Here is a 53,886-nt window from a genome sequence, read left to right as displayed (position 1 = left end):
ACCTTGCTCGCCGGCATGTCGACGTGTTCGGCCAGGCGTGACAGTGAGGTAGATGGCGACAGTTGGGCCAGGGCCTTGAGGATGTCGGTGCCGACCTCGGCCGAGCGGACCTTCTGTTTGCCGGAGCTGTCGGCGGGGGAGCTGGCTTTGGCCATGGGGGAGTCGATCCGGGGAGTTCAATGGGCGTCTTTATAGCTTGACGGTCTTCACCAATCAAATTACGTTATGCGTAATGTAATTACGATAAAAATAACGCAGAAGCGCTGCCACCCTTTCAAGGCCCGCAGCCCACTGCCATTGACCGGCCTGCACTGGGCCCGGAGGCTCGATGAACCTCGATAACACCCCTGTCCTCGGCTACCAGAGCGGTTTCGGCAACGAATTCGCCAGCGAAGCCTTGCCCGGCGCCCTGCCGGTCGGACAGAACTCGCCGCAAAAAGCCCCCTATGGCCTGTATGCCGAACTGTTCTCCGGCACGGCCTTTACCATGGCCCGCAGCGAGTTGCGCCGCACCTGGCTGTACCGCATTCGCCCTTCGGCCCTGCACCCGCGCTTCGAGCGCCTGGATCGGCAGCTGGCCGGTGGTCCGCTGGGCCCGGTCACGCCCAACCGCCTGCGCTGGAGCCCGCAACCGATCCCGAGCGAGCCAACCGACTTCATTGATGGCTGGGTGGCCATGGCAGCCAACTCGGCAGGTGAAAAACCGGCGGGCATCAGTATCTATACCTATTGCGCCAACCGCTCCATGGAGCGGGTGTTCTTCAATGCCGATGGCGAACTGCTGCTGGTGCCCGAGCAGGGCCGCCTGCGCATCGTCACCGAGCTGGGCGTGCTGGACGTCGAGCCGCTGGAAATCGCCGTACTGCCTCGTGGCCTGAAGTTTCGCGTCGAACTGCTCGACGCCCAGGCCCGTGGCTATCTGGCCGAGAACCACGGTGCGCCACTGCGCATCCCGGACCTGGGGCCGATCGGCAGTAACGGCCTGGCCAACCCGCGTGATTTTCTGACGCCGGTGGCCCATTACGAGGAAATCGACGGCTCGGTGCAGCTGGTTCAGAAGTTCCTCGGCGAACTGTGGGGCTGTCAGCTCAACCATTCGCCGCTGGACGTGGTCGCCTGGCACGGCAACAACGTGCCGTACAAATATGACCTGCGCCGCTTCAACACCATCGGTACGGTCAGCTTCGACCACCCGGACCCGTCGATCTTCACTGTTCTGACCTCGCCGACCAGCGTGCCGGGCATGGCCAACCTGGATTTCGTGATCTTCCCGCCGCGCTGGATGGTGGCCGAGAACACTTTCCGTCCACCGTGGTTCCACCGCAACCTGATGAACGAGTTCATGGGCCTGATCAAGGGCGAGTACGACGCCAAGGCCGAAGGCTTCCTGCCCGGCGGTGCCTCGCTGCACAGCTGCATGAGCGCCCACGGCCCGGATGCCGAGACCTGCAGCAAGGCCATCGCCACCGAGCTTGCACCGAACAAGATCGACAACACCATGGCGTTCATGTTCGAAACCAGCCAGGTGCTGCGCCCGAGCCGTCATGCGCTCGAATGCCCGCAATTGCAGGCCGACTACGATAGTTGCTGGGCCTCGTTGCCGAGCACCTTTACCCCGAATCGGAGATAACCCATGAATCAGTCCGCCCTTGCCCGCAGTTGGGTCGAACACGCCAACGGTCACGGCGACTTCCCGCTGCAGAACCTGCCCCTGGGCATCTTCAGCCGCAAGGACCAGGCGCCGCGCTGTGGCGTGGCCATCGGCGATGCCATTCTCGACCTGGAAGCGGTGCTGGCCGCCGGCCTGTTCGACGGCCAGGCCCGTGCTGCAGTCGAAGCCACCCGTGGTGGCGCGCTGAATGCTTTCTTCGCCCTCGGCCGTGGTGCACGTGTGGCCCTGCGCCAACGTCTGCTGGAGCTGCTCGGTGAGCACAGCCAACACCAGGCCGCGCTCAAGCCGCTGCTGTACCCGGTCAGCGAGTGCCAGTTGCACCTGCCGGCGCGCATCGGCGACTACACCGACTTCTATGTCGGCATCGAGCATGCCAAGAACGTCGGCAAGCTGTTCCGCCCCGACAACCCGTTGCTGCCCAACTATAAGTACGTGCCGATCGGCTATCACGGCCGCGCCTCGACCATTCGCCCATCGGGCACCGATGTGCGCCGGCCAAAAGGCCAGACCCTGCCCGCCGGCCAGACCGAGCCTAGCTTCGGCCCGTGCGCGCGCCTGGACTACGAGCTGGAACTGGGCATCTGGATTGGTCAGGGCAACGACATGGGCGATTCGATTCCGGTGGCCGAAGCCGCTGAACACATCGCCGGCTTCTGCCTGCTCAACGACTGGTCTGCGCGCGATATCCAGGCCTGGGAATACCAGCCACTGGGCCCGTTCCTGTCCAAGAGCTTCATTTCCACCATCTCCCCGTGGGTGGTGACCGCCGAAGCCCTGGAGCCGTTCCGCTGCGCCCAGCCGGCGCGCCCGGAGGGTGACCCGCAGCCGCTGTCGTACCTGCTCGACAACAACGACCAGGCCAACGGCGCCTTTGATATCGAACTGGAAGTGCTGCTGCTGACCGAGCGCATGCGTGAGCAGAACCTGCCAGCCCATCGCCTGACCCTGAGCAACACCCTGAGCATGTACTGGACCGTGGCGCAGATGGTTGCCCACCACAGCGTCAACGGTTGCCAACTGCAGCCGGGCGACCTGTTCGGTTCCGGCACCTTGTCGGGTGCCCAGCCTGGCCAGTTCGGCAGCCTGCTGGAAATCACCCAGGGCGGCAAGGAGCCGGTGGAGCTGGCGTCCGGCGAGGTGCGCAAGTTCCTCGAAGACGGCGACGAGATCATCCTGCGCGCCCGTTGCAAGCGCGACGGTGTGGCTTCGATCGGCTTCGGCGAGTGCCGCGGCAAGATCCTTCCGGCACGCTGAGAGGGCAGGGCCATGGAACTCTTTACCTACTACCGCTCGACTTCATCCTACCGGGTGCGGATTGCCCTGGCGCTCAAGCAGCTGGACGTCCAGCAGTTGCCGGTCAACCTGCTCAAGGGAGAGCAGCGCGAAGCACACTTCCTGGCCCTCAACCCGCAAGGGCGGGTGCCGGCGCTGAAGGTCGATTCCGGTGAGCTGCTGGTGCAGTCGCCGGCGATCATCGAGTACCTGGAAGAGGTTTATCCACAGCCGGCGCTGTTGCCGCAGGACCCGGTTCGCCGGGCCCAGGCCCGTGGCGTGGCGGCGCTGATCGGCTGCGATATCCATCCGCTGCACAACGTCAGTGTGCTCAACCAGCTGCGTGGCCTGGGCCATGACGACGCCCAGGTCAACCAGTGGATTGGCCACTGGATCAGCCTGGGCCTGGCTGCGGTCGAGCAGTTGATCGGTGATCAAGGCTTTTGCTTTGGCGACGAGCCGGGGTTGGCCGATGTTTACCTGATCCCGCAGCTGTACGCGGCCGAGCGCTTCAACATCGACCTTAGTGGCTTTGCGCGCATCCGCCGGGTCGCCGCCCTGGCCGAGGAGCATTCGGCGTTTGCCCAGGCCCACCCGTCGAGGCAGCCCGACACGCCATAAACCTCGCTGCTGCCCGCACCTGATACCCATAACAATAAAAGGTACCTTGCGATGCACAATCAGATTGCCAGCTTTCGCTCGGCGCTGGATGCCCGGCCCGTGTCGCGTTATCAGTGGTTGCTGTTGTTGTTACTCGCCTTGTTGTTGGTTACCGATGGTTATGATGCTCAGGTGCTGGGCTATGTGATTCCTTCTCTGGCCCAGGACTGGGGCCTGGAGAAGGCCGCGTTCGGGCCGGTGTTCAGCGCCAACCTGCTGGGCCTGACCTTGGGTTCGCTGGCGGTGACGCCGTTGGCGGATCGCTTTGGCGTGCGCCGGGTGCTGTTGTGCTGTGTGCTGTTGTATTCCAGCCTGACCGTACTGATGGTGTTCGCCAACTCGCTCAACAGCTTGATGCTGGCGCGGTTTGTCTGCGGCATCGGCATGGGCGGGGCGATGCCCAGCGCCATGGCGCTGATGTCCGAATATGCGCCGCCGCGCTTGCGCACCTTGATGGTGACCCTGGCTGCGTGTGGCTTCTCGTTCGGTGGCGCAGCAGGTGGCTTCGTTGCCGCTGGGTTTATCGACAGCTTCGGCTGGCAGTCGGTGTTTCTTGCCGGCGGTGTGGCGCCGTTGCTGCTGTTTCCGTTCCTGGCCCTGTACCTGCCAGAATCCTTGCCACGCTTGCTGCGTGATGCGCCGCCCTATGCGCGCCTGCTCAAGGTCACGGCCAAGATGCTACCGGGCTGGCAGCCACCTGCGGCCAGTGTGCAGGCGCTGGAAGAGAACCAGAACAAACTTACGCTGGTGGCGCTGTTTCGTGACGGCTACGCCAGGCCGACCCTGCTGATCTGGTCGACCTTCTTCGTCAGCCTGATCCTCTTGTACTTCATGATCAGCTGGCTGCCCTCGCTGTTGCTGGAAAGCGGCCTGGCCCTGAACCAGGCTAACCTGGTGACTTCGATGTTCCTCTTTGCCGGCACCCTCGGCGCGGTGTTCATGGCCTGGTTCGCCGACCGCCTGAAGCGCAAGGTGCGCCTGCTCAGCGCCGTGCTGCTGGCGGCGGCGGTGTTTACCGTGCTGGTCGGCCTGAATCACGACAACCCGCGCTGGCTGGTAGTCTGCGTGTTTGCCGCCGGCTTCTGCATCATCGGTGGGCAGCTGACGCTCAATGCTTTTACCAGCAACTTCTACCCGGCCCAGGTGCGTGCCACCGGCACCGGCTGGGCGTTGGGGGTAGGGCGTTTCGGCTCGATTCTCGGGCCGCTGTTCGGCAGCCTGCTGCTGGCCATGCAGTTGCCGGTCGAGCAGATATTCTTCTTTTGCGCGATCCCGGCAGTGCTGGCGGCGCTGTTGATCATTCAGGTACGCAGCCCGGCCGAGGCTCTCAGTGCACCGACCGCGACACCGGTGGCAGATGACTCAGGCGTTCAGTCAGGCGCAAGCGCTGGATTGGATCGTCGCTGAGCAGCAAGGCGTGCTCCAGGTCGAAGCGTTCGGCCTGGGGGCACTCCAGGTGCTGATACAGGGTGGCACGGGCCATGTAGTCGGCGGCGGTGCCCGGGCCGAGCTGCAACACCCGTTCGGCGTCCTTCAGGGCTTCCAGGTGATCGTCTTGGCTGGCATGCAGCTGGCGCAGGTTGCGTGACAGGCGCTGGAGCATTTGCAGCGGGCTGGCAGTCAGCAGGTGGTCGGCACTCAGGGCCAATTGCGGACCGAACTGACGGCCCAACAGCTCGCGGCAATCGGCCGGGTACAGGCGCCGGCCGCCACAAGGATCGAGCAGGTGATCGGCACCCGGCACGCGCAAGAGGAAGTGCCCGGGGAAGTTCACGCCTTCAAGGGGGATCGACAGGCCGCGGGCCAGCTCCAGGGTCAGCAGGGCCAGGGCCAGTGGCTGGCCGCGACGACGCTGCATGACCTTGTCGAGCAGCGCCGCCTGGGGCCGCAGGGGGTGGTACTCGTCCTGCTGGAAGCCCAGGGCGTTGAGGCGGCGCAGCAAAGGCTGGGCCAGCTCGCTGAGCGGCAGCATCGGCAGCCCGGCGCTGACCTCCTGTTGCAGGGCCTGAACCTCGGCCAGTACCTGCGCTGGCACCACGCTGTCATCGTGTTCGGCGGCGATCCACAGCGCCGCTTCCAGCAGGGCGACCGGGTCACGCTCAAGGCAAGCCAGACAGGCACTACGTGGGTTCATGACAACCTCCGCTCAAGCTTCTGTTGTAGCGCTGGCGCGGCCTTTCGTCCAGTGGTCCGAGTGTTGTCATCGGGCGCCAAAGCGCGACCTATACTGGGATCAGCACCTCATCGAGGAGCCTGTCGATGTTCGCTCTCATGCAAAGCACCCGCACGCAGTCGCTGCACCTGTGCATCGACCCACCGACCGGCCTCAAAGCAGTGGTCGCCATTCATAGCGAACACCTGGGCCCGGCCATGGGAGGCTGTCGCTACCTGGCTTACCCGGACGACGACAGCGCCATGATCGACGCCATTCGCCTGGCCCAGGGCATGAGCTACAAGGCCGCCCTGGCAGGGCTGCCGTTGGGCGGCGGCAAGGCGGTGATCATTCGCAACCCCCATGTGGAAAACCGCGCGGCCTTGTTCGAGGCGTTCGGGCGCTTTGTCGAAACCCTGCAGGGGCGCTTCATTACCGCGGTGGACAGCGGCACCTCGACCCTGGACATGGATTGCATCGCCCAGACCACCCAGCACGTCACCAGCACCACCGCTGCCGGCGACCCGTCACCCCATGCGGCCATGGGCGTGTTCGCCGGCATTCGCGCCACCTCGATGGCGCGTCTGGGCAGCGATAACCTCGAAGGCTTGCGTATCGCTGTGCAGGGGCTGGGCAATGTCGGCTATGCCCTGGCCGAGCAGCTGCACGCCGCCGGCGCCGAGTTGCTGGTCAGTGACCATGACCCTGGCCGGGTGCAACTGGCCATCGAGCAGTTCAATGCCCGGCCGGTAGCCAATGAGATGTTGATCAGTACACCTTGCGACATTTTTGCACCGTGCGGGGTAGGGCCGGTGCTCAATGGCCAGAGTGTGATGCAGTTGCGCTGTGCAGCGGTGGCGGGGGCGGCCAACAACCAGCTGACCACCTTGCAGGTGGCCGACCAGCTGGAAAGCCGCGGCATCCTCTATGCGCCGGATTATGTGATCAACGCTGGCGGGCTGATCTACGTGGCGCTCAAGCACCGTGGCGAGGACCTGGGCACCATTACCGCGCACCTGGCGCGGATACCTTCGCGGTTAACCGAGGTGTTTGCCCACGCCCAGGCCGAGAAACGCTCGCCGGCGCGGGTGGCGCAGATGCTCGCCGAACGGCTTATCTACAGCTGAGCGCCGGTTACTCGGCGGCGCTGTCGCTCAGTAGCTCCGAGAGGGCGTCAGGCTGGCTCTTGAAGGCCTTGGCGAACACATCGCGGTTTTTCGCCATATAGATACCGGCATCCTCGACCTGCTGTTCGCTCAGCGACGGCACGGCTTTTTTCAGGACCTCGGCCAGCAGCTCGGCCAGCTCAAGCATCTTGTCGTGACGGTCTGCTTCGGCTTTATCCATGAACAAGCGCTCCAGGTCGCGGCTGCTGCGGTATACCACTTCGACGGCCATTCATCACCTCACATGCCTTTGGTAATCGATGTATTCGATACTGTTTATTTGTACAGTGTTAATGATAGGGTAATCCACAGGACTAAGATAGTGGCAAATCAGTATTCTGCTTCTCGCCGTTCTTCACAAAGGCCTGGCGCGGCACTTTTGCCGCTCTCTGTGGTCTGCTTCAGCGTGTAGAATTGCGCATCGGCAGTCGAGCCAATCCAGTCTACGAAGGAACAGCAATGAACGAGCAAACATCGCGCCTGAATCGGGAACGGCGCTTTCTGGTACTGCTGGGGGGGATCTGTCTTGCCCTGATCGGCGGGGCGCTGTACATGCAGATCGTGCTGGGCGAGGCGCCATGCCCGCTGTGCATCCTGCAACGCTATGCCTTGCTGCTGATCGCGCTGTTTGCCTTCATTGGTGCGGCGATGCCCGGCAAGCGCAGCCTGACCCTGCTCGAGGGCCTGGTGGTGCTCAGCGCTATCGGTGGTATCGCCGCCGCCGGCAACCACGTGTACATCCTCGCCAACCCGGCGGTCAGTTGCGGCATCGACACCTTGCAACCAATCGTCGACGGCCTGCCGCTGGCCTCGGTACTGCCACTGGTGTTCCAGGTCGATGGCTTTTGCTCAACGCCATACCCGCCAGTCATGGGCCTGTCTCTGGCGCAATGGGCACTGGTAGCCTTTATACTGACCGCCGTGCTGGTGCCCCTGGGCATCTACCGCAACCGCCGTCAGGCTTAGACAAAAGTCATGTATTGACGCAAGCCCGTTGTGCAATGAGATTTGCAAAGTTTGTCGCACCGACCTTGATCCTGATCAAGGTTCAACCCTTGTAGAGCGGGCGTTCCAGGGGTATTGGAAGGGGTGCGACAAACTGTCGCGAAACTGATTTTTAAGGCGCGATTGTTACACAATTGGTAAAGGACTGTTGCTCAATAAGTCATAGTCAACGATTGGTTACCTATCTACAATCGCCCCCAATTTCCGTTCGGCACCGCTTGCGAGTCGCAGGATTAAAGGAGCTTCAGGGCTCTTTTCGCTGACTCTGACGAGCATCGCCTGCGGCGATGCCGGGCTGACCCCCCTCCGTGATTTCCCGCACCAAATGGAATTGGTCTGAACACAGGCCTGTTGCCTACTGAAGTCAAAACAATAAACACCGCAATACCCGGTTTATGCCGAGCCGCCGCAGCTGGCCTCAAGGCATGACCGTATTCGATCCCATAAATGCTAACGCTTGGCAGGACGAAGTGTTGGCGACCAAAACACAAATTGCATTGAAGCAAGCTGCTCTAGAGGTCGTGAGATGAGTAAAAAGCGTTACCCCAGACTGTTTGGCATTCTGCCCTTTTTAGGCATGCTTTTACTCAGTGGGTGCAACTGGACCCTGCTCGACCCGAAGGGCCAGGTCGGCATTGAGCAAAAGAACCTTATCCTGATCGCTACCGGCTTGATGTTGCTGGTGGTGATTCCTGTCATTTTCATGACCCTGGCGTTTGCCTGGAAGTATCGCGCTTCCAACAAGGCAGCCACCTACACTCCGGACTGGTCGCACTCGACCAAGATCGAAGTGGCGGTCTGGACCATTCCGGTTCTGATCATCATTGCCCTGGGTTACGTGACCTACAAGACCACCCATGAGCTTGATCCGTATCGTCCGCTGGTTTCCGACGTGAAGCCGGTGCAGATCGACGTGGTCGCCCTGGACTGGAAATGGCTGTTCATCTACCCGGAACAAGGCATTGCCACGGTCAACAAGATCGTCTTCCCGGCCAACACTCCGGTCAACTTCCGCGTGACCTCCGATTCTGTGATGAACTCCTTCTTCATCCCGGGCCTGGGCGGGCAGATCTACGCAATGGCTGGCATGACCACCAAGCTGCACCTGATCGCCAACGAGAACGGTGAGTTCGACGGTATCTCCGCCAACTACAGCGGTGCTGGTTTCACCGGTATGAAGTTCAAGGCAACCGCCACCTCCCAGGCTGATTTCGAGGCATGGGTGAACGAAGTCAAGCAATCGCCTAAACAGCTGGATGCGGCTGAATACGCGGCATTGGCCAAAACTAGCGAAAACAATCCAGTCGCGCTGTACAGCGTGGCCTCGCCTGAGCAGTTCCAGTCCATCGTCGACAAGTACGAAGGCATGAACCGCGGTCGGCCGGTCCACGAAAAAGAGCAGAGCAAAGAAGCGGCCGGTACCGAAGGGATGGACGTGACTATGCATTCAGCTGCTGGGGCAGAGGAGTAAGAGATGTTCGGTAAACTAAGTCTGGATGCGATTCCGTATCACGAGCCGATAGTCATGGTGACCATTGCCATGATCGCGCTCGGCGGTCTCGCGCTCGTTGGTGCTATCACCTATTTCAAAAAGTGGACCTACCTGTGGTCCGAGTGGCTGACTTCGGTCGACCACAAGAAAATCGGGGTGATGTACATCATCGTCGCGATGATCATGCTGCTGCGCGGCTTTGCCGACGCCATCATGATGCGCACGCAGCTGGCCATGGCCACCGGCGGTTCCGAGGGCTACCTGCCTCCCGAACACTATGACCAGATCTTCACCGCTCACGGTGTGATCATGATCATCTTCATGGCAATGCCATTCTTCACCGGCCTGATGAACCTGGCCCTGCCTCTGCAGATCGGTGCGCGTGACGTTGCTTTCCCGTTCCTCAACTCCCTGAGCTTCTGGCTGCTGGTGTCCGGCGTCGTGCTGGTCAACGTCTCCCTGGGTGTTGGTGAGTTCGCCAAGACCGGCTGGGTCGCTTATCCACCGTTGGCGGGTATCCAGTACAGTCCTGGCGTGGGTGTCGACTACTACATCTGGGCGCTACAGCTATCGGGTCTGGGTACGACGCTAACGGGTGTCAACTTCCTCGCCACCGTGCTGAAAATGCGCGCGCCTGGCATGAAGCTGATGGACATGCCGATCTTCACCTGGACCTGCACCTGGGCCAACGTCCTGATCGTCGCTTCGTTCCCGATCCTGACCGCTGCACTGGCTCTGCTGACGCTTGACCGTTACATGGATTTCCACATTTTCACCAACGAACTTGGTGGCAATCCGATGATGTACGTCAACCTGTTCTGGGCCTGGGGTCACCCTGAGGTTTACATCCTGATCCTGCCGGCCTTCGGTGTGTTCTCGGAAGTCACCTCGACCTTCGCCGGCAAACGCCTGTTCGGCCACAAGTCGATGATCTACGCTTCGGGCGCGATCGCGGTACTGGGCTTTGCGGTATGGCTGCACCACTTCTTCACCATGGGTTCGGGCGCCAGCGTCAACACCTTCTTCGGTCTGGCGACCATGCTGATCTCGATCCCGACCGGGGTGAAGCTGTTCAACTGGCTGTTCACGATCTACCAGGGCCGTCTGCGCTTCACCGCGCCGATCATGTGGACCCTGGGCTTCATGGTGACCTTCTCGATCGGTGGTATGACCGGCGTACTGCTGGCTGTTCCGGGTGCTGACTTCGTTCTGCACAACAGCCTGTTCGTAATCGCTCACTTCCACAACGTGATCATCGGTGGTGCGGTGTTCGGCTACATTGCCGGCTTCGCCTTCTGGTTCCCGAAAGCCTTCGGTTTCACCCTGAACGAGAAGTGGGGCAAAGCTGCCTTCTGGTTCTGGATCTCCGGTTTCTACGTGGCCTTCATGCCACTGTACGCACTGGGCTTCATGGGTATGACCCGTCGTCTGAACCACTCCGACAACCCACTGTGGGAACCCTACCTGTACGTAGCCGTGTTCGGCGCCGTGCTGATCCTGTTCGGTATCGCTTGCCAGCTGATCCAGCTGTACGTGTCGATTCGCGACCGCAAGGACAACATGGACGTGACCGGCGACCCATGGGGTGGCCGTACCCTGGAATGGTCGACTTCGTCGCCACCACCGTTCTACAACTTCGCCACCATGCCTGAGAAAGTCGGCCTGGATGCCTGGCACGAAGCCAAGGAAGCCGGTGTTGCCTACAAGGTTCCGGCCAAGTACGAAGCGATCCACATGCCGAACAACACCTCCACCGGTGTGTTCATGGGTGCCTTGCTCACCGTATTCGGTTTCGCCTTCATCTGGCACATCTGGTGGCTGGTTGGCGCAAGCCTGATCGGTACCATCGCGGTCTTCGTCGCTCACGCTGCACGTGACGACCAGGGTTACATGGTTCCAGCCGAGGAAGTGGCGCGCATCGAAGGTGAGCGCATGAAGTCCCTGGGCCTGGCTACCGGTACTCCGGTTGGCGCACGTGTCGAATCGTTTGAACGGGTTTAATCAATGTCCAGTCATGTAATTAACGCTGATACTCATGCTCATGGTCACGACCATGGGCATGACGACCACCACCACGACTCGGGCCAGATGACCGTATTCGGTTTCTGGCTGTACCTGATGACCGACTGCATCCTGTTTGCGTCGCTCTTCGCCACCTACGCGGTGCTGTCCGGCAGTTTTGCCGGCGGCCCGTCGGGTCACGACATTTTCCAGCTGGACTTTGTCGCGGTCGAAACCGCACTGCTGCTGTTCTCGAGTATCACCTTCGGCTTCGCCATGTTGCAGATGTTCAAAGGCAACAAGGGCGGCGTGCTGGGCTGGTTGGCTGTGACCTTCCTGTTCGGTGCCGGCTTCATCGCGATGGAAGTCTATGAGTTCCATCACCTGATCGCCGAGGGCTTCGGCCCGCAGCGCAGTGGCTTCCTGTCGGCGTTCTTCGCGCTGGTCGGTACCCACGGTCTGCACGTAACCGCAGGTCTGATCTGGATGGCGGTGATGATGTACCAGATCAACAAGCACGGTATCACTGGCACCGCCAAGACCCGCATGAGCTGCCTGAGCCTGTTCTGGCACTTCCTGGACGTGGTCTGGATCTGCGTGTTCACCGTCGTGTATCTGCTGGGGGTTCTGTAAATGGCTAACGCACATAACAGCCACGCCGAGGGCAACCACGGTAGCGTCAAGTCCTATGTGATCGGTTTCATCCTGTCGGTGATCCTGACGGCGATTCCGTTCGGCCTGGTGATGTTCCCGAGCATGCCGAAGGACATCACGATCATGGTCGTGGTGGCCCTGGCGGTCATCCAGGTCGTGGTTCACCTGGTGTACTTCCTGCACATGGACCGTTCCGCCGAGCAGCGCTCCAACGTGTCGACCTTCATGTTTACCGTGATGGTCATTGCACTGTTGGTCGGCCTGTCGCTGTGGATCATGTTCAGCATCCACACCAGCATGATGGCGAAGTGAGGTAAGACGACATGTCCGTTAAGCACTTTATCCAAATCACCAAACCGGGGATCATTTTCGGTAACGTGCTTTCTGTGGCAGGCGGTTTTTTCCTTGCCGCGCAAGGGCATGTCGACTTCATGCTGTTCCTGGCCACGGTGATTGGCACTTCGCTGGTGGTGGCGTCCGGTTGCGTGTTCAACAACTGCATCGACCGTGACATCGACATCAAGATGGAGCGCACCAAGAACCGTGCGATGGTCCAGGGCCAGATCTCGCTGAAAGTCGCGCTGGCCTACGCCACCCTGCTCGGGGTGGCCGGCCTTGGCCTGCTGTACGTGCAGGCCAATGCCCTGGCGGCGCTGTTCGGCCTGATCGGCTTTGTCATCTACGTCGGGTTCTACAGCCTGTACCTCAAGCGCAAATCGGTGCACGGCACCCTGGTTGGCAGCCTGTCCGGTGCCATGCCTCCGGTGATCGGCTACTGCGCGGTGAGCAACAGCTTCGACCTGGCTGCACTGACCCTGCTGGTGATGTTCAGCCTGTGGCAGATGCCGCACTCCTACGCCATTGCGATCTTCCGCTTCAACGACTACCTGGCCGCATCGATTCCGGTGCTGCCGGTCAAGCGCGGGATTCTGGTGGCCAAGAAGCACATCCTCTGGTACATCGTGGCGTTCCTGGTAGCGACCCTGATGCTGACTCTGGGTGGCTACGCGGGCATGAGCTACATGGCCGTTGCCGCGGCCATGGGCATGTACTGGCTGTACATGGCCTGGACCGGCTACAAGGCTGTCGATGACCGCCTGTGGGCACGCAAGCTGTTCGTGTTCTCGATCTTCACCATCACTGCGTTGAGCGTGATGATGTCGCTGGACACCAAAGTGCCGACCGAGCTGTTGCTGACTTACGCGCACTGATTCATCAGCGTGTAATGAAAACGCCCCAGGCTGCAGAGCCTGGGGCGTTTTTTTTTGTCTCTGCGGCCTTATCGCGGGGCAAGCCCGCTCCCACAACGACCGAAACTGCTGTTGACAAGTACCCCGGGTTTGCCGGATTTTATCGCCGCGCAGGTAAGGAGTATCTGCGCATGGCCAGAGGATGCTGGCCGTGATTCACCACACAAGGGATTGTCCATGACCGAGCTTAACGCCGTTGCTCAACGGGCGTGCCTCGCGCTGCTGCGCGAACGCCATACCTCCCCGCACCTCGATACCGCCGTGCAGGTGCTCGACTGCCTGTTCCGTCGCCGCAGCCTGGCGCCCGGGCAGGATGATGAGCTGTCGGCCGAAGTGCTCGAGCCGCATCTGGATAAAGTCCTCAAGGCTATCGATGCCGGCCAGCGTATCGAGATGGTCTTGCCCGCCTTTCCGGGCAAGTCGCCGAACCGGCAAAAAACCCTCAGCCACTTGCCAGACCTTGCCGAGCGCCACGCCATCGACGAGCTGCAGCACCTGTGCGCGGAAATCCAGGCCCTGTATGCGCCGGGCGCGTTGATTCACATTTGCTCCGACGGCTACGTGTTTTCCGACCTGGTGCGGGTGCCTGATGACCACGTCAAGGCCTACACCGACGAGATCCAGCGCTACGCGCAGCAGCACTATCCGCACAGCTTCGCCCTGTTCGACCTCAAGGATGCCTACCCGCAGTTGGGCTGCCTGGATTCGATGCGCGAGGAACTGATGATCGCGTACGGCCAGTCGCTGATCGCGCTGGGCCAGCGCTTTCAGGACGAGCCGCACATGATGCTGATGTACTGCGGCATCCACCGCTTTTTGTCCGAGGATTACTCGGGCCTTGCCGAGTTCGCCGGCATGAGTCTCAACGCTGTGAAGAAGATCGCCAAGCCGGCCTCGCAACGGGTGATCCAGCGCAGTGAAGCCTGGAGTGCGCTGCTGCAGGCGCGTTATCCACAGTGCCTGCGCCTGTCGATTCACCCGCAACTGGCGGTGTCGGCGAAGATCGGTATTCGCCTGGTGCCCACCAGCGACCTGTGGCGCACGCCCTGGCACTCGGTGGCGATCAAGCGCAGCGGGGTGGTGATGCTCGACAAACGCAGCAACATAGACGAGCGCTACAGCCGCCTGGTGTTCCGCCAGGGCCGCCCTTGTCACTACGCCAGTGCGCAATGATGCCGGTCGCGTTAGCGGCGGATGCCGTTATCTTCGACCTTGACGGCACCCTGGTCGACACCTTGCCCGATATCGTCTGGTGCCTGAACCGGGTGCTGCGCGAGCAAGGCCACCCAGCCTTGGCGCTGGAAACCATCAGTGCCTACGTGGGCGGCGGTACCGGCGCGATGCTCGAGCGGGTTGCCGCACGCCTGGGGATTACCGACGACAAGGCCCTGCATGAGCAGTACATCGCCTGCTACCAGCAGCACCTGGTGCAGTTCTCGCGACCGTTCGACGGCGTGCTGGAGCTGCTTGAGGGCTGCCGCCAGTGGCAACTGCCGATGGCCATCGTCACCAACAAGGCCCATGACATGGCCCTGCAGGTCGCCGCCCGGTTGTTCCCTGCGGACACCTTCGAGATCGTGCTTGGCCAGCGCCGTGGCTACCCACTCAAACCTCAGCCTGACGCGGCGCTGCAAGCGGCCCGCCATCTGGCAGTCGAACCGTCCCGTTGCCTGTTTGTCGGCGATACCGTCATCGACCTAATGACCGCGCGCGCCGCTGGCATGCGCGCCGTTGCCGTGACCTGGGGCTATGGCCGGGTCTTTGCCCTGCAGGCTCAGGCTGCGGATTTTTACTGCGAGCAGCCGGCAGACCTGCTGCATGCCCTGCATTTAGCCAACCAAGCTCGCGAGGCTGGCGCTGTTGCCAGCCTGCTCTGATACACCACCTCTCAAGGAAGAAAGGTCATGCAACACAAGGACACCTGGATCAAGGCGGTCAGCGATGTGCTGGCGGGTTATCTGCTCAAGGAACGCGACGATCGCTTCGACACCGCAGGTCGCGCCAACCTCGCTGCAAGCCTTGCTCATTTCTACGCGCAGCAGGCACCGGTACGCCTGGTGCTGCCGGGCTTCCCGTGCAAGTCGCCGAACGCCCGCGACCAGACCTTCGGCACGCTGCCGGACTACGGCGAGGCCATGGCCATCGAACGCCTCGATCAACTGGGCCAGGAGATTGCCGCGCTGCACAGCCCGGGTTGCGTGGTGTCGATCTTGAGTGACGGCACCACCTTCAACGACATCGTCGGTGTGCCTGACGACGTGCGCAAAGCCTACAACCAGGCGTTGCGCGAGTTGTGCACCACCCACACGATCAACTGGGTGAGCATGGAAGACCTGTTCCCCCAGGCCAGCAGTGCCGACGCCGTGCGTGCCACCCTGGTCAAGCAGGCCCGCCTGCCGTGGAAGAACGTCGAGGCGCTGATCGAGCAGAGCCGTACTGACGAGACCCTCAGCCACGGCCACGACAAGCTCTGCAGCCACCTCTACAACGACCTGCGCCTGTGCCGCGAAGCGGGGCAGAGCGAAGACGAGCATCTGCTGCAGATCGGCTACAAGGCCTACCAGATGATGTTCCGCGGCCACGCACTGAATGCCGCGGTCAATCGCTTTTTCCCCGACGACATCCGCCTGTCGGTGCATCAGTATGACAATGCCGGGCCGAAGTTCACCTTGGCCCTGGCGGACGGTCTGACGCGGGTTTCCAGCCCCTGGCATGCGGTGCCGGTGCGGCAGTTGGACGGTAGCCAGACCTTGCGCGGCCATGCTGAAGTGGACCTCGACAAGCATGTGCTGGTGCAGTATCAGGGCAGGCCCTGGCTGTATCACGAAACAGCGGGCGAAGCGTTGCAGGGTTTCGAGTTCGAACTGCAGAAGCGCCCATTGTTCGGCCTGGTGGTACGCGATCCGCTTGGCTTGGGCTTCGAGCGCTTCTCGACGCAGTTGCTGGAAAAGCTGGTAGAAGCCTTCGGCTTTGTCTGCCTGCGAGGCTGCCAGTTCGAGGATCGCGACAGTTTCGCCCGCGACTGCGAACGTTTCGGCACTATCTACCAGTGGGCCTTCGGCAAGGTGCATGTGGTCAAGCCTGCAGACAAACCTGAGGGCGTGGTGCACTCCTTGGAGAAAACCCCGCTGCACTGGGACCTGAACATGCTGCCGGCCAGCGATACCCAGGTTCAGCGTGATCCGAAGTTTTGCGCGAGCAAGTTCATGCTCTACTGCAAGACGGCACCGCAACCCGGTGAAGGCCAGACTACCATCGTCGACAGTCGCAATGCCCTGCGCAAGGTCGGCAATCAGGTTGCTCGCCAGTGGCAAGCGGTGGACATCACCTACTACACGCGCATGACCTACTTCGGTGGATCGCCTCGTAGCTACAGCCTGGTCGACCTGCACCCGCACACTGGTGGACGGATCTTGCGCTATCAGGAAGGCACCGAGTCGAGCCTGCAGACCCTGAGCCAGGAGGTACAAGGTCTCGAAGCCCAGGCCCAGCAAGCGCTGCTTGAGCAGCTCAATGCGCTGGTCTACGACGAGGAGTGCCTGATCGCCCATGAGTGGGCCGAGGGGGATCTGGTACTGATCGACAACTACCAGACCCTGCATGGCCGTTTGCCCATGTCGGCGGCTTCGGCCTCCCGCGAGCTGTGGCGGGTGCAAGTGTATTGAAGTCAGGGCCCCGGGGCTGTGCAGCCCGGGGCTCGTTGTGCTGGCGGCGCTCAGAAATCGTAGCGGGCGCTGACGCTCAGGTTGCGCGGGTCGCCGTAGTAGTACGAGTTGTAGAAGCCGACGTTGGTGAAGTACTTCTTGTCGAACAGGTTGTTCAGGTTGACCTGGCCGGAGAGCTTGTCGGTGAACTGGTAGCGGGTCATCAGGTCGACCAGCCAGTAGGCTTCCTGGGTGTAGTCTTCGCGGCCGCGAACCGGGTTGTTCACCCCCTGCCAGGACTTGCCCTGCCAACGGGCGCCACCGCCAACGGTCATGCGTTCGAGCTCGCCGGGCAGCTTGTAGCTGGTGAACAGGCTGAGCTGATCCTCCGGCTCCCAGGTCGAGATCTTGTCGCCGTCGTCATCGCGAATGATCTTGTGGGTATAGCCGGCCTGCACCTGCCAGCCGCGCGCCAGCTCCCCGGAAATCTCCGCTTCGTAGCCCTTGGACCTGGCCTTGGTCGCCACATAGGGGCTCAATACCTGCGACGGTTGCCCGCTGCGGTCCTGTTCGGCGCGGTTGTCTTCATGGATTTCGAAGTAGGCCAGGCTGGCGTTGAGGCGCCCGTCGAACCATTCACCCTTCAGGCCCACCTCATAGTTGTCGCCTTCGTTGGGCTCCAGGGTCTTGCCGAAGCGATCCTGGCTGGACTGCGGGTTGAAGATGCTGGTGTAGCTGGCATACACGGCGTAGGTCGGGTTCAGGTCGTAGACCACGCCCGCGTACGGTACAGCGCGCCCGCTTTCCTTTTGATCGCTGTCGCCGGAGCGGGTGAAGTTGGCAAAGCGGCTGCCCAGGATCAGCGCCAGGTCATCAGTGGGCTTGAAGCGTGCGGTGATGTAACTGGCGGTCTGTCGGGTAGTCTGGTCATCGGTGCGGGCCAGGGTCCAGTCAGGCTCGGCGATATTGCCGTTCCAGGTGTAGAAGTTGTCGACGCGGTTGTCGTAACTCGCCGTCGGGTTGTAGGCCTTGGCATCGAACCTGGCCCGTGAATAGCTGGTGCCGACCACCAACTCATGCTCGCGCCCGAACAGCTCGAAAGGGCCGGTGGCGTAGAGTTCTGCGGTGTCGGTCTTGGTCTCGCCGGTAAATTTGCCTGAATACAGGGTGCTGCCGGCGCCGGTGTGAGGATTGGGCGCGCCACCACTGAGTGAGCCGAGCCTTGCGTGGTAGCCATTGAGCTTGTGGCTCAGTTCCAGCTTGGTGACCCAGTCGTTGGCAAATTGGCGTTCCAGGCTGGCAAACACCGTGCGGGTGTATTGCTCCCACCGGCTCCATTGCGCCCCCGGATTGAACGAACGCGAGACCTCGTTGAGGTTGCCATCGCTGTTGAACATCGAAATGGCGGCCCAACTGGAGCCCCGGGGATCGTTGTCCTGATAGTCGGCGCCCACTGTCAGCAGGGTGCTGTCGTCCAGGTCCATTTCCACAATGCCGTAGTAGACGCTGGTTTTGCGTTCATAGTGATCCTGGAACGAGTGTTTGTCCTGCAGCGCCGCCACAGCGCGCCCCCGCACACTGGCGCTGGAGTTGAGTGCCCCGGAGACATCGAGCTCGCTGCGATAGTTGTCCCAGGAGCCGCCGCTGGCACTGATGTGAGCGTTGAAGTCGGCGCTGGGTTTCTTGCGCACGAAGTTGATCGCCGCGCCAGGCTTGCCGGCACCGGAAAGCAGGCCGTTGGCGCCCTTGATCACCTCGATGCGGTCGTAGATGGCGGTGTCGCTGAGGTTGTTGCCGGCGGCGTTGACGCCGTTGTCCAGGGTGGGGATGCCGTCGTACTGGTAGTTCTGGATCGCGTAGCCGCGGGAGTAGTAGGTGCTGCGTTCGCTGTCCAGGGTCGAGACCGTGATGCCGGGTGTATGGCGCATCACCTCGTCGATGGCGTTGAGGTTGAAGTCATCCATGAACTGGCGGGTAACCACCGAGATCGACTGCGGGGTCTGCTTGGGCGTCAGCACCAGGCGGGTGGCGGTGGCGATGGTGCCCGGGGTGTAACTGCCGTTGCCTTCGGTGATGGTCCCAAGCTGGTTGCTGATGACCTGGGTTTCACCCAGTTCCCAAATCTGATGGTGATGAGTATCGACAGTTTCTGTGTCGTCTGCTGGTGTGGCTGCCTGCAGCCCGGTACTGGCGGTGGATAACGCAATGGCGAGAAGTGTCGGTTTGAGCGGGTGGCGCTGGGGGAGGGGGGAAAGCATTGCAGTTCCTTTGAATGCTGGCTAATTAATAAATGTGATACAAATGATTCTCATTATGTTGTCAGGGCTGTAATGCAAAGGAAAGGCTTGTTGAGGTATTTTTCTGTCGCTACTGGACACCCAGCGGGTAAAGGTTCTATGGTTTGCCTCGGCCACGGCAGTGGCCAACGTCGCTCGGACGGTTCCGGGCGCTTACGTCTTCGAGGAAACCATGGCTGACCAAGGTTCGCCGCGCCGCTTTGCGCGCATTGATCGTCTCCCCCCTTACGTCTTCAACATCACCGCCGAGCTCAAGATGGCTGCGCGCCGTCGTGGCGAGGACATCATCGACCTGAGCATGGGCAACCCCGACGGGGCCACGCCGCCGCACATCGTCGAGAAACTGGTGCAGGTCGCCCAGCGTGAAGACACCCACGGCTACTCGACTTCCCGCGGCATCCCGCGCCTGCGCCGGGCGATTTCGCGCTGGTACAAAGACCGCTACGAGGTCGACATCGACCCGGAAAGCGAAGCCATCGTCACCATCGGCTCCAAGGAAGGCCTGGCGCACCTGATGCTCGCCACCCTCGACCATGGCGACACCGTGCTGGTGCCCAACCCCAGCTACCCGATTCACATCTACGGTGCGGTGATTGCCGGTGCCCAGGTGCGTTCGGTGCCATTGATTCCGGGCGTGGATTTCTTCAATGAGCTGGAGCGGGCGATCCGCGAATCCATCCCGAAACCGAAGATGATGATCCTCGGCTTCCCGTCCAACCCGACCGCGCAGTGCGTCGAGCTGGACTTCTTCGAGCGGGTGGTGGCCCTGGCCAAGCAGTACGACGTGCTGGTGATCCACGACCTGGCCTATGCCGACATCGTCTACGACGGCTGGAAGGCACCGTCGATCATGCAGGTGCCGGGCGCCAAGGACATCGCGGTGGAGTTTTTCACCTTGTCCAAGAGCTACAACATGGCGGGCTGGCGCATCGGCTTCATGGTCGGCAACCCCGAGCTGGTCAACGCCCTGGCGCGGATCAAGAGTTATCACGACTACGGCACCTTCACCCCCCTGCAGGTGGCCGCGATTGCCGCACTGGAAGGTGACCAGCAATGCGTGCGCGACATCGCCGAGCAGTATCGCCAGCGCCGCAATGTGCTGGTCAAAGGCCTGCACGAGCTGGGCTGGATGGTCGAGAACCCGAAGGCGTCGATGTACGTCTGGGCGAAGATTCCCAAGGAGTATGCGCACCTGGGGTCGCTGGAGTTTGCCAAGAAGCTGCTGGCCGAAGCCAAGGTCTGCGTGTCGCCGGGCATCGGTTTTGGTGACTATGGCGACGACCATGTGCGTTTTGCCCTGATCGAGAACCAGGACCGCATCCGCCAGGCGGTGCGCGGTATTCGGCAGATGTTCCGGGCTGATGGCGTAGGCAGCAAGCCGGCCCAGAAGTAAGCGTACAGGCCATCGCGGGTCAATCCCGCTCCTTCAGTGGGAGCGGGATTGCCGCGGCGAAACAACCGTCCGTCAGCGGCGATTTATTTCTGCATTACCCCCCTTCTCAAACATCCGGCAAAGCATAGAATGGCGGCGGGTTTCTCCCTATAACGATAATCAACCTCCCCCCTTCTCATCATGTCCGAACATAATCCTTGTTTGAACTGCGGCGCCTGCTGCGGGTATTTCCGTGTGTCTTTCTTCTGGGGTGAGTGCACGTCGGCGGGTGGTGTCGTGCCCGACGATCTGGTGGTCCAGATCAGCCCAAGCCGCGTAGCGATGATCGGCACCGACAGCAAACCCTGTCGCTGCATCGGGCTCGAAGGCGAGATTGGCAAAGGTGTGAGCTGCACCTTGTATGAACAGCGCTCAACCCCGTGCCGCGAGTTCGATGCGGCCTGGGTCAACGGCGAAGCCAACCCCAGCTGCGATGCGGCGCGTGCCGCCTACGGCCTGCCACCGCTTGAGGCCAACGAACCGATCTGGCCGGACGAGGGCGCCGAAGTCGCCTGAGGCGCGACTTGAGGGGTACACTGCCGGGTTGATGAATCGGACAGGAGGTCCCGCGTGACCCGCATGTACAGTTTTCCCGCTGACCTGTGCCTCGAAAGCCCGCGCCTGCAACTGCGCCCGATGGTGCCCGAGGATGCCCAAGCGTGGTTTGCCATCATGGCCGACCCGCAGGTCATGCGTTACTGGAACCACGGCCCCTGGCAAGCGCTGCCAGAGGCGCAAGCCGCACTGGCCGAAGACCGTGACGCCTATGCCACCGGCCAGATGCTCAAACTGGGTATCTACCGGCGCGACAATGGCGAACTCATTGGCATGACCCAACTGTTCCACCTTGACCCTGTTTCGCGCCGTGGCGAAATCGGCTATTGCCTGGCCAGCTCCGCGCAAGGCCGCGGTTACATGGATGAGGCGCTGACCTGTTTCATCGACTACCTCGCTCATGGCCTGCACCTGCGGCGCCTGGAGGCCGAGATCGATCCACGCAACCAGGGTTCGGCACGTACCCTTGAGCGCCAGGGTTTTGTGCTCGAAGGGCTGCTGCGCCAGCGCTGGTGTGTCGCCGGTGAGCTGTCGGACTCGGGGTTGTATGGGCTGCTGCTGGATCAGGCACCGATGGAAGGTTGAATACTCAAGCGCGGCAGCACGGTCTGCGCTATTGTCGCGCGCTCTTTTACCAGCAAGGATTGCCAGGTGCCGCTGAACTATCTGACCTTGAGCCTGGGATGCTATCTCACTAGCCTGTTCCTCCAGGCCTGCGCCCGTGAGCACGATGTGATGCGCGGCATGCACGCCTTGGCCCTGGGGGTGTTGAATGGGTCCTTCTGGTTTGCCAACCCGCTGTATTTCGCCGCCCTGGTGATGCACCGTAAACAGCCGCGGGTAGCCCTGTACCTGGGCTGCGCGGCGCTGTTGCTCAGTGGCCTGATGGTTCCGCTGGGCTGGCTCGGCTGGACCCCGGTGCCCGATTCGCCCAACGGGCCGGGCCTGTTGATCGGTTACTACGTGTGGCTGCTGGCGATGGCGCTGTTCATTCTCGGCCAGTGGCGCTACCGGCAGGAACCTGCGGGCAGCAGCAGGGTGCCGTTGCTGGGCTGGCCGGCGTGGGTGCTGATCGCCGGCATCGTGGTGACGGTGCCACTGGCCTTCACACCCTGGAGTAAAGTGCCGTTTCGGTCGGTGCCCGAGCACGCGTCGTGCATTGAATGTGGAGGCAACTGATGGCCCGGTTCTACGTTTCAATCACCCTGGCGTTGTACGTGCTGAGCCTGTGCTTCGATGCCATCTATCTGTCTGGCGATAGCCGTCTGCATGCCTTGCAGGCGATGCTGTACGGGCCCTGGGGCATCGTCCTGCAGGTTTACAGCTGGTTCGCCAACCCGCTGCTGGGACTGGCGATCATCACTCATCGTCGCTGGCGTTGGCTGTCGCTGGTGCTGGGCCTTGGCGCCTTGTACCTGGCGCTCAGTTCGCTGCTCGTCGAACGGCTGCCGAACAACCAGAGCTATGACTTCCTGGATGTCACCGGCTTTGGGCCGGGTTACTTCCTCTGGCTGGCATCGATCAGCTTGTTCTGTGCCGCCCAGGCCTGGTGGTGTCGGCAGGTGTTCAAAGGCGCGCAGGTGCCAGGTTGGCGCTGGCTTGATGGCGGCCTGGCAATCGTGCTCAACATCGCCATCGTCTATGCGATCCAGACTCCCAGCCTGCACTTTCAGCTAAAGAAAGTGATCGAGCCACCGCCGCCGATGCAGATCGACAAGGACGCTATCTAGCGGGCTGACGTCGACGTTCCCCATTGCACCACCAGCATGCCGACCACGATCAGCCCGACCCCGGCCAGGCGCAGGCCGTTGACCGGGCGTTCGGTCAAGCCCATCAGGCCCCATTGGTCGATGATCAACGACGACAGCACCTGCCCGGCGATCACGCAGACGATGAAACCGGCGGCGCCGAGCTTCGGCGTCAACACCAGCGCGGCGGTGATGTAGGCGACCCCGGCAACTCCGCCCAGCCAGGCCCACCAAGGCGCCTGGGCCAGGGCGTTGAGCTGCGGCAGCGGCGCCCGCAGCACCAGCAATGCCGGAATCACCATCAGCACACTCACCGCCAGTGACACCAGCGACGCCCACAACGGATGCCCGAGCAAGCGCCCCAGCGCGGCATTGCTGCCAGCTTGAAAAGGTACGGCGGCCCCGGCCAGCAGGGCGATGGTCAGCGGCAGCAAAGTGGCGGCAATGGCGGACAGGTTCATGGCAAGTTTCCTTAAAGTGGCTTGCCAAAGTCTTGGTTATCCATACCAATAATGGAAATTCGAATGCTGCACAGGAGTTATTCGTCTGATGGATGATTTGCGCCGGATCGACCTCAACCTGCTGCTGACTTTGCATGCGTTGCTCGCCGAGCAGCATGTCTCGCGCGCGGCCTTGCGCCTGCACCGCAGCCAGCCGGCGGTGAGCCATGCCCTGGCGCAGTTGCGCGAACTGTTTGGCGATCCGTTGCTGGTGCGTCGTGGTGGGCGCTTGCAGGTAACCGCGCGGGCCCAGGCGTTGATCGAGCCCTTGCAGCAGGCGCTGGAGCAACTCGACGGCTTGCTCGGCAGCCCCGGCTTCGACCCGCGCCGGGCGCAGCGCAGTTTTCGCCTGGCGATGTCGGACTACGGCGCCCGGGTGCTGCTGCCGGGCTTGATGCGGGTGCTGCGCGAAGAGGCGCCGGGCATCGACCTGATCGTCTCGCAAGGCAGTCGCGAGGCCATGCTGGGTCAGCTGTTCGATGGCGAAGCCGACCTGGCCTTGGCGGTGTTCCCGCAGCTGGCGGCAGAGCTGCGTGCGCAGACGCTGTTCGAAGAGCGCTTCATCTGTATTGCCGACCGCAGTCATTTGCCCGCGCGTGGCGGCTTGAGCCTGGAGGGCTGGCTGGCGCGGCCGCATGTATTGGTGGCGGTGCGCCCGGGTATCGACAACGAGATCGACTTGGCCCTCAAGGCTATCGGCGCCCAGCGCCGGGTGGCACTGGCCTTGCCGCATTGGGCAGCGGCCCAGGAGGTCATTGCCGGCACCGACCTGATCCTCACCGTTGCCCGGCGCAGTCTGGACAGCGGCAAGCTGGATTCACGCTTGCGCAGATTTGAGCCGCCGCTGGCGATCAGGCCGTTCGCCTTTCAGCAGGCCTGGCATCAACGCCGGGAAGGGGAGGCGGGACATCGCTGGTTGCGTGAGAAGGTGCTGCAGGTGTGCCAATAGTTGCGTGGTGCGGTTATCCCCGGCAATGCGTAGGGGTGTGAAGCCCCCCAGTAAAACTGGCATTGTTGTTACTCGCCCATAACGAAAGGAATCCGCACATGAACCGTACACTGCTGGCCGTCGCCCTGCTAACGGCCATTAGCGCTGCTGCCCAGGCTCAGGACGAGTACTCCCCGGCCTACGGCGCCTGCATGAAAACCGCCGCATCGACCCTGGCCATGAACACCTGCAACGGCGCCGAGATCAAACGCCAGGACAGCCGTTTGAACAGTGCTTACAAAAAGGCCATGGCCGGCCTCGAAGGGCCGCAGCAAACCCAACTGCGTGAAGCCCAGCGGGCATGGATCAAGTACCGCGATGCCAACTGCAACCTGTACTACAGCCTCACCGGCGGCACCATCGATCAGCTCAATGGCGCCGGTTGCATCCTCAGCAGCACCAGGGACCGCGCAGATGAACTGCAGGCCCTGCTGCAGCCTTAAGATCAGCGCCGGGCGGCGCGAGCGCGCAGGTATTGGCGAACTTCGCGCTGGTCGCCGGCAAACTCGATACGCTCGGCCTTGCTCTGGCGGTGGTAGGCGTACATCGGGTCGTAGTATTCGTTGAGCAGGCCGCTGATCCAGGCGCGGTGCAGGTCCACCGCACCACTGCGTAGTTGCTCTTGCAGCGCTTGTTCGAGCAACGCCGACAGCCGCTGGTAGCGCTCGCCGCCCAGGCGTTTGAGGATGTTGGCCATGCTTTGGGTCAGGCGCTCGGCAAACCGTGGCAGGCCGTTTTCATCACCGTGCAGGGCAACGAACTCGGCACTCAGGTCGATCACGTAGTCGCGCAGAATCCGCTCAACCCGGTTGTCAAAGCTGTCTTCCAGCCACACCAGCGGGTAGTGCTGCATGCCCTGGTACAGCTCCAGCGGTAGCGTGCAGCTGCCGACGATGCGACCCTCATCTTCGAGCACGAACTGCTCGACGCCGCGCGCGCGCTTTTTCAGCACATCGATGGCTAGCTGGTTCTCGAAGTCGATCTGCGCCGGCTGGCCGGTAGCGCGTTTGCCGAAGCTGGAGCCGCGGTGATTGGCGTGGCCTTCCAGGTCGACAGCGTTATCCAGCTGTTGCAGCACTTCGGTCTTGCCGGTGCCGGTGAGGCCGCCGATCAGCACGAAGTCACAGTCGGCCACCGCTTGCTGGGTGGTATGCAGCAGGAAGTTACGCATGGCTTTGTAGCCACCGACCACCTTGGGATAGTGGATGCCGGCGTCAGTCTTGAGCCACTGCTGGGCGATCTGCGAGCGCAGGCCGCCGCGAAAGCAGTAGAGGTAACCTTCGGGGTTGGCCCGGGCGAAGGCAGCCCAGGCGGCAATGCGTTCGTCCTTGAGCTGGCCGCTGACCAATTGATGGCCCAGGGCGATGGCGGCCTGCTGGCCCTGTTGTTTGTAGCAGGTGCCGACTTTCTGCCGTTCCAGGTCATTCATCAGCGGCAGGTTGATCACGTTGGGGAAGGCGCCCTTGCTGAATTCGACCGGGGCGCGCATGTCCATCATCGGCACATCGTTGAGAAACAGATTGCGGTAGTCGGTGCAGTTGTCGCGCATCAAAGCACCTCAACCGCATGGCTCTGTCGCTCCACCAGTTCGCCGATCGGCGCCAGGTTCAGGCCCAGTTCGCCCGCCACGGCGAGAAACTGCGCTTCACCTTCCGGGGTTACCGCCACCAGCAAGCCGCCGCTGGTTTGCGGGTCGCACAGCAGGTGCTTCTGCTCGTCGTTCAGCGGGGCGATTTTCTCGCCATAACTGTCGAAGTTGCGCAGGGTACCGCCCGGCACGCAGCCTTCGGCCAGGTAGTGTTCGACGCTTGGCAGGCGCGGCACCGCGCTGTAGTTCAGGCGTGCACTGAGGCCGCTGCCGTCGGCCAGCTCGACCAGGTGGCCGAGCAAGCCGAAGCCGGTGACGTCGGTCATGGCCTTGACCCCGGCCAGTTTGCCAAAGCGGCTGCCGGGGGTGTTCAAGGTGCACATCCAGTCGCGGGCCAGGCCCTTGTCCTGGTCGCGCAGCTTGGCTTTTTTCTCGGCGGTGGTGAGGATGCCGATGCCCAGCGGCTTGGTCAGGTACAGGCGGCAGCCGACGGTGGCGGTGTCGTTGCGCTTCATGTGGCGCTTTTGCACCACGCCGGTCACGGCCAGGCCGAAGATCGGCTCGGGGGCGTCGATGGAATGGCCGCCTGCCAGGGGAATGCCGGCCTCGGCGCAGACTGCGCGGCCGCCACGGATCACTTCGCGGGCCACTTCCGGGGCCAGCACGTTGACCGGCCAGCCGAGAATGGCAATCGCCATCAGCGGGTCGCCGCCCATGGCGTAGATGTCGCTGATGGCGTTGGTGGCGGCGATGCGGCCGAAGTCATACGGGTCATCGACGATGGGCATGAAGAAGTCGGTGGTCGAAACCACACCGCGTTCGTCATCGAGGGCGTAAACTGCCGCGTCATCGCGCGAGGCGTTGCCGACCCAGAGTTTCGGGTCCAGTGCCTGGGTGCCGCTTTCGGCGAGAATCACCTCGAGCATCTTCGGAGAGATCTTGCAGCCACAACCGGCGCCATGGCTGTACTGGGTCAGGCGAATCGGCTCGCTCATATGCACCTCGAAAAATCGTGAAGGCCCGAGTGTAGCAAAGCTGGCCTTTGCGCCGATGCCTCTTATAATTTCCGGGGTGGCCCGTGCGGCCCTTTCCCCGCTATTGAACCGGAGAATCCCCATGCTCAAACGTCCCCTGGCGCTGTTTGCCGGTCTGGTGTTGTCTTGCTCGTCTTACCTGGCCCAGGCGGCCGACACCCTGCGGGTCAGTGCCATCCCTGACGAAGCGCCCACCGAACTGCTACGCAAGTTCAAGCCATTGGGCGAGTACCTGGAGCAGAAGCTGGGGATGAAGGTCGAGTTCGTGCCGGTGGCAGACTACCCGGCAGTGGTCGAGTCGCTGGTTGCCAACAAGCTGGATATGGCCTGGCTGGGCGGTTTCACTTTCGTGCAGGTGCACCTCAAGGATCCGACAGCCACACCCTTGGTGCAGCGTGAACAGGATGCCAAGTTCACCAGCAAATTCATCACCGCCAACCCGGACGTGAAGAGCCTGGCCGATCTCAAGGGCAAGACCTTTGCCTTCGGTTCCATTTCGTCCACCTCCGGCAGCCTGATGCCGCGCTACTTCATGCTCAAGGATGGCATCAAGCCTGAAACCTACTTCAGCCGCGTCGCCTATTCCGGTGCCCACGATGCCACGGCCGCCTGGGTCCAGGCCGGCAAGGCCGACGGCGGGGTACTCAACGCCAGCGTCTGGGAAAAGCTGGTAGCCTCGGGCAAGATCGATACCAACAAGGTGAAGGTGTTCGCCACCACTCCAAGCTACTTCGACTACAACTGGACCGTGCGTGGTAGCCTCGACCCGGCCCTTAAAGACAAGATCAAGCAAGCTTTCCTCGACCTTGATCCAGCCAAGCCTGCCGACAAGGCCATCCTCGACCTGCAGGCCGCCAGCCGCTTCATCGAAACCAGCCCGGACAACTACAAGGGCATCGAAGAGGCCGCGCGCGCCGCCGAACTGCTGAAATGACCATCCGTTTGACCGGCGCCAGCCTGCGCCATGGCCAGGTTCAGGCCCTGCATGGCATCGACCTGCAGATTGGCGCCGGCGAGCGGGTGGCGATCATCGGCCCGTCGGGGGCGGGCAAGTCGAGCCTGCTGCAGTTGCTGGGCACTGCCCTGGCCCCCAGTACCGGTACCGTCGAGCTGCTCGATGTGGCGCCCTGGCGGTTGTCGGCCGCTGCGCTACAGCGCCTGCGCACACGCATCGCCCTGATCCATCAGGCGCCGCCGCTGCCACCGCGTCAGCGGGTGGTGACGGCGGTGCTGGCCGGGCGCCTGGGGCAGTGGAGCACCTTGCGCGGGCTGCTCAACCTGCTGCACCCGGCGGATGTGCCAGGTGTGCGCGAAGTGCTGACGACCCTGGGCATGGCCGAGAAGATTTTTGTCCAGTGCGGACAGTTGTCCGGCGGCCAGTTGCAGCGGGTCGGCATTGCCCGGGCGCTGTATCAGCAACCGCAGATATTGCTTGCCGACGAGCCGGTTTCGGCCATGGACCCGGTGCTGGCCGAACACAGCCTGAAAACCCTCAACCAGCATGCCAACGAGCGCGGCGTGACCCTGATCGCCAGCCTGCATGCGGTAGAGCTGGCGCTGGCGCATTTCCCGCGGGTGATTGGTGTTCGCGAAGGGCGGATCGTCTTTGATCGCCCGGCGAGCGAGGTCTCCAGCGTCATGCTCGATGGGCTGTATGCCAACGAACATCTGCTGTCGCCGCCGCTACCGCTGCCGGCCTTGAATCTGCAGATTCCCCGATGCTGAAGGCTGACAGCCGCGACCCGGCGGCATTGCCCAGAGTGCTGCTGGCACTGCTGGCGATTGCCCTGTTGTGGCCGGGCATTCGCCTTAGCGAACTGAACCCCGGCGTATTGCTGCAGGCCGACAACCGCCGGGAGATGGCCAATTTCGTCAGCGCCTTCTGGCCACCGGCCCTTGCGCCTGACTTTCTTCGGCTGCTGCTTGAAGCCACCTTGCAGACCCTGGCTGTGGCCACCGCCGGCATGACCCTGGCCTTGCTGTTGGCGATCCCGGCCAGCCTGCTGGCCAGCCGGGCACTGTCGTTGCGCGCGGCCTCACGGGGCGGGCGCCTGAGCTTCTGGTCGCGCACCCTGCGCCTGCCGGTGCGCGGCCTGTTGATCTTTTTGCGCAGCGTGCCGGAGATTGTCTGGGCGCTGCTGTTCGTCCGCGCCGTCGGCCTGGGCCCGACCGCCGGGGTGCTGGCCATTGCCATCACTTACAGCGGCATGCTCGGCAAGGTCTATGCGGAGATCTTCGAATCGGTCGACCAGCGCCCGGCCCATGCCTTGTTGCAGGCTGGCAGCAGCCGCTTGAGCGCATTCTTCTACGGCATCCTGCCCGCTGCGGCGGCGGAGCTGGTGTCGTACACGGTGTACCGCTGGGAGTGCGCGATCCGCGCCTCGGTGGTGATGGGGTTTGTCGGCGCGGGCGGGTTGGGCCAGCAGATCGACCTGTCCATGCGCATGTTCGCCGGCGCCGAGGTGGCGAGCATGCTGCTGACGTTTCTGCTGCTGGTTTGGCTGGCCGACCAGCTCAGCCGCCTGCTGCGCGGGAGGCTGGCATGAGAGCGCTGATCAATACCGCGTTGGTGCTGGCGCTGTTGGCGGCGGTGGCAGCTTCGTTCGCATATTTGAGCCTTGATCTGCAGGCGTTGTTTGGCGATGGCGGGCTAGGGCAGATGGGCGCTTACGCGCTGCGATTCCTCAGCCCCGACCTGAGCCCCGATCACTTGCGGGCGGTTGGCCAAGGCGCTTTGGAAACCCTGGCCATGTCGGGCCTGGGTACCTTGCTTGCGGTGGTGCTCGGCCTGTTGCTGGCCTTGCCCGCAGCCGGGCGTTTTGGCTGGCCGCTGCAAGGCGTTGCGCGCTTGCTGCTCAACGCCCTGCGCGCGATTCCGGAGCTGGTGTGGGCGGCCTTGACCGTCCTCGCCGCCGGCCTTGGGCCCAATGCCGGCACCTTGGCCCTGGCCCTGCACACCTCAGGCGTACTCGGACGGCTGTTCGCCGAAGCGCTGGAAAACGCCCCGCCGGAACCGGCGGCGGCCATTCGCCTGCAGGGCGGCAGCCAGGTCGCGGCGTTCTGCTTCGGCACCTTGCCCAACCTCTGGCCACAGTTGCTGGCCTACAGCCTGTACCGCTGGGAAAACAACATCCGCATGGCCAGCGTGCTGGGTTTTGTTGGTGCAGGCGGCCTGGGGCAGATGCTCTACACCACCCTGAGCCTGTTCCAGGAAGCCCAGGCCAGCACGGTGATCATCGCCATGCTGGTGCTGGTGTTGCTGGTCGATGCCTTGAGCGACGTACTCAGGCAGCGCTTTGTACGCGCCTGAAACCTGCGCGTTGATCAGGGCTTGGGCAGATCATGGCTGGCCCATTCCAGGTAGCGGATGATCCGTTCCTTGTAGTGCAGATGATCGCGCACCACGATCAGGCCGAACCACAGCACCAGCAACACGGCGAAGGTCAGCAGGATGACCAGGTTGCCTTTGCCGAACGCCCACAGCTCGGTGAGCTTGGCCTTCTCGGCGGCGATGGTGGCGAGGAAGGTCATGATCGCCACGAACATCGCGTTCTGGGTCAGGTTCAAAGACTTGGGCGGGTTCTCGGAAATCTTCGCGAACGCCACGATCTCGGCCGCTTGGGTCGCACTGACCGCGTTCTGCTCAAGCATCTGCAGGAAATGCGCGTAGCGCAGGTAACTGTCGCGTTGCAGCAGCGGCTGGTTGGCAATGGCGTGGCGTTGATACAGGCTTTTGAACTGCTCGGCGACAAAGTACTCGCGGGCCAGCAACAGCGCCCACATGCACAGGCTGGTACTGAACATCACCGTAACCGGTCCCAGCGGGTGCTGTTGTACGCTGAATGAGGCGCTGACCACCAGAATGATTGCCAGCACCACCAGCCAGGTTGGCAACAGGTGCGCTGCCAGCGGATTGTTGCGGATCGCGTGCCAGTAGTTCGGGCGGCTGCGTTTGTAGAGCTGCAGCATTTCGCTCCATTGTTGAAACATCGTTACCTCGGGCGCAGGGGCTTACCTTGAGGATAACGGCCGCGCGGGCGAAATCCTCACTGGGTTTTACCTATTGCGTGCTCGGCCTGCTCCAGTGACTGTTCGCAGGGGATGCCCGGGTTGATGTGGAACAGCCTGGTGACGCTTGCAGTGCCGATTGTTTCAGTGCTCATGGAGTGATCCTCGGGTCGGCTGCGCCGCCCATCGCCGAAGCGCTCGCTATCAGTGGGCTATCTGAACGCAGGCCAGTGCCTGTTCAACCCGCCAGCGCGCTGTTTCCATCTCGTGCAGGGCAGTACGGCATGGTCAACTCCTAAGTCATCGGAGCTACCACCTGCCGCTGTCAAACGAAAGGGTGGCAGCTGTACGGGGGTTGACAGACCAGGGACTTAGGAACCCGGCGCACACGAATGTGCCCCACGTACAGCTGCCATAGAAGCAGAAAACGGTAATCCGCCTGGCGATGAACGAGCAAGACTATGTAGATAGTGAAGCACCCGCAATAGTCCGATTACCGGGATGTTGAGCTTGGGAAATGGCCTGCACAAAACAGCGAAGCGACACCCTTCAATAAGGTGAAGTTGTCTGCAAAGGTTTGATCTTCTGCGAGTACTTCAGGAGTGCAAACAATGCAGCAACTTAAAGCGTTTGATCTGGTTGCCTTGCTCGACGGCGAGGAGACCATCAAGGAGTACTTGCTGCAGGTCGACAACGAGGGATGTCCGCAAGAGAAGGCCCGTGCCTTGAATTACATCGCCCACGCTCGGACCTTGCCCTAACAGTTCTCGCTAGTAATCACCTCCCCACACTGCGCATCCCGCTGCATCGACTCCAGATTCCTTTCGATGGTTTCACAAATCGCATCCATTTGAATCTGGTGCTCGCTTACGTAACCGAGGGTTTGACGATCAGGCGGTATTTGCGGGCAATGGCGTCTTTCAGGTGAACCTCGAACGGCGAATGTACAGAGTCGGACGCCGCCGCACGCTCAAGGTTCGTTGGAGCTCATCGATCGGCTACAGCGCCTGCTTCATCTGCACCAGCGCCACTCGGGTATTGCCAGGGCCCTGGCGCTCCTCGATGGCAAAAGGTTTAAAGCCCAGCTGTGGATAAAGCAGCAGCCCGGCGGCATTGCTGTTGAAACACGACACCTGCACCTCGCGCGCCTCGAACTGGCTGCGAGCCAGCTCGATCATGCTCTGCACCAGATAACGCGCCACGCCATGACCGCGCGCGGCGGGGGCCACCACCACATTGCCGAGGGCACATACGCCGCCATGTTCGGCCTTGTAGAAGTTGGCAAAGGCCAGCACCGTACCGTCGCCCTCGACCACAGTGGAGCTGCTGCGCTGGGCGATAGCCTCGCTCAGTTGCGCGGGTGTCAGCGGGTACTTGGCCTTGGGGAACATGTAGAACAGCTCGTCCGGGCCTTGGGGGAAGCAGCAGATGGCTGCGATGTCCTGGGGTTGGACGGGGCGGTGGGTCAATTGCATGGCGCGACTCGATCAGCAAATGAGGGTGACAGTGATCCTACACACTTCGACAAAGCTGGTAATGGAATCCCCACGCTGCGCCAGGGTCCACCTTGATAAGGTGCCCTTCGGCTGCATCGACCCACAAGGAGCAACCTCATGAAAGCACTCTTGTTCACTGCCGCCCTGGCAACAGCGGGCGCCGCCCAGGCCCAGACCGTGGAAATGGCCCTGGTGGGCGCCGATGGCAGCGCCAAACCTGTTGGTACCATCACCATCGAGCAGAACCAATACGGCACCTTGCTCACGCCTGACCTGCGCGACTTGCCACCGGGCGTACACGGCTTTCACCTGCACGAGAAACCCTCCTGCGCACCGGCAACCGCTGACGGCAAGACTACGCCGGCAGGTGCTGCGGGCGGGCATTGGGACCCGCAGCAGAGCAAAAAACACCTGGGTCCGTACGACGATGCCGGGCATAAGGGCGACTTGCCCGCCCTGTATGTCAGCGTCGACGGCACCGCCCGCTATCCAGTCCTGGCCCCACGCCTGAAGGCCGAGGAGTTCAAGGGCCATGCGCTGATGGTGCATGGCGGCGGTGACAACCACAGCGATCACCCAGAGGCGTTGGGTGGTGGTGGGGCGCGGATTGCGTGTGGGGTGGTGCAATGAAGCGGGGAAACGCTAGCTGGGGCAGTCAATCGTTGAACGTCTTGGGAATCAGCGTATACTCATACGTAACGAATAACGTTAAGCGTTACACTGCATGATTCGAAGCTTCAGATGCGCGAGTACGCAAGCGCTCTTCACTACTGGCAGAACGCGGCGATGGGCCGATGTTCTGGCAGTTGTCGAGCGCAAGCTTGCCATGCTGGAGGCTGCTAAAGAGTTGCGAGATCTGCGCTCGCCGCCGGGTAACCGCCTGGAGGCCTTAAGCGGTAATCGCAGCGGGCAGTACAGCATACGGATCAACGGTCAGTGGCGTGTGTGCTTCATCTGGACCGAGGAAGGTCCGGAAAACGTTGAGATTGTTGATTACCACTGAGGTGCATCATGTTCAAGAACGGCATGCGTCCAATCCACCCGGGTGAAGTCCTGCGCGAGGATTTTCAGAGTGAACTGGGTTTTAGCGCCGCGTCCTTGGCTCGGGCTCTGGGCGTATCGACCCCTACCGTGAATGAAATCCTTCGCGGACGTCGTGGCGTTTCGGCAGACATGGCCTTGCGCCTCGCCACTTGCCTGGACACCACGCCGGAGTTCTGGCTCAACCTGCAGACGGCGTTTGACCTGCGCACGGCCGAGTTGAATCACGGCGATGAGATCCACCGGCAAGTGCAGCGCCTGGTGGCTTGTGCTTGATTTTCCGGGCACAAAAAAACCGACCCTAGGGTCGGTTTCTTTTTGCGTTTGGTGCCCCGAGGGAGACTCGAACTCCCACTCCTTTCGAAAACGGATTTTGAATCCGCCGCGTCTACCAATTCCGCCATCAGGGCTTGTGGCGGCGAAGTATAGAGAGGCGCCTACCGTTGGTCAATCAGGTTTCATGGTCAATTTTCACCATTTCGGCTAAACTTTCCGGCCCTGTCGAACCGAACACCATCATGCGCGTCGCCGATTTCTCCTTTGAGCTTCCTGATTCCCTGATCGCTCGCCATCCGCTGGCGCAGCGCCATAGCAGCCGGCTGCTGACCCTGGACGGGCCGAGCGGGGCACTGGCGCATCGCCAGTTCACCGACTTGCTCGAGCATTTGCGCCCGGGCGACCTGATGGTGTTCAACAATACCCGGGTGATTCCGGCGCGTCTGTTCGGCCAGAAGGCCAGCGGCGGCAAGCTGGAGGTTCTCGTCGAGCGCGTGCTCGATAGCCACCGGGTACTGGCCCACGTGCGTTCGAGCAAGGCGCCCAAGGCTGGCACGCAGATTCTCATCGATGGCGGTGGCGAGGCCGAGATGGTCGCCCGTCACGATGCGCTGTTCGAGCTGCGTTTTGCCGAAGAGGTGCTGCCACTGCTCGAGCGCGTCGGCCATATGCCGTTGCCGCCGTACATCGACCGTCCGGATGAGGGCGCCGACCGCGAGCGCTATCAGACGGTATACGCCGAGCGCGCCGGCGCCGTGGCCGCGCCAACCGCCGGCCTGCACTTCGACGAAGAACTGCTGGCCAAGATCGCCGCCAAGGGCGTCGAAACCGCCTTTGTCACCCTGCACGTGGGCGCGGGTACCTTCCAGCCGGTCCGGGTCGAACGCATCGAAGACCACCACATGCATAAAGAGTGGCTGGAGGTCGGCCAGGATGTGGTCGACGCCGTGGCCGCGTGCCGTGCCCGTGGCGGGCGAGTGGTTGCCGTGGGCACCACCAGCGTACGTTCGCTGGAAAGCGCCGCCCGTGATGGCGAGCTCAAGGCGTTCAGCGGCGATACCGACATCTTTATCTTCCCGGGCCGGCCGTTCCATGTGGTCGACGCCCTGGTGACCAACTTCCATTTGCCTGAATCCACGCTGCTGATGCTGGTTTCGGCCTTCGCCGGTTACCCCGAGACCATGGCTGCCTACGCGGCGGCGGTCGAAAACGGATACCGCTTCTTCAGTTACGGTGATGCCATGTTCATCACCCGCAATCCGGCGCCACGCGGCCCCGAGGATCAAGCATGAGTCGCACCTGTCGTATGTCCTTCGAATTGCTCGCCACCGACGGCAAGGCCCGCCGCGGCCGCCTGACCTTCCCGCGTGGCGTGGTCGAGACCCCGGCGTTCATGCCAGTGGGCACCTATGGCACGGTCAAGGGCATGCTGCCGCGCGACATCGAGGCGATCGGCGCGCACATGATCCTCGGCAACACCTTCCACCTGTGGCTGCGCCCGGGGACCGAGGTGATCAAGGCCCATGGCGACCTGCACGACTTCATGAAGTGGCAGGGCCCGATCCTCACCGACTCCGGCGGTTTCCAGGTGTTCAGCCTGGGCGCCATGCGCAAGATCCGCGAAGAGGGCGTGACCTTCGCCTCGCCAGTCGACGGCTCCAAGGTGTTCATGGGCCCGGAAGAGTCGATGCAGGTCCAGCGTGACCTGGGCTCGGACGTGGTGATGATTTTCGACGAGTGCACCCCGTACCCGGCCGATGAAGACGTCGCCCGAGTGTCCATGGAGCTTTCCCTGCGCTGGGCCCAGCGTTCGAAGAACGCCCACGGCGACAGCACTGCGGCGCTGTTCGGCATCGTCCAGGGCGGCATGCACGAGAACCTGCGCATGCGCTCGCTCGAAGGCCTGGAAAAAATCGGCTTCGACGGCCTGGCCATCGGCGGCCTGTCGGTGGGCGAGCCCAAGCACGAAATGATCAAGGTGCTGGATTACCTGCCAGGGCGCATGCCGGCTGACAAACCTCGTTACCTTATGGGGGTAGGCAAGCCGGAAGATCTCGTTGAGGGTGTGCGCCGCGGCGTCGACATGTTCGATTGCGTGATGCCCACGCGCAACGCGCGCAACGGTCATCTTTTTGTCGATACCGGTGTGCTGAAAATCCGTAACGCGTTCCATCGCCACGATGATTCGCCCCTGGACGCGACCTGCGATTGCTATACCTGCCAGAACTTCTCCCGCGCTTATCTGCATCACCTGGATAAATGCGGCGAAATGTTGGGCAGTATGTTGAATACGATCCATAACTTGCGCCATTACCAGCGGTTGATGGCTGGTTTACGCGAGGCTATTCAACAAGGTACATTGGCCGCCTTTGTCGATGCCTTTTACGCCAAGCGCGGGCTGCCTGTGCCGCCCTTGGACTGATGTTTTGTCGATCCCTAACAAGTACTGATTTGCAACTGGAGTGCTAAATGAGCTTTCTGATCCCTGCCGCATACGCGGACGCAGCTGCCCCAGCCGCCGGCCCAGCCGGTACTGGCTTCGAGTGGATTTTCCTGGTCGGTTTCCTGGTCATCTTCTACCTGATGATCTGGCGCCCACAGGCCAAACGTGCCAAAGAGCAGAAGAACCTGCTGAGCAACCTGCAAAAAGGTGACGAAGTTGTCACCAACGGCGGTATCGCCGGCAAGATCGTCAAAGTTGCCGACGACTTCGTGGTTCTGGAAGTGTCCGACAACGTTGAGCTGAAGTTCCAGAAGGGCGCCGTAGCCGCGACCCTGCCTAAGGGCACGCTCAAAGCGATCTAAGTTTCAGTTTTTTTCCAATCGACGGGGCGCGCAAGGCGCCCCGCGTCTTGAACGGGCGGCGTGATGCTGAACAAATACCCTCTGTGGAAATACGCACTGATCCTGGTGGTACTGGCGATCGGTTTTATTTATTCCGCTCCCAACCTCTATCCTGATGATCCGGCCGTTCAGGTCAGCGGTGCCAGTACTGCACTGCAGGTCACTCAGGCCGATCTGGACCGTGTGAGCAAAGCGCTCAACGAGTCCGGTATCCAGGTCAAGGCCGCGAGCCTGGGCGAGAAGGGCAAGGTTGGTCTGGTGCGCCTGACCAAGCAGGAAGACCAGCTGCCAGCCAAGGATGTAGTGCGCAAGGCACTGGGCGACGACTATGTAGTAGCGCTCAACCTGGCCCCGACTACCCCGCAATGGCTGCGCAACCTGGGCGCAAGCCCGATGAAGCTGGGCCTGGACCTTTCCGGTGGTGTGCACTTCCTGCTTGAAGTGGACATGGACAAGGCCATGTCGGCCCGCCTGAAAGTCTACGAAGGCGAAGTCAAAAGCCTGCTGCGCAAAGAGCGCGTGCGCTACCGCAGCCTGCCGCAACAAGATGGCGGCATTCAGCTGGGCTTCTCCGATGATGACTCCCGCGAACAGGCCCGCAGCCTGATCCGCAAGAATTTCAATGATTTCGAGCTGACCACCACCGAGCGCAACGGTCTGTCCGTACTGCGCCTGGCGATTACCCCGGCCAAGGTCGCGGAAATCCGTGAATACTCGATCAAGCAGAACTTGACCACGGTACGTAACCGCGTCAACGAGCTGGGTGTAGCCGAGCCACTGGTTCAGCGCCAGGGTGCCAACCGCATCGTGGTCGAGCTGCCAGGCGTGCAGGATACCGCCGAAGCCAAGCGTATTCTCGGCAAGACCGCCAACCTCGAATTCCGCCTGGGTGCTGAGCCGGGTGCCTCGAAAGCCACCACCGAAACCTTCGAGTTCCGTGAAGGTGGTCGTTCGGCTGCGGTCGAGCGTGGCCTGATCATCACCGGTGACCAGGTTACCGACGCCCAGGCCAGCTTCGACGAGCAAGGCCGTCCGCAGGTGAACATCCGTCTGGATGGTCACGGCGGCGAGCTGATGAGCCGCGCTACCCGTAGCAACGTCGGTCGCAGCATGGCGGTGATCTTCATCGAACAGCGTCCAACCACCCGCTACGTCAAGCAGATGGTCGACGGCGTCGAGAAAGATGTCGCCGTACAGACCTTCACCGAAGAGAAGAAGATCATCAGCCTGGCGACCATCCAGTCGCCACTGGGCAGCCAGTTCCGTATCACCGGCCTGAACGGCCAGGGCGAATCGTCGGAACTGGCCCTGCTGCTGCGTGCTGGTGGACTGGCGGCGCCGATGTACTTTGCTGAAGAGCGCACCATTGGCCCGAGCCTGGGTGCCGACAACATCACCAAGGGTATCGACGCTTCGCTGTGGGGCATGCTGTTCGTCTCGCTGTTCATCATGGCCATCTACCGCTTCTTCGGCCTGATCGCGACCATCGCCCTGGCCGGCAACATGGTCATGCTGCTGGCGCTGATGTCCTTGCTGGGGGCAACGCTGACCTTGCCGGGTATTGCCGGTATCGTCCTGACCATGGGTATGGCGGTTGACGCCAACGTCCTGATCTTCTCGCGGATCCGCGAAGAGCTGGCCAACGGCATGTCGGTACAACGCGCCATTCACGAAGGCTTCAACCGTGCCTACACGGCGATTGTCGACGCCAACCTGACCACCTTGCTGGTCGGCGGCATCCTCTTCGCCATGGGTACCGGCCCGGTCAAGGGCTTCGCGGTTACCATGTCCCTCGGGATTTTCACCTCGATGTTCACGGCCGTCATGGTTACCCGCGCAATGGTCAACCTGACCTGCGGCGGGCGTGATATCAAGAAGCTGTGGGTTTAAGGGGCTGCCATGTTACGAACCATCAACTTCATGGGTGTGCGCAACCTTGCGTTCGGCATCACCCTGCTTCTGACTGTGCTGGCGTTGTTCAGCTGGTTCTACAAAGGCCTCAACTTCGGCCTGGACTTCACCGGCGGTACGCTCATCGAGCTGACCTACGAGCGTCCGGCCAACCTTGGCGAGGTCCGTGAGGAACTGGTCAAGGCCGGTTTTGAAGATGCCGTGGTGCAGAGCTTCGGTGCGACCACCGACCTGCTGGTGCGCATGCCAGGCGATGACCCGCAGTTGGGTAACCGCGTGTCCGAGGCGCTGCAGAAGGTCAACACCGACAACCCGGCGGTGGTCAAGCGCGTTGAATTCGTCGGCCCTCAGGTCGGTGAAGAGCTGCGTGACCAGGGTGGCTTGGGCATGTTGCTGGCCCTGGGCGGCATCATGATCTACCTGGCCTTCCGCTTTCAGTGGAAGTTCGCCCTGGGTGCGATCCTGTCGCTGATTCACGACGTGGTCGTGACCATGGGTATCCTCTCGTTCTTCCAGATCACCTTCGACCTGACGGTACTGGCGGCGGTGCTGGCGATCATCGGCTACTCGCTCAACGACACCATCGTCGTGTTCGACCGGGTGCGTGAGAACTTCCGGGTACTGCGCAAGGCGTCGCTGATCGAGAACATCAACATCTCGACCACCCAGACCCTGCTGCGTACAGTGGCGACGTCGGTATCGACCTTGCTGGCCATTGCCGCGCTGCTGTTCTTCGGCGGCGACAACCTGTGGGGCTTCTCCCTGGCACTGTTCATCGGCGTCATGGCCGGTACCTACTCGTCGATCTACATCGCCAACGTGGTACTGATCTGGCTGAACCTGAACAGTGAAGACCTGATCCCGACGGTGAAAGCCGAGGGTGTGGACGACCGTCCGTAAGGGTTTTTCCCACACTGCTGGTCGTACAAAAGGGCGCGAGTGTTGAACTCGCGCCTTTTTTTATGCTCCAAGGCAGGGAGAAGGCGGGCTTTGTCCCGCAGGTACGATCAGGAGGTTCACGTGAACAAGTCGATGCTGGTGGGTGCGGTTCTGGGTGCTGTCGGTGTAACCGCCGGAGGTGCTGTTGCCACCTACAGCCTGGTCAAGGGCGGGCCGGAGTACGCCGAGGTGTTGGCGGTGCAACCGGTCAAGCAAACGGTCAAGACGCCCCGTGAAGTGTGCAAGGACGTCACCGTGACGCGTCAGGCGCCGGTGAAGGATCAGCACCAGATCGCCGGTACCGTGGTCGGTGCCCTGGCAGGTGGCCTGCTGGGTAACCAGATTGGTGGCGGCACCGGGAAAAAGATTGCGACAGTGGCCGGTGCGGTCGGTGGCGGCTATGCCGGTAACAAGGTGCAGGAAGGCATGCAGGAGCGTGATACTTATACCACCACGCAAACCCGCTGCAATACGGTCAATGACCTGAGCGAGAAGGTGGTCGGCTATGACGTGAAGTATTCGATCGGCGACAAGGTCGGTCAGGTGCGTATGGACCGTGATCCGGGTTCGCAGATTCCGCTGGATAAAGAAGGCAAGCTGGTGCTGAGCCAGGCCCAGTCAGGCCAATAAAAAAGGCCAAAAAAAAGCACCCCGAAGGGTGCTTTTTTGTGTCCGATCGAAACTCAGCGTTTGATCGAAGCAGGCAGGTGCGGCTGGATAGCAGTCAGAACGGCCTTGAAGCACTTGGTGTTGCCGGCAACGATGTGACCCTTCTCGAGGAAGTCGTGGCCGCCGGTGAAGTCGCTCACCAGGCCGCCAGCTTCCTGGATCAGCAGGGCGCCTGCAGCCATGTCCCACTCCGACAGCCCCGATTCCCAGAAGGCATCGAAACGACCGGCGGCAACGTAGGCCAGGTCCAGGCTGGCAGCACCGGCGCGGCGGATGCCGGCGGTCTGGCCAACCAGGGCGCGGAACATGCCCAGGTAGTTGTCCAGGTCAGCCATCTGGTTGTCGCGGAACGGGAAGCCGGTACCCAGCAGGGCGCCTTCCAGGCTGGTGCGAGGGCTGACGCGCAGGCGACGGCCGTTCAGCTGGGCGCCACGGCCACGGCTGGCGGTGAATTCTTCCTGGCGGACAGGGTCCAGTACCACGGCGTGCTCAAGGCGGCCACGGTATTTGCAGGCAATGCTGACAGCAAAGTGCGGAACGCCACGCAGGAAGTTGGTGGTGCCATCCAGTGGGTCGATGATCCACAGGTAGTCCTTGCCTTCTTCGCCGCTACCGGCGTGCAGGCCGGTTTCTTCGCCGTAGATGGAGTGGTTCGGGTAGGCCTTGCGCAGGGCATCGATGATTTTCTGCTCTGCGGCGCGATCGACTTCGGAGACGTAATCCTTGGCGTCTTTTTCATCAACCTTGATGCTATCCAGGCGCTCGATGGAGCGGAAAATCAATTCACTGGCGCTGCGGGCGGCGCGCAGCGCGATATTCAGCATGGGCTGCATGGACGTTTCACCTAGGTCGTTAAAGAAAGCCGAACATTCTAGCAGAAAACTTTGCGCGAAGAAGGGTGACATTTGCTTTCGTAGCGTAAAGTCGGTCGCTTCTGTAAGATTTGCTCCCCCTTCGCAACGTCTGTGAGCGCTCGCCTTGCTGCAAAATATTCGTGTTGTTCTGGTCAATACCAGCCACCCCGGCAATATCGGCGGCGCTGCGCGTGCCATGAAAAACATGGGCTTGTCGCGCTTGGTACTGGTCGACCCGCAGAGTTTCCCGTCCGCCGAGGCCGATGCCCGTGCGTCGGGTGCCGATGACGTGCTGGCCGGGGCGCAAGTGGTCGCCACCCTCGAAGAGGCGCTGGTCGGCTGCAACCTGGTGTTTGGCACCAGCGCCCGCGAGCGACGCATCCCTTGGCCGCTGGTCGATCCGCGCGAGTGCGCCAGCAAGGTCATAGAGCATGCTGCCCAGAGTGAAGAGATCGCCCTGGTGTTTGGGCGTGAGCACGCGGGCCTGACCAACGAAGAGCTGCAGCGCTGTCACTTTCATGTGCACATCCCCTCGAACCCGGATTTCAGCTCGCTGAACCTTGGGGCAGCGGTGCAGGTGCTGGCCTACGAAGTGCGCATGGCCTGGCTGGCGCTGGAAGGGCAGCCGTCGCCGCTGGAAAAAATCGATGTGGCGGCCGAGCGCAGCAGCGAGCTGGCGACCATGGATGAAATGGAGCTGTTCTACGAGCACCTGGAAAAGACCCTGGTCGATATCGGTTTTCTCGACCCGCAAAAGCCTCGGCACCTGATGCCGCGCCTGCGCCGGCTGTACGGGCGCAGCTCGGTCGATCGTTCGGAAATGAGTATTTTGCGCGGCATTCTTACCGAAACCCAGAAAGCGGCCCGTGGCGAACCGCATAAGCGCAAGGATCAATAGATGTTCGAGCGTCTGCGTGAAGATATCCAGAGCGTTTTCCACCGTGACCCGGCGGCGCGCAATGCCTTTGAGGTGCTGACCTGCTACCCGGGCATGCACGCGATCTGGCTGCATCGCGCGGCGCACGCCCTGTGGCGGCGAGACTGGAAGTGGCTGGCCCGGCTGGTGTCGAACTTCGGCCGCTGGCTGACCGGGATCGAGATTCACCCCGGCGCCAAGGTGGGCCGGCGCTTTTTTATTGACCACGGCATGGGCATCGTCATTGGCGAGACCGCCGAGATCGGCGACGACGTCACCCTTTACCAGGGTGTGACCCTGGGCGGCACCACCTGGAACAAGGGCAAGCGTCACCCGACCCTGGAGGACGGCGTTGTCGTCGGTGCCGGCGCCAAGGTGCTGGGGCCGTTCACTGTCGGTGCCGGGGCCAAGATCGGCTCCAACGCCGTGGTCACCAAGGCGGTGCCGGCCGGCGCGACTGCCGTGGGTATCCCGGGGCGGATCATCGTCAAGACCGATGCGGAGGTCGAAGCCCGGCGCAAGGCCATGGCCGAGAAGATCGGCTTCGATGCCTATGGGGTCAGCGAAGACATGCCTGACCCGGTGGCCCGCGCCATTGGTCAGTTGCTCGACCACCTGCAAGCTGTCGATGGGCGTCTGGAAGACATGTGCGGCGCGCTGAAGAATCTTGGCAGCGACTACTGCGCCAAGGAGCTGCCGGCGCTGCGTGAAGAGGACTTCGCCCAGATCAAGGACGAGGCCCGCAGCGACGCGTCGGCGCATTGACAGAAGGGGCGTGCGCAAGCGCCCCTTAGTTTGCTATCATTCCGCCGCCCTCTTGCGGTAAACCCGACTAAAGCACTAGGTCTTATAGTTGACTTAAATGCTCGGGAATAGCATACTCGCTCCCATCCCGTAACCCCGTGGTACCTACTAGCCATGCGACTGACTACAAAAGGCCGATACGCCGTGACCGCCATGCTCGACCTGGCGTTGCACGCGCAGAATGGGCCGGTGTCTCTGGCCGACATTTCCGAGCGCCAAGGCATTTCCCTCTCTTATCTGGAGCAGCTGTTTGCAAAGCTGCGCCGCAGCAGCCTGGTTTCCAGTGTGCGCGGCCCTGGCGGCGGCTATCAGCTGTCGCGAAGCATGGAGAGCATTCAGGTCGCCCAGGTCATCGACGCGGTCAACGAATCGGTCGATGCCACGCGCTGCCAAGGGCTGGGTGATTGCCACGCCGGCGACACCTGCCTGACCCACCACCTGTGGTGCGACCTCAGCCAGCAGATTCACGAATTCCTCAGCGGCATCAGCCTGGCTGACCTTGTCACTCGCCGTGAGGTACAAGAAGTCGCCCAGCGCCAGGACCTGCGTCGTATCGCAGGCCGGGCACCGCAGCTGGACAAGATTGAGACGTCTGCCGTCGAATGACCGTTTCGACGCGCGGCGCGACCGCCTGATAGGAGATATTCAATGAAGTTGCCGATCTACCTCGATTACTCCGCGACCACACCGGTCGATCCACGCGTTGCCCAGAAGATGAGCGACTGCCTGCTGGTCGACGGGAACTTCGGTAACCCGGCGTCGCGCTCCCACGTCTTTGGCTGGAAAGCCGAAGAAGCGGTCGAGAACGCCCGTCGCCAGGTCGCCGACCTGGTCAATGCCGACCCGCGGGAAATTGTCTGGACCAGCGGTGCCACCGAGTCCGACAACCTGGCAATCAAGGGCATTGCGCACTTCTACAGCACCAAGGGCAAGCACCTGATCACCTCCAAGATCGAGCACAAGGCTGTTCTGGACAGCACTCGTCAGCTGGAGCGTGAAGGCTTCGAAGTCACTTACATCGAGCCGGGCGCCGATGGCCTGATCACCCCGGCCATGGTCGAAGCTGCCCTGCGTGAAGACACCATCCTGGTGTCGATCATGCACGTGAACAACGAAATCGGCACCATCAACGACATCGCCGCCATCGGCGAGCTGACCCGCGCCCGCGGCGTCATGTTCCACGTCGATGCCGCGCAGTCCACCGGCAAGGTCGAAATCGACCTGCAAAAGCTGAAGGTCGACCTGATGTCGTTCTCGGCGCACAAAACCTACGGCCCTAAAGGCATCGGCGCGCTGTACGTCAGCCGCAAGCCTCGCGTGCGCCTGGAAGCCACCATGCACGGCGGCGGTCACGAGCGCGGCATGCGTTCGGGCACCCTGGCCACCCACCAGATCGTCGGCATGGGCGAAGCCTTCGCCATCGCCAAAGAGCTGATGGCCAGCGAGAACGTACGCATCAAGGCCCTGAGCGACCGCTTCTACAAGCAGGTTGAAGGCCTCGAAGAGCTGTACATCAACGGCAGCATGAGCGCGCGCATTCCGCACAACCTGAACCTGAGCTTCAACTACGTCGAAGGCGAGTCGCTGATCATGGCGCTCAAGGACCTGGCCGTTTCGTCCGGTTCGGCCTGTACTTCGGCATCGCTCGAGCCGTCCTACGTGCTGCGCGCCCTGGGCCGCAACGACGAACTGGCACACAGCTCGATCCGCTTTACCTTCGGTCGTTTCACCACCGAAGAAGAAATCGACTACGCCGCGCAGAAGGTTTGCGAGGCCGTGACCAAGCTGCGCGAATTGTCGCCGCTGTGGGATATGTACAAAGACGGCGTCGACATCTCCAAGATCGAGTGGGCTGCGCACTAAGTAGTCGCCGGCAAGAGCGGCTCTCTGATGAGGAAGGAATTGCACCATGGCATACAGTGAAAAGGTCATCGACCACTACGAAAACCCGCGTAACGTCGGCAAGATGAACGCCGAGGACCCGGATGTCGGCACCGGCATGGTCGGCGCCCCTGCGTGCGGCGACGTCATGCGCCTGCAGATCAAGGTCAACGAGCAGGGCGTCATCGAAGACGCCAAGTTCAAGACCTATGGCTGCGGTTCGGCCATCGCTTCCAGCTCCCTCGCTACCGAGTGGATGAAGGGCAAGACCCTGGACGAAGCCGAAACCATCAAGAACACCCAACTGGCCGAAGAACTGGCGTTGCCGCCGGTTAAAATCCACTGCTCGGTACTCGCCGAGGACGCCATCAAGGCGGCCGTGCGCGATTACAAGCAGAAGAAAGGTTTGCTCTAAGGTCGCCTGTTGCAGGTAAGGAGTCTCGATGGCTATCAGCATGACAGAAGCCGCCGCCAAACATGTGCGGCGCTCCCTCGACGGACGCGGCAAGGGTGAAGGTATTCGCCTGGGCGTGCGCACCACTGGCTGCTCGGGCCTGGCCTATGTGCTGGAGTTCGTCGATCAGCCGGACAGCGAAGACCTGGTCTTCGAAAGCCATGGCGAGAAGGTGATCATCGATCCGAAAAGCCTGACGTACCTCGACGGTACCGAGCTCGATTTCGTCAAGGAAGGGTTGAACGAAGGCTTCAAGTTCAACAACCCCAACGTGCGCGGTGAGTGTGGCTGCGGCGAAAGCTTCAACGTCTGAGGCTGCGCGTGGGTACTCCTTGTCATTTCGCCCTGTTTGACCTGCAACCTGGCTTCCGTCTGGATCTCGACAAGCTGGCCGTTCGCTATCGCGAGCTGGCCCGCGAGGTCCATCCGGATCGCTTCGCCGATGCCTCCGAACGTGAACAGCGCATTGCGCTGGAGCGTTCGGCTGCGCTGAACGAGGCCTACCAGACTCTCAAGAGCGCGCCCCGGCGTGCCCGCTACCTGTTGGCGATCGGCGGCCATGAAGTGCCGCAGGAAGTCACCGTCCATGATCCCGAGTTCCTGCTGCAGCAGATGCAACTGCGCGAAGAACTCGAAGACCTCCAGGACAGTGCCGACCTCGATGGCGTGGCCGTGTTCAAGCGTCGCTTGAAAACTGCCCAGGAAGCACTCAACGAGGACTTCGCCGCCTGCTGGGATGATCCTGCGCAGCGTGAACAGGCCGAGCGCCTGATGCGCCGCATGCAGTTTCTCGACAAGCTCGCCTACGAAGTGCGCCAGCTGGAAGAGCGCCTCGACGATTAACTCGGCGCTGCTTCTGGCGGCGCCCCTGGTATTCAGATAAGCATGGCCCTACTGCAGATCGCCGAACCCGGTCAGAGCCCTCAGCCGCACCAGCGTCGCCTGGCGGTGGGTATTGACCTTGGTACCACCAATTCCCTGGTTGCTGCCCTGCGCAGCGGCCGCAGCGAGCCCCTGCCCGATGCTCAAGGCCGGGTGATCCTGCCGTCCGCAGTGCGCTATCACGCCGACCATATCGATGTCGGCCAGAGCGCCCGCGACGCCGCTTCCAGCGACCCGCTCAACACCGTGCTGTCGGTCAAGCGCCTGATGGGCCGTGGCCTGGCAGACGTCAAGCAACTGGGCGAGCAACTGCCGTACCGCTTTGTCGGCGGCGAGTCGCACATGCCGTTCATCGACACCGTCCAGGGCCCGAAAAGCCCGGTGGAAGTCTCGGCCGATATCCTCAAGGTGCTGCGCCAGCGCGCCGAAGAAACCCTGGGTGGCGAGCTGGTTGGCGCGGTGATCACCGTTCCGGCCTATTTTGACGACGCCCAGCGCCAGGCCACCAAAGATGCCGCGCGTCTGGCCGGCCTGAACGTATTGCGCCTGCTCAACGAGCCGACCGCGGCTGCGGTGGCCTACGGCCTGGACCAGAATGCCGAAGGCCTGGTGGCCATCTATGACCTGGGTGGCGGTACCTTCGATATCTCGATCCTGCGCCTGACCGGCGGTGTCTTTGAAGTGCTGGCCACCGGTGGCGACAGCGCCCTGGGCGGCGACGACTTCGACCACGCCATCGCCAGCTGGATTGTCGAGCAGGCCGGCCTGTCCTCGGACCTTGATCCGGGTGCCCAGCGCCAGCTGCTGCAAACCGCCTGTGCGGCCAAAGAGGCCCTGACCAATGCTGATTCGGTGACGGTCGCCTATGGCAGTTGGCAGGCCGAGCTGACCCGCAGCGCCTTCGATGCCCTGATCGAGCCAATGGTCGCCCGCAGCCTCAAGGCCTGCCGCCGCGCCGTGCGTGACAGCGGCGTCGAGCTCGAAGAGGTTGCCGCGGTGGTCATGGTCGGTGGTTCGACCCGCGTGCCGCGCGTGCGCGAAGCCGTAGGCGCGCTGTTTGGCCGTACTCCGCTGACCGAAATCGACCCGGACCAGGTGGTCGCCATCGGCGCCGCCATCCAGGCCGATACCCTGGCCGGTAACCGCCGTGATGGTGGCGAATTGCTTCTGCTCGACGTGATTCCGCTGTCCCTGGGGCTGGAAACCATGGGCGGGCTGATGGAAAAGGTGATTCCGCGCAACACCACCATCCCGGTTGCCCGCGCCCAGGAATTCACCACCTACAAAGATGGCCAGTCGGCCATGATGATTCACGTGCTGCAGGGCGAGCGCGAATTGATCAGCGACTGCCGTTCCCTGGCGCGTTTTGAACTGCGTGGCATTCCGGCGATGGTTGCCGGTGCGGCGAAGATCCGCGTGACCTTCCAGGTCGATGCCGACGGCCTGCTCAGCGTCTCGGCGCGCGAGCTGGGCTCGGGCGTCGAGTCGAGCATTCAGGTCAAGCCGTCCTACGGCCTGACCGACGGCGAAATCGCCCGCATGCTCAAGGACTCCTTCGAGCATGCCGGGTTTGACAAGGTGGCGCGCCAGTTGCGCGAGCACCAGGTCGATGCCGAGCGCCTGCTCGAAGCGGTGCAGGGCGCCCTGGATGCCGATGGCGAGCGCCTGCTGGACGCCGAAGAGCGCCTGGCGATCGAGCAACAGATGCAAGACTTGCGTGATTTGATCAACGGCACCGATGGCGCGGCCATCGAGCAACAGACCAAGCGTCTGTCGCAGGTGACCGATGCCTTTGCCGCCCGTCGCCTTGATTCGACGGTAAAAGCCGCTTTGGCCGGGCGCAACCTGAATGAGATCGAGGAATAACTGATGCCGCAGGTGATTTTTCTGCCCCACGAGAAGTTCTGCCCGGAAGGGCTGGTGGTGGAGGTGGAACCAGGTACCAACATCCTGGAGCTGGCCCACGAGCACCACATCGAGATGGAAAGCGCCTGTGGCGGCGTGTGCGCCTGCACTACCTGCCATTGCATCGTGCGTGAAGGCTTCGACTCGCTTGAAGACGCCGATGAACTCGAAGAAGACATGCTCGACAAGGCCTGGGGCCTGGAGCGTCAGTCGCGCCTGGCTTGCCAGGTGATCATTGGTGAGGAAGACCTGACCATCGAGATTCCGAAGTACACCATCAACCTGGCCGCCGAAGCGCCGCACTGATTCAGGGAGCCAAGCATGAGTCTGAAATGGGTTGATGTACTTGAAATTGCAATCCAGCTTGCCGAAAGCAAGCCGGAAGTCGATCCTCGTTACGTGAACTTCGTCGATCTGCACCAGTGGGTGCTGGCATTGCCGGAATTCAGTGACGATCCGGCCCGTGGCGGCGAGAAGGTTCTCGAAGCCATCCAGGCGGCCTGGATCGAAGAAGCCGACTGAGCGCGCTCGGCAGGTTAGGCAATCCCCCGGAACCCGCGTATAATTCGCGGGTTTAATTTTTCGCTTCACTCAACGTTTCTGGAGTTTCACCATGGCTGTTCAACGTACTTTCTCGATCATCAAGCCTGACGCCGTTGCTAAAAACGTGATCGGCGAGATCACCACCCGTTTCGAAAAAGCCGGCCTGCGCGTCGTTGCCTCGAAGCTCAAGCAACTGTCCAAAGCTGAAGCCGAAGGCTTCTACGCTGAGCACAAAGAGCGCGGTTTCTTCGGCGACCTGGTTGCCTTCATGATCTCCGGCCCTGTTGTTGTTCAGGTTCTGGAAGGCGAAAACGCCATCGCTCTGAACCGTGAGCTGATGGGCGCTACCAACCCTAAAGAAGCTGCTGCCGGCACCATCCGTGCTGACTTCGCCGAGTCCATCGACGCCAACGCCGTTCACGGTTCGGACTCCGAAGCCGCTGCTGCTCGCGAAATCTCGTACTTCTTCGCAGCTACCGAGGTAACCACTCGCTAAGCGAAAGCTTACGAGTGAGGGTGAATCCATGACGACATCGACTGGTAAAACTAACCTGTTGGGACTGACCCAGCCGGAAATGGAAAAATTCTTCGACTCTATCGGGGAGAAGCGTTTCCGTGCCGGTCAGGTAATGAAATGGATTCACCACTTTGGTGTCGATGATTTCGACGCCATGACGAATGTCGGCAAGGCCTTGCGCGAAAAGCTCAAGGCTGTTGCCGAGATTCGCGGTCCGGAAGTGGTCAGCGAGGACATCTCCAGCGACGGTACCCGTAAATGGGTGGTGCGCGTGGCGTCCGGCAGCTGCGTCGAGACCGTGTACATCCCCCAGGGCAAGCGTGGCACTTTGTGTGTCTCGTCCCAGGCCGGTTGCGCCCTGGACTGCAGTTTCTGCTCCACCGGCAAGCAAGGATTCAACAGCAACCTCACCGCCGCCGAAGTGATCGGCCAGGTGTGGATTGCCAACAAGTCGTTCGGCAGCGTTCCGGCCACCATCGACCGCGCCATCACCAACGTGGTGATGATGGGCATGGGTGAGCCGCTGCTCAACTTCGACAACGTGGTCGCCGCCATGCACCTGATGATGGACGACCTCGGCTACGGCATTTCCAAGCGCCGGGTGACCCTGTCCACCTCCGGCGTGGTACCGATGATCGAAGAGCTGGCCAAGCACATCGATGTCTCCCTGGCCCTGTCGCTGCATGCGCCGAACGATGCGCTGCGCAACGAGCTGGTGCCGATCAACAAGAAGTACCCGCTCAAGGTGCTGCTCGAAGCGTGCATGAACTACATGTCGCAGCTGGGCGAAAAGCGCGTACTGACCATTGAGTACACCCTGCTCAAGGACGTCAACGACAAGCTCGAACACGCCGTGGAAATGGCCGAGCTGCTCAAGAACGTGCCGTGCAAGATCAACCTGATCCCGTTCAACCCGTTCCCGCATTCCGGTTACGAGCGGCCGAGCAACAACGCCATCCGCCGCTTCCAGGACCACCTGCACCACGCCGGCTACAACGTCACCGTGCGCACCACCCGTGGTGAAGACATCGACGCTGCTTGCGGCCAGCTGGTTGGCCAGGTGATGGACCGTACCCGCCGCAGCGAGCGCTATATCGCCGTGCGTCAGTTGAACGCCGACGGTGAAGTGCAAGAAAGCGCCGCGCGCAACTGAAGAGAGGACCTCCATGAGCCTGCGCTTCGCGCTGTCGATCCTGGCGCTCGCCCTGCTTGCAGGTTGCGTGTCCGGCGGGAGTTCGGACGCGCTGGGCAGTCGTGAAGGTCGCGAGCAGGCGCGCCAGGCCTACGTGCAGTTGGGCTTGGGTTATTTGCAACAAGGTTTGACCGAGCAGGCCAAAGCACCGCTGAAAAAAGCCCTCGATCTCGATAGCCAGGATGCCGCAGCCAATGCGGCCCTGGCTTTGGTGTTTCAGGCCGAAGACGAGCCGGAACTGGCCGAGGCGCACTTTCGCAAGGCCCTGGCCAGCCGCCCGAACGACACCCGAATTCGCAACAATTACGGCAGTTTCCTTTATGCTCGTGGGCAATACGCCCAGGCGCAGCAGATGTTTGCCCAAGCGGCGGCCGATACCCTGTATCCTGAACGCTCCCGGGTGTTCGAGAATCTTGGCCTGACCGCGCTCAGGCTGGGACAGCGCGCCGAAGCGCAGGAATACCTGGTAAAAGCTTTGCGACTCAACCAGCAGCAGCCGCGCGCGTTGCTGGAAATGGCTGAGTTGTCTTACGAAGACAGGCATTATGTGCCGGCCCGTGACTACTACGATCGTTTCAGCCAGCTGAGCGACCACAGTGCCCGCAGCCTGCTGCTGGGCAGTCGCCTGGCCAGCGTCTTCGAAGAACGGAACAAGGCCAGCGAACTGGGCCTGCAATTACAACGACTTTATCCCGGTACGCCGGAATATCAGCAATACCTGTCGGAGCAATGATGAAAGCGGCGCATCCCGAAGCAGCAGCAGCGACTCGCGAAAATCCCGGTGAAATCCTGCGTCAGGCCCGCGAGAGCAGGGACTGGTCCCAGGCCGAAGTGGCCCGCAAGCTCAACCTCACCGTGAGTTCCCTGAACAATCTTGAAGCCGGCGCCTTCGACAAGCTGCCGGGGCATACCTTTGCCCGTGGCTACATCCGTGCCTATGCCAAGCTGCTGGACATGGATCAGGCCACCCTGGTGCAGGCCTTCGACCGGTGCACCGGCACCCACGCGCAGGGTAGCGACGTGCACGCTCTGGGCCGCATCGAAGAGCCGGTGCGCCTGTCCCACAACATCCTGCGCATCGTCAGCCTGGTGCTGCTGGTGGTGGTGATCGGTGGCGGCTTCTTCTGGTGGCAGGACCAGACCAGCCTGCGTGGCAAGGACCTGGCCAACATGGCCCTGGAGCACGTCGAAGTCGAAAGCGCTGACGGCACCACCCAGATTCACCCGCTGGACGAGCCTGAAGACCAGGCCGTCAGCGCTGGCGAGCAAGCGCCAAGCACTGCCCTGAACCTTGAGCAGGCCCCGGCGCCCGCCGAGCAAGCGGCACCTGCACCGGCTGAGCAGGTACCGGCCAGCCCGGCTGGCGCACCAGTTGTTCCTGCTGCCAGCACTGCTGCAACGCCAGTGGCCCCGGTCGTTCCGGCTCCAGCGCCAGCCCCGGTGGCGCCAGTGGTCAACAGCGCGGTGGTTGCCGCAGCGCCAGCAGCACCTGCTGTTGCCGCTCCAGCCCCTGCCGGTAGCGGCCAGCTGCACATGCAATTCAACGCCGATTGCTGGACTTCGGTCACCGATGGCAACGGCAAGCTGCTGTTCAGCGCCATCAAGCGCAAGGGCGACAGCCTGGACCTGACCGGCAAGCCGCCGTTTTCGGTACGCCTGGGCTTTGCCCGCGGCGTGCAGGTCAGCTACAACGGCCAGCCTGTCGACGTTGCGCCGTTCACCAGTGGCGAGACCGCTCGCCTGAAGTTGGGACAATAAGTCATGCACGGCGAATCTCCGATCAAACGTCGCGAATCCCGGAAAATCTGGGTAGGTAATGTGCCTGTTGGCGGCGATGCTCCCATCGCGGTCCAGAGCATGACCAACACCGACACCAATGACGTGGCCGCGACCGTGGCGCAGATCAACCGCCTGATCGATGCGGGCGTGGACATCGTGCGCGTCTCGGTTCCGGACATGGATGCCGCCGAAGCCTTCGGCAAGATCAAGCAACAGGTCAGCGTACCGCTGGTCGCCGACATCCATTTCGACTACCGCATCGCCTTGCGCGTGGCCGAGCTGGGCGTTGACTGCCTGCGCATCAACCCGGGCAATATCGGTCGCGAAGACCGCGTCCGTGCGGTGGTCGATGCCGCTCGCGACCGCGGTATCCCGATCCGTATCGGCGTCAACGCCGGTTCCCTGGAAAAAGACCTGCAGAAAAAGTACGGCGAGCCGACCCCGGCGGCGCTGGTCGAATCGGCCATGCGTCACGTCGAGCACCTCGACCGCCTGGATTTCCAGGACTTCAAGGTCAGCGTCAAGGCCTCCGACGTGTTCATGGCCGTCGAAGCCTATCGCCTGCTGGCCAAGCAGATCATCCAGCCGCTGCACCTGGGCATCACCGAAGCCGGCGGCCTGCGCTCGGGTACGGTGAAATCCGCGGTGGGCCTCGGTATGCTGCTTGCCGACGGGATTGGCGATACTATTCGCATTTCGCTGGCCGCCGACCCGGTCGAAGAGGTCAAGGTCGGCTACGACATCCTCAAGTCCCTGCACCTGCGTTCGCGTGGCATCAACTTCATCGCCTGCCCGAGCTGCTCGCGGCAGAACTTCGATGTGGTCAAGACCATGAACGAGCTGGAAGGGCGCCTGGAAGACCTGCTGGTACCGCTGGACGTCGCCGTGATCGGTTGCGTGGTCAACGGTCCGGGCGAGGCCAAGGAAGCCCATGTGGGGCTCACCGGTGGCACGCCGAACCTGATCTACATCGACGGCAAGCCTGCGCAGAAGCTGACCAATGACAACCTGGTCGATGAGCTGGAAAAGCTCATCCGCCAGAAAGCGGCTGAAAAAGCCGAGGCCGACGCGGCGCTGATCGCCCGCGGCTGACTGACACAGAATTGTTAAGGGATTTTCCGTGAGCAAATCGCTGCAAGCCATTCGTGGCATGAACGACATCCTGCCCGAGCAGACGCCGCTGTGGCGTTATTTCGAGAACACCGTCGCCGGCCTGTTGGACACCTATGGCTATCGCCAGATCCGTACGCCGATCGTCGAGTTCACCGAGCTGTTCAAGCGCTCGATCGGCGAAGTCACCGACATCGTCGAAAAAGAGATGTACACCTTCGACGATCGTAACGGCGACTCCCTGACCCTGCGTCCGGAAGGCACCGCGGCCTGCGTGCGCGCTGTGCTCGAGCACGGCATCACCGGCAGCGGCCAGGTGCAGAAACTCTGGTACATCGGCCAGATGTTCCGTCACGAGCGCCCTCAAAAAGGCCGTTATCGCCAGTTCAACCAGATTGGTGTCGAAGTCTTCAACCTTGACGGCCCGGACATCGACGCCGAGTTGATCATGCTCACCTGGCGCCTCTGGGGCCTGCTGGGCATCCGTGACGCAGTCAAGCTCGAACTCAACAGCCTGGGCACCAGCGAAGCCCGTGCCCGCTACCGTGACGCGCTGGTCGAGTTCCTCTCGGCGCGCCTGGAGCAACTGGACGAAGACAGCCAGCGCCGCCTGAAAAGCAACCCGCTGCGCATCCTCGACAGCAAGGACGCCAATACCCAGGCGGTGCTGGTCGACGCGCCAAAGCTCGAAGACTACCTGGACGAAGAGTCCCGCGTGCACTTCGAAGGCCTGAAAGCACGCCTGGATGTCGCTG

Annotated in this window: 61 protein-coding genes and 1 tRNA gene (2 of these 62 only partly in view); 51 read left to right on the top strand and 11 right to left on the bottom strand. The window is 62.0% G+C overall.

The genetic code is table 11. The features are described from left to right. Positions 1-155, bottom strand: the 5' end (the start) of a protein-coding gene (locus F8N82_RS20595) for an IclR family transcriptional regulator (RefSeq protein WP_038997076.1). 637 nt of this gene lie to the left of the window's left edge; 155 of the gene's 792 nt are visible here — the first part of the coding sequence; the start codon lies at positions 153-155; its stop codon lies off the left edge, out of view. 173 nt (positions 156-328) lie between these two features. On the opposite strand from F8N82_RS20595, the gene hmgA reads away from it, so the two are divergent. From hmgA to F8N82_RS20575, 4 genes are read left to right on the top strand one after another with little or no spacing between them, the layout of a single operon-like run. Next, positions 329-1,630: a homogentisate 1,2-dioxygenase gene (gene hmgA, locus F8N82_RS20590; RefSeq protein ID WP_038997074.1), complete on the top strand. Its 1,302-nt coding sequence runs from the start codon at positions 329-331 to the stop codon at positions 1,628-1,630. 3 nt (positions 1,631-1,633) lie between these two features. Beyond that, on the top strand, positions 1,634-2,926 hold the full coding sequence (gene fahA, locus F8N82_RS20585) for a fumarylacetoacetase (RefSeq protein ID WP_038997072.1): 1,293 nt from the start codon (positions 1,634-1,636) through the stop codon (positions 2,924-2,926). 12 nt (positions 2,927-2,938) lie between these two features. Continuing rightward, the gene (gene maiA / locus F8N82_RS20580; protein WP_038997071.1) at positions 2,939-3,565 is read left to right on the top strand and encodes a maleylacetoacetate isomerase; all 627 of its coding nucleotides are present in this window, start codon (positions 2,939-2,941) and stop codon (positions 3,563-3,565) included. A gap of 51 nt (positions 3,566-3,616) precedes the next feature. Then, complete coding sequence (locus F8N82_RS20575) at positions 3,617-5,011, top strand: MFS transporter (protein WP_038997070.1); 1,395 nt, start codon at positions 3,617-3,619, stop codon at positions 5,009-5,011. Here F8N82_RS20575 and F8N82_RS20570 read toward each other — a convergent pair. Continuing rightward, a complete protein-coding gene (locus F8N82_RS20570; RefSeq protein WP_038997069.1) occupies positions 4,932-5,738 on the bottom strand; it encodes a SirB1 family protein in 807 nt (268 codons plus the stop codon). The genes F8N82_RS20575 and F8N82_RS20570 overlap by 80 nt on opposite strands. A 125-nt stretch (positions 5,739-5,863) precedes the next feature. Here F8N82_RS20570 and F8N82_RS20565 point away from each other — a divergent pair, with 125 nt between their 5' ends. Beyond that, a complete protein-coding gene (locus F8N82_RS20565) occupies positions 5,864-6,883 on the top strand; it encodes a Leu/Phe/Val dehydrogenase (protein ID WP_038997067.1) in 1,020 nt (339 codons plus the stop codon). 7 nt (positions 6,884-6,890) lie between these two features. Here the strand turns inward: F8N82_RS20565 and F8N82_RS20560 are convergent, their stop codons facing one another. After that, a complete protein-coding gene (locus tag F8N82_RS20560) occupies positions 6,891-7,154 on the bottom strand; it encodes a YebG family protein (RefSeq protein WP_038997066.1) in 264 nt (87 codons plus the stop codon). A 227-nt stretch (positions 7,155-7,381) separates the two neighbouring features. Here F8N82_RS20560 and F8N82_RS20555 point away from each other — a divergent pair, with 227 nt between their 5' ends. The 9 genes from F8N82_RS20555 to F8N82_RS20515 all read left to right on the top strand — a co-directional run bounded on the left by F8N82_RS20555 (position 7,382) and on the right by F8N82_RS20515 (position 16,989). Continuing rightward, the gene (locus F8N82_RS20555) at positions 7,382-7,888 is read left to right on the top strand and encodes a disulfide bond formation protein B (RefSeq protein ID WP_038997065.1); all 507 of its coding nucleotides are present in this window, start codon (positions 7,382-7,384) and stop codon (positions 7,886-7,888) included. Positions 7,889-8,453: 565 nt separating this feature from the next. Next, positions 8,454-9,398, top strand: coding sequence for a ubiquinol oxidase subunit II (gene cyoA / locus F8N82_RS20550; protein WP_010223516.1), 945 nt, complete (start codon positions 8,454-8,456; stop codon positions 9,396-9,398). A gap of 3 nt (positions 9,399-9,401) precedes the next feature. After that, a complete protein-coding gene (cyoB, locus tag F8N82_RS20545; RefSeq protein WP_038997064.1) occupies positions 9,402-11,420 on the top strand; it encodes a cytochrome o ubiquinol oxidase subunit I in 2,019 nt (672 codons plus the stop codon). A 3-nt stretch (positions 11,421-11,423) separates the two neighbouring features. Then, on the top strand, positions 11,424-12,053 hold the full coding sequence (locus F8N82_RS20540) for a cytochrome o ubiquinol oxidase subunit III (RefSeq protein WP_026001353.1): 630 nt from the start codon (positions 11,424-11,426) through the stop codon (positions 12,051-12,053). Then, positions 12,054-12,386, top strand: coding sequence for a cytochrome o ubiquinol oxidase subunit IV (gene cyoD / locus F8N82_RS20535; RefSeq protein ID WP_038997063.1), 333 nt, complete (start codon positions 12,054-12,056; stop codon positions 12,384-12,386). Positions 12,387-12,397: 11 nt separating this feature from the next. Continuing rightward, positions 12,398-13,285, top strand: coding sequence for a heme o synthase (cyoE, locus tag F8N82_RS20530; RefSeq protein WP_038997062.1), 888 nt, complete (start codon positions 12,398-12,400; stop codon positions 13,283-13,285). Positions 13,286-13,501: 216 nt separating this feature from the next. Continuing rightward, positions 13,502-14,497, top strand: coding sequence for an isocyanide synthase family protein (locus F8N82_RS20525; protein ID WP_038997060.1), 996 nt, complete (start codon positions 13,502-13,504; stop codon positions 14,495-14,497). Then, positions 14,497-15,201 carry an HAD family hydrolase gene (locus tag F8N82_RS20520; RefSeq protein ID WP_038997059.1) on the top strand — a complete coding sequence of 235 codons (705 nt, stop codon included), beginning with the start codon at positions 14,497-14,499 and terminating at the stop codon, positions 15,199-15,201. The genes F8N82_RS20525 and F8N82_RS20520 overlap by 1 nt, the downstream gene beginning before the upstream one ends. 27 nt (positions 15,202-15,228) lie before the next feature. Beyond that, positions 15,229-16,989, top strand: coding sequence for an isocyanide synthase family protein (locus tag F8N82_RS20515; RefSeq protein WP_038997058.1), 1,761 nt, complete (start codon positions 15,229-15,231; stop codon positions 16,987-16,989). Between the two features lie 50 nt (positions 16,990-17,039). On the opposite strand, the gene F8N82_RS20510 is transcribed toward F8N82_RS20515, so the two are convergent. Then, positions 17,040-19,226 carry a TonB-dependent siderophore receptor gene (locus F8N82_RS20510; protein WP_080764801.1) on the bottom strand — a complete coding sequence of 729 codons (2,187 nt, stop codon included), beginning with the start codon at positions 19,224-19,226 and terminating at the stop codon, positions 17,040-17,042. Between the two features lie 211 nt (positions 19,227-19,437). Between F8N82_RS20510 and alaC the strand changes: the two genes are divergently transcribed. The 5 genes from alaC to F8N82_RS20485 all read left to right on the top strand — a co-directional run bounded on the left by alaC (position 19,438) and on the right by F8N82_RS20485 (position 22,982). Beyond that, positions 19,438-20,658 (top strand): alanine transaminase, encoded by a 1,221-nt coding sequence (gene alaC / locus F8N82_RS20505; RefSeq protein ID WP_038997056.1) that lies wholly within the window; start codon positions 19,438-19,440, stop codon positions 20,656-20,658. Between the two features lie 180 nt (positions 20,659-20,838). Beyond that, entirely contained in the window at positions 20,839-21,213 is a 375-nt protein-coding gene (locus F8N82_RS20500) for a YkgJ family cysteine cluster protein (RefSeq protein ID WP_038997055.1), read from the top strand. A 54-nt stretch (positions 21,214-21,267) separates the two neighbouring features. After that, complete coding sequence (locus tag F8N82_RS20495; protein WP_038997054.1) at positions 21,268-21,837, top strand: GNAT family N-acetyltransferase; 570 nt, start codon at positions 21,268-21,270, stop codon at positions 21,835-21,837. A gap of 66 nt (positions 21,838-21,903) precedes the next feature. Then, positions 21,904-22,431: a hypothetical protein gene (locus tag F8N82_RS20490; protein ID WP_052251584.1), complete on the top strand. Its 528-nt coding sequence runs from the start codon at positions 21,904-21,906 to the stop codon at positions 22,429-22,431. Continuing rightward, on the top strand, positions 22,431-22,982 hold the full coding sequence (locus F8N82_RS20485) for a hypothetical protein (RefSeq protein ID WP_038997053.1): 552 nt from the start codon (positions 22,431-22,433) through the stop codon (positions 22,980-22,982). The genes F8N82_RS20490 and F8N82_RS20485 overlap by 1 nt, the downstream gene beginning before the upstream one ends. Here the strand turns inward: F8N82_RS20485 and F8N82_RS20480 are convergent. Further along, the gene (locus F8N82_RS20480) at positions 22,979-23,461 is read right to left on the bottom strand and encodes a DMT family transporter (RefSeq protein ID WP_038997052.1); all 483 of its coding nucleotides are present in this window, start codon (positions 23,459-23,461) and stop codon (positions 22,979-22,981) included. The two genes, F8N82_RS20485 and F8N82_RS20480, sit on opposite strands and share 4 nt — an antisense overlap. A gap of 88 nt (positions 23,462-23,549) precedes the next feature. Between F8N82_RS20480 and F8N82_RS20475 the strand changes: the two genes are divergently transcribed. Both F8N82_RS20475 and F8N82_RS20470 read left to right on the top strand, forming a co-directional pair. Beyond that, entirely contained in the window at positions 23,550-24,449 is a 900-nt protein-coding gene (locus F8N82_RS20475) for a LysR family transcriptional regulator (RefSeq protein ID WP_038997051.1), read from the top strand. A gap of 98 nt (positions 24,450-24,547) precedes the next feature. Further along, positions 24,548-24,931 carry a lysozyme inhibitor LprI family protein gene (locus tag F8N82_RS20470; RefSeq protein ID WP_038997050.1) on the top strand — a complete coding sequence of 128 codons (384 nt, stop codon included), beginning with the start codon at positions 24,548-24,550 and terminating at the stop codon, positions 24,929-24,931. Positions 24,932-24,933: 2 nt separating this feature from the next. Here F8N82_RS20470 and mnmH read toward each other — a convergent pair whose 3' ends face one another. Together mnmH and selD are read right to left on the bottom strand one after the other, a co-directional pair. After that, positions 24,934-26,037, bottom strand: a complete 1,104-nt coding sequence (gene mnmH / locus F8N82_RS20465; protein ID WP_038997049.1) for a tRNA 2-selenouridine(34) synthase MnmH — start codon at positions 26,035-26,037, stop codon at positions 24,934-24,936. After that, positions 26,037-27,071 (bottom strand): selenide, water dikinase SelD, encoded by a 1,035-nt coding sequence (selD, locus tag F8N82_RS20460; RefSeq protein ID WP_038997048.1) that lies wholly within the window; start codon positions 27,069-27,071, stop codon positions 26,037-26,039. Before selD ends, mnmH begins: the two co-directional genes overlap by 1 nt. A 121-nt stretch (positions 27,072-27,192) precedes the next feature. On the opposite strand from selD, the gene F8N82_RS20455 reads away from it, so the two are divergent. From F8N82_RS20455 to phnE, 4 genes are read left to right on the top strand one after another with little or no spacing between them, the layout of a single operon-like run. Next, the gene (locus tag F8N82_RS20455) at positions 27,193-28,044 is read left to right on the top strand and encodes a putative selenate ABC transporter substrate-binding protein (protein ID WP_038997047.1); all 852 of its coding nucleotides are present in this window, start codon (positions 27,193-27,195) and stop codon (positions 28,042-28,044) included. Next, positions 28,041-28,835 carry a phosphonate ABC transporter ATP-binding protein gene (locus tag F8N82_RS20450; protein ID WP_038997046.1) on the top strand — a complete coding sequence of 265 codons (795 nt, stop codon included), beginning with the start codon at positions 28,041-28,043 and terminating at the stop codon, positions 28,833-28,835. The genes F8N82_RS20455 and F8N82_RS20450 overlap by 4 nt, the downstream gene beginning before the upstream one ends. Then, a complete protein-coding gene (locus tag F8N82_RS20445; RefSeq protein ID WP_038997045.1) occupies positions 28,829-29,656 on the top strand; it encodes a PhnE/PtxC family ABC transporter permease in 828 nt (275 codons plus the stop codon). The genes F8N82_RS20450 and F8N82_RS20445 overlap by 7 nt, the downstream gene beginning before the upstream one ends. Continuing rightward, positions 29,653-30,420: a phosphonate ABC transporter, permease protein PhnE gene (gene phnE / locus F8N82_RS20440; protein WP_038997044.1), complete on the top strand. Its 768-nt coding sequence runs from the start codon at positions 29,653-29,655 to the stop codon at positions 30,418-30,420. Before F8N82_RS20445 ends, phnE begins: the two co-directional genes overlap by 4 nt. 14 nt (positions 30,421-30,434) lie before the next feature. Here the strand turns inward: phnE and F8N82_RS20435 are convergent, their stop codons facing one another. Beyond that, positions 30,435-31,100 (bottom strand): hypothetical protein, encoded by a 666-nt coding sequence (locus F8N82_RS20435; protein WP_141231058.1) that lies wholly within the window; start codon positions 31,098-31,100, stop codon positions 30,435-30,437. A gap of 629 nt (positions 31,101-31,729) precedes the next feature. On the opposite strand from F8N82_RS20435, the gene F8N82_RS20430 reads away from it, so the two are divergent. Next, positions 31,730-31,879: a hypothetical protein gene (locus tag F8N82_RS20430; protein ID WP_157771875.1), complete on the top strand. Its 150-nt coding sequence runs from the start codon at positions 31,730-31,732 to the stop codon at positions 31,877-31,879. 237 nt (positions 31,880-32,116) lie between these two features. On the opposite strand, the gene F8N82_RS20420 is transcribed toward F8N82_RS20430, so the two are convergent. Continuing rightward, entirely contained in the window at positions 32,117-32,593 is a 477-nt protein-coding gene (locus F8N82_RS20420) for a GNAT family N-acetyltransferase (RefSeq protein ID WP_038997042.1), read from the bottom strand. A 138-nt stretch (positions 32,594-32,731) separates the two neighbouring features. Here F8N82_RS20420 and sodC point away from each other — a divergent pair, with 138 nt between their 5' ends. From sodC to F8N82_RS20405, 3 genes are all read left to right on the top strand, one after another. Then, positions 32,732-33,244 carry a superoxide dismutase family protein gene (gene sodC, locus F8N82_RS20415; RefSeq protein ID WP_038997041.1) on the top strand — a complete coding sequence of 171 codons (513 nt, stop codon included), beginning with the start codon at positions 32,732-32,734 and terminating at the stop codon, positions 33,242-33,244. A 94-nt stretch (positions 33,245-33,338) separates the two neighbouring features. Continuing rightward, on the top strand, positions 33,339-33,617 hold the full coding sequence (locus tag F8N82_RS20410; protein WP_038997040.1) for a type II toxin-antitoxin system RelE/ParE family toxin: 279 nt from the start codon (positions 33,339-33,341) through the stop codon (positions 33,615-33,617). A gap of 8 nt (positions 33,618-33,625) precedes the next feature. Beyond that, a complete protein-coding gene (locus F8N82_RS20405; protein WP_038997038.1) occupies positions 33,626-33,931 on the top strand; it encodes a HigA family addiction module antitoxin in 306 nt (101 codons plus the stop codon). 49 nt (positions 33,932-33,980) lie between these two features. Here the strand turns inward: F8N82_RS20405 and F8N82_RS20400 are convergent. Next, positions 33,981-34,065: transfer RNA gene (locus F8N82_RS20400), tRNA-Leu, on the bottom strand. Between the two features lie 108 nt (positions 34,066-34,173). Here F8N82_RS20400 and queA point away from each other — a divergent pair. The 6 genes from queA (at position 34,174) to F8N82_RS20370 (ending at position 40,255) form a co-directional block, all read left to right on the top strand. Then, positions 34,174-35,223, top strand: a complete 1,050-nt coding sequence (queA, locus tag F8N82_RS20395) for a tRNA preQ1(34) S-adenosylmethionine ribosyltransferase-isomerase QueA (protein ID WP_038997037.1) — start codon at positions 34,174-34,176, stop codon at positions 35,221-35,223. 14 nt (positions 35,224-35,237) lie between these two features. Next, positions 35,238-36,353: a tRNA guanosine(34) transglycosylase Tgt gene (gene tgt, locus F8N82_RS20390; protein ID WP_162195925.1), complete on the top strand. Its 1,116-nt coding sequence runs from the start codon at positions 35,238-35,240 to the stop codon at positions 36,351-36,353. 47 nt (positions 36,354-36,400) lie between these two features. After that, positions 36,401-36,736: a preprotein translocase subunit YajC gene (gene yajC / locus F8N82_RS20385; RefSeq protein ID WP_010223473.1), complete on the top strand. Its 336-nt coding sequence runs from the start codon at positions 36,401-36,403 to the stop codon at positions 36,734-36,736. A 63-nt stretch (positions 36,737-36,799) separates the two neighbouring features. Further along, the gene (gene secD, locus F8N82_RS20380; RefSeq protein ID WP_038997034.1) at positions 36,800-38,665 is read left to right on the top strand and encodes a protein translocase subunit SecD; all 1,866 of its coding nucleotides are present in this window, start codon (positions 36,800-36,802) and stop codon (positions 38,663-38,665) included. Between the two features lie 9 nt (positions 38,666-38,674). Further along, complete coding sequence (gene secF / locus F8N82_RS20375; protein ID WP_038997033.1) at positions 38,675-39,586, top strand: protein translocase subunit SecF; 912 nt, start codon at positions 38,675-38,677, stop codon at positions 39,584-39,586. Between the two features lie 120 nt (positions 39,587-39,706). Further along, the gene (locus F8N82_RS20370; RefSeq protein WP_038997031.1) at positions 39,707-40,255 is read left to right on the top strand and encodes a glycine zipper 2TM domain-containing protein; all 549 of its coding nucleotides are present in this window, start codon (positions 39,707-39,709) and stop codon (positions 40,253-40,255) included. Between the two features lie 53 nt (positions 40,256-40,308). Here F8N82_RS20370 and suhB read toward each other — a convergent pair whose 3' ends face one another. After that, positions 40,309-41,127 carry an inositol-phosphate phosphatase gene (gene suhB / locus F8N82_RS20365; protein WP_010223469.1) on the bottom strand — a complete coding sequence of 273 codons (819 nt, stop codon included), beginning with the start codon at positions 41,125-41,127 and terminating at the stop codon, positions 40,309-40,311. A 145-nt stretch (positions 41,128-41,272) separates the two neighbouring features. Between suhB and trmJ the strand changes: the two genes are divergently transcribed. From trmJ to hisS, 16 genes are all read left to right on the top strand, one after another. Beyond that, entirely contained in the window at positions 41,273-42,046 is a 774-nt protein-coding gene (trmJ, locus tag F8N82_RS20360) for a tRNA (cytosine(32)/uridine(32)-2'-O)-methyltransferase TrmJ (RefSeq protein WP_095162415.1), read from the top strand. Continuing rightward, the gene (gene cysE, locus F8N82_RS20355; RefSeq protein WP_038997029.1) at positions 42,047-42,829 is read left to right on the top strand and encodes a serine O-acetyltransferase; all 783 of its coding nucleotides are present in this window, start codon (positions 42,047-42,049) and stop codon (positions 42,827-42,829) included. It abuts the gene before it with no gap. 153 nt (positions 42,830-42,982) lie between these two features. Continuing rightward, positions 42,983-43,474, top strand: a complete 492-nt coding sequence (gene iscR / locus F8N82_RS20350) for a Fe-S cluster assembly transcriptional regulator IscR (protein WP_036993915.1) — start codon at positions 42,983-42,985, stop codon at positions 43,472-43,474. Between the two features lie 42 nt (positions 43,475-43,516). Beyond that, positions 43,517-44,731, top strand: coding sequence for an IscS subfamily cysteine desulfurase (locus F8N82_RS20345; protein WP_038997027.1), 1,215 nt, complete (start codon positions 43,517-43,519; stop codon positions 44,729-44,731). A gap of 46 nt (positions 44,732-44,777) precedes the next feature. Then, the gene (gene iscU / locus F8N82_RS20340) at positions 44,778-45,164 is read left to right on the top strand and encodes a Fe-S cluster assembly scaffold IscU (protein ID WP_002552476.1); all 387 of its coding nucleotides are present in this window, start codon (positions 44,778-44,780) and stop codon (positions 45,162-45,164) included. A gap of 28 nt (positions 45,165-45,192) precedes the next feature. Beyond that, the gene (gene iscA / locus F8N82_RS20335; protein ID WP_010223463.1) at positions 45,193-45,516 is read left to right on the top strand and encodes an iron-sulfur cluster assembly protein IscA; all 324 of its coding nucleotides are present in this window, start codon (positions 45,193-45,195) and stop codon (positions 45,514-45,516) included. Positions 45,517-45,524: 8 nt separating this feature from the next. Beyond that, entirely contained in the window at positions 45,525-46,046 is a 522-nt protein-coding gene (hscB, locus tag F8N82_RS20330) for a co-chaperone HscB (protein ID WP_038997023.1), read from the top strand. Positions 46,047-46,088: 42 nt separating this feature from the next. After that, on the top strand, positions 46,089-47,951 hold the full coding sequence (gene hscA / locus F8N82_RS20325; RefSeq protein WP_038997022.1) for a Fe-S protein assembly chaperone HscA: 1,863 nt from the start codon (positions 46,089-46,091) through the stop codon (positions 47,949-47,951). A 3-nt stretch (positions 47,952-47,954) separates the two neighbouring features. After that, positions 47,955-48,296 (top strand): ISC system 2Fe-2S type ferredoxin, encoded by a 342-nt coding sequence (fdx, locus tag F8N82_RS20320; protein WP_038997021.1) that lies wholly within the window; start codon positions 47,955-47,957, stop codon positions 48,294-48,296. A gap of 15 nt (positions 48,297-48,311) precedes the next feature. After that, positions 48,312-48,512, top strand: coding sequence for a Fe-S cluster assembly protein IscX (gene iscX, locus F8N82_RS20315; protein WP_038997020.1), 201 nt, complete (start codon positions 48,312-48,314; stop codon positions 48,510-48,512). A 91-nt stretch (positions 48,513-48,603) separates the two neighbouring features. After that, entirely contained in the window at positions 48,604-49,029 is a 426-nt protein-coding gene (gene ndk, locus F8N82_RS20310; protein WP_007964426.1) for a nucleoside-diphosphate kinase, read from the top strand. A gap of 28 nt (positions 49,030-49,057) precedes the next feature. Next, entirely contained in the window at positions 49,058-50,203 is a 1,146-nt protein-coding gene (rlmN, locus tag F8N82_RS20305; protein ID WP_038997019.1) for a 23S rRNA (adenine(2503)-C(2))-methyltransferase RlmN, read from the top strand. Positions 50,204-50,216: 13 nt separating this feature from the next. Then, positions 50,217-50,975, top strand: a complete 759-nt coding sequence (gene pilW, locus F8N82_RS20300) for a type IV pilus biogenesis/stability protein PilW (RefSeq protein ID WP_038997018.1) — start codon at positions 50,217-50,219, stop codon at positions 50,973-50,975. Continuing rightward, entirely contained in the window at positions 50,975-52,000 is a 1,026-nt protein-coding gene (locus F8N82_RS20295) for a RodZ domain-containing protein (protein ID WP_038997016.1), read from the top strand. The genes pilW and F8N82_RS20295 overlap by 1 nt, the downstream gene beginning before the upstream one ends. A gap of 3 nt (positions 52,001-52,003) precedes the next feature. Continuing rightward, on the top strand, positions 52,004-53,113 hold the full coding sequence (gene ispG / locus F8N82_RS20290; protein ID WP_038997015.1) for a flavodoxin-dependent (E)-4-hydroxy-3-methylbut-2-enyl-diphosphate synthase: 1,110 nt from the start codon (positions 52,004-52,006) through the stop codon (positions 53,111-53,113). Between the two features lie 28 nt (positions 53,114-53,141). Further along, positions 53,142-53,886 carry the 5' portion of a histidine--tRNA ligase gene (gene hisS / locus F8N82_RS20285; protein ID WP_038997013.1) on the top strand. Its footprint extends 545 nt past the window's final position, so only the first 745 of its 1,290 coding nucleotides appear in the window; its start codon is at positions 53,142-53,144; the stop codon falls past the right edge of the window.

It is taken from the genome of Pseudomonas fluorescens (genome assembly GCF_902497775.2).
In the GTDB taxonomy this organism is placed as follows: Bacteria; Pseudomonadota; Gammaproteobacteria; order Pseudomonadales; family Pseudomonadaceae; genus Aquipseudomonas; species Aquipseudomonas putida_F.
This window is presented reverse-complemented; position numbering and strand designations above follow the sequence as displayed.

What these genes read in the sequence shown, in the direction of transcription:
- hmgA (WP_038997074.1), top strand. Translation starts at nt 329, where the DNA reads ATGAACCTCGATAACACCCCTGTCCTCGGCTACCAGAGCGGTTTCGGC.
- fahA (WP_038997072.1), top strand. Translation starts at nt 1,634, where the DNA reads ATGAATCAGTCCGCCCTTGCCCGCAGTTGGGTCGAACACGCCAACGGT.
- maiA (WP_038997071.1), top strand. Translation starts at nt 2,939, where the DNA reads ATGGAACTCTTTACCTACTACCGCTCGACTTCATCCTACCGGGTGCGG.
- F8N82_RS20575 (WP_038997070.1), top strand. Translation starts at nt 3,617, where the DNA reads ATGCACAATCAGATTGCCAGCTTTCGCTCGGCGCTGGATGCCCGGCCC.
- F8N82_RS20570 (WP_038997069.1), bottom strand. Translation starts at nt 5,738, where the DNA reads ATGAACCCACGTAGTGCCTGTCTGGCTTGCCTTGAGCGTGACCCGGTC.
- F8N82_RS20565 (WP_038997067.1), top strand. Translation starts at nt 5,864, where the DNA reads ATGTTCGCTCTCATGCAAAGCACCCGCACGCAGTCGCTGCACCTGTGC.
- F8N82_RS20560 (WP_038997066.1), bottom strand. Translation starts at nt 7,154, where the DNA reads ATGGCCGTCGAAGTGGTATACCGCAGCAGCCGCGACCTGGAGCGCTTG.
- F8N82_RS20555 (WP_038997065.1), top strand. Translation starts at nt 7,382, where the DNA reads ATGAACGAGCAAACATCGCGCCTGAATCGGGAACGGCGCTTTCTGGTA.
- cyoA (WP_010223516.1), top strand. Translation starts at nt 8,454, where the DNA reads ATGAGTAAAAAGCGTTACCCCAGACTGTTTGGCATTCTGCCCTTTTTA.
- cyoB (WP_038997064.1), top strand. Translation starts at nt 9,402, where the DNA reads ATGTTCGGTAAACTAAGTCTGGATGCGATTCCGTATCACGAGCCGATA.
- F8N82_RS20540 (WP_026001353.1), top strand. Translation starts at nt 11,424, where the DNA reads ATGTCCAGTCATGTAATTAACGCTGATACTCATGCTCATGGTCACGAC.
- cyoD (WP_038997063.1), top strand. Translation starts at nt 12,054, where the DNA reads ATGGCTAACGCACATAACAGCCACGCCGAGGGCAACCACGGTAGCGTC.
- cyoE (WP_038997062.1), top strand. Translation starts at nt 12,398, where the DNA reads ATGTCCGTTAAGCACTTTATCCAAATCACCAAACCGGGGATCATTTTC.
- F8N82_RS20525 (WP_038997060.1), top strand. Translation starts at nt 13,502, where the DNA reads ATGACCGAGCTTAACGCCGTTGCTCAACGGGCGTGCCTCGCGCTGCTG.
- F8N82_RS20520 (WP_038997059.1), top strand. Translation starts at nt 14,497, where the DNA reads ATGCCGGTCGCGTTAGCGGCGGATGCCGTTATCTTCGACCTTGACGGC.
- F8N82_RS20515 (WP_038997058.1), top strand. Translation starts at nt 15,229, where the DNA reads ATGCAACACAAGGACACCTGGATCAAGGCGGTCAGCGATGTGCTGGCG.
- F8N82_RS20510 (WP_080764801.1), bottom strand. Translation starts at nt 19,226, where the DNA reads ATGCTTTCCCCCCTCCCCCAGCGCCACCCGCTCAAACCGACACTTCTC.
- alaC (WP_038997056.1), top strand. Translation starts at nt 19,438, where the DNA reads ATGGCTGACCAAGGTTCGCCGCGCCGCTTTGCGCGCATTGATCGTCTC.
- F8N82_RS20500 (WP_038997055.1), top strand. Translation starts at nt 20,839, where the DNA reads ATGTCCGAACATAATCCTTGTTTGAACTGCGGCGCCTGCTGCGGGTAT.
- F8N82_RS20485 (WP_038997053.1), top strand. Translation starts at nt 22,431, where the DNA reads ATGGCCCGGTTCTACGTTTCAATCACCCTGGCGTTGTACGTGCTGAGC.
- F8N82_RS20480 (WP_038997052.1), bottom strand. Translation starts at nt 23,461, where the DNA reads ATGAACCTGTCCGCCATTGCCGCCACTTTGCTGCCGCTGACCATCGCC.
- F8N82_RS20475 (WP_038997051.1), top strand. Translation starts at nt 23,550, where the DNA reads ATGGATGATTTGCGCCGGATCGACCTCAACCTGCTGCTGACTTTGCAT.
- F8N82_RS20470 (WP_038997050.1), top strand. Translation starts at nt 24,548, where the DNA reads ATGAACCGTACACTGCTGGCCGTCGCCCTGCTAACGGCCATTAGCGCT.
- mnmH (WP_038997049.1), bottom strand. Translation starts at nt 26,037, where the DNA reads ATGCGCGACAACTGCACCGACTACCGCAATCTGTTTCTCAACGATGTG.
- selD (WP_038997048.1), bottom strand. Translation starts at nt 27,071, where the DNA reads ATGAGCGAGCCGATTCGCCTGACCCAGTACAGCCATGGCGCCGGTTGT.
- F8N82_RS20455 (WP_038997047.1), top strand. Translation starts at nt 27,193, where the DNA reads ATGCTCAAACGTCCCCTGGCGCTGTTTGCCGGTCTGGTGTTGTCTTGC.
- F8N82_RS20450 (WP_038997046.1), top strand. Translation starts at nt 28,041, where the DNA reads ATGACCATCCGTTTGACCGGCGCCAGCCTGCGCCATGGCCAGGTTCAG.
- F8N82_RS20445 (WP_038997045.1), top strand. Translation starts at nt 28,829, where the DNA reads ATGCTGAAGGCTGACAGCCGCGACCCGGCGGCATTGCCCAGAGTGCTG.
- phnE (WP_038997044.1), top strand. Translation starts at nt 29,653, where the DNA reads ATGAGAGCGCTGATCAATACCGCGTTGGTGCTGGCGCTGTTGGCGGCG.
- F8N82_RS20435 (WP_141231058.1), bottom strand. Translation starts at nt 31,100, where the DNA reads ATGTTTCAACAATGGAGCGAAATGCTGCAGCTCTACAAACGCAGCCGC.
- F8N82_RS20430 (WP_157771875.1), top strand. Translation starts at nt 31,730, where the DNA reads ATGCAGCAACTTAAAGCGTTTGATCTGGTTGCCTTGCTCGACGGCGAG.
- F8N82_RS20420 (WP_038997042.1), bottom strand. Translation starts at nt 32,593, where the DNA reads ATGCAATTGACCCACCGCCCCGTCCAACCCCAGGACATCGCAGCCATC.
- sodC (WP_038997041.1), top strand. Translation starts at nt 32,732, where the DNA reads ATGAAAGCACTCTTGTTCACTGCCGCCCTGGCAACAGCGGGCGCCGCC.
- F8N82_RS20410 (WP_038997040.1), top strand. Translation starts at nt 33,339, where the DNA reads ATGATTCGAAGCTTCAGATGCGCGAGTACGCAAGCGCTCTTCACTACT.
- F8N82_RS20405 (WP_038997038.1), top strand. Translation starts at nt 33,626, where the DNA reads ATGTTCAAGAACGGCATGCGTCCAATCCACCCGGGTGAAGTCCTGCGC.
- queA (WP_038997037.1), top strand. Translation starts at nt 34,174, where the DNA reads ATGCGCGTCGCCGATTTCTCCTTTGAGCTTCCTGATTCCCTGATCGCT.
- tgt (WP_162195925.1), top strand. Translation starts at nt 35,238, where the DNA reads ATGTCCTTCGAATTGCTCGCCACCGACGGCAAGGCCCGCCGCGGCCGC.
- yajC (WP_010223473.1), top strand. Translation starts at nt 36,401, where the DNA reads ATGAGCTTTCTGATCCCTGCCGCATACGCGGACGCAGCTGCCCCAGCC.
- secD (WP_038997034.1), top strand. Translation starts at nt 36,800, where the DNA reads ATGCTGAACAAATACCCTCTGTGGAAATACGCACTGATCCTGGTGGTA.
- secF (WP_038997033.1), top strand. Translation starts at nt 38,675, where the DNA reads ATGTTACGAACCATCAACTTCATGGGTGTGCGCAACCTTGCGTTCGGC.
- suhB (WP_010223469.1), bottom strand. Translation starts at nt 41,127, where the DNA reads ATGCAGCCCATGCTGAATATCGCGCTGCGCGCCGCCCGCAGCGCCAGT.
- cysE (WP_038997029.1), top strand. Translation starts at nt 42,047, where the DNA reads ATGTTCGAGCGTCTGCGTGAAGATATCCAGAGCGTTTTCCACCGTGAC.
- iscR (WP_036993915.1), top strand. Translation starts at nt 42,983, where the DNA reads ATGCGACTGACTACAAAAGGCCGATACGCCGTGACCGCCATGCTCGAC.
- F8N82_RS20345 (WP_038997027.1), top strand. Translation starts at nt 43,517, where the DNA reads ATGAAGTTGCCGATCTACCTCGATTACTCCGCGACCACACCGGTCGAT.
- iscU (WP_002552476.1), top strand. Translation starts at nt 44,778, where the DNA reads ATGGCATACAGTGAAAAGGTCATCGACCACTACGAAAACCCGCGTAAC.
- iscA (WP_010223463.1), top strand. Translation starts at nt 45,193, where the DNA reads ATGGCTATCAGCATGACAGAAGCCGCCGCCAAACATGTGCGGCGCTCC.
- hscA (WP_038997022.1), top strand. Translation starts at nt 46,089, where the DNA reads ATGGCCCTACTGCAGATCGCCGAACCCGGTCAGAGCCCTCAGCCGCAC.
- fdx (WP_038997021.1), top strand. Translation starts at nt 47,955, where the DNA reads ATGCCGCAGGTGATTTTTCTGCCCCACGAGAAGTTCTGCCCGGAAGGG.
- iscX (WP_038997020.1), top strand. Translation starts at nt 48,312, where the DNA reads ATGAGTCTGAAATGGGTTGATGTACTTGAAATTGCAATCCAGCTTGCC.
- ndk (WP_007964426.1), top strand. Translation starts at nt 48,604, where the DNA reads ATGGCTGTTCAACGTACTTTCTCGATCATCAAGCCTGACGCCGTTGCT.
- rlmN (WP_038997019.1), top strand. Translation starts at nt 49,058, where the DNA reads ATGACGACATCGACTGGTAAAACTAACCTGTTGGGACTGACCCAGCCG.
- pilW (WP_038997018.1), top strand. Translation starts at nt 50,217, where the DNA reads ATGAGCCTGCGCTTCGCGCTGTCGATCCTGGCGCTCGCCCTGCTTGCA.
- F8N82_RS20295 (WP_038997016.1), top strand. Translation starts at nt 50,975, where the DNA reads ATGAAAGCGGCGCATCCCGAAGCAGCAGCAGCGACTCGCGAAAATCCC.
- ispG (WP_038997015.1), top strand. Translation starts at nt 52,004, where the DNA reads ATGCACGGCGAATCTCCGATCAAACGTCGCGAATCCCGGAAAATCTGG.